Source organism: Halobacillus halophilus (assembly GCF_020171985.1).
Taxonomy (GTDB): domain Bacteria; phylum Bacillota; class Bacilli; order Bacillales; family Halobacillaceae; genus Halobacillus; species Halobacillus halophilus_A.
In genome coordinates this window covers 1-55903 of the sequence record NZ_JAIVAL010000006.1, presented here as the reverse complement: position 1 = coordinate 55903, position 55903 = coordinate 1, and the positions used below count along the sequence as shown (strand labels likewise).

At 42.6% G+C, this 55903-nt stretch carries 63 protein-coding genes and 1 other annotated feature (1 of these 64 cut by a window edge); of the genes, 27 read left to right on the top strand and 36 right to left on the bottom strand.

The annotated features are described in order from the left end of the window. The 4 genes from LCM11_RS11465 to LCM11_RS11450 form a co-directional block, all read left to right on the top strand. On the top strand, positions 1-748 hold the 3' portion of the coding sequence (locus LCM11_RS11465; RefSeq protein WP_318246151.1) for a ClpXP adapter SpxH family protein. Its footprint begins 140 nt before the window's first position; only the last 748 of its 888 coding nucleotides appear in the window; its start codon lies off the left edge, out of view; it ends in the stop codon at positions 746-748. Between the two features lie 190 nt (positions 749-938). After that, on the top strand, positions 939-1751 hold the full coding sequence (locus LCM11_RS11460) for a hypothetical protein (RefSeq protein ID WP_224894389.1): 813 nt from the start codon (positions 939-941) through the stop codon (positions 1749-1751). A gap of 28 nt (positions 1752-1779) precedes the next feature. Then, positions 1780-1992, top strand: coding sequence for a hypothetical protein (locus LCM11_RS11455; protein WP_224894387.1), 213 nt, complete (start codon positions 1780-1782; stop codon positions 1990-1992). Between the two features lie 99 nt (positions 1993-2091). After that, positions 2092-2268 (top strand): hypothetical protein, encoded by a 177-nt coding sequence (locus LCM11_RS11450; protein WP_224894385.1) that lies wholly within the window; start codon positions 2092-2094, stop codon positions 2266-2268. Between the two features lie 43 nt (positions 2269-2311). On the opposite strand, the gene pepF is transcribed toward LCM11_RS11450, so the two are convergent. The 3 genes from pepF to mecA all read right to left on the bottom strand — a co-directional run bounded on the left by pepF (position 2312) and on the right by mecA (position 6125). Beyond that, on the bottom strand, positions 2312-4120 hold the full coding sequence (pepF, locus tag LCM11_RS11445; protein ID WP_224894384.1) for an oligoendopeptidase F: 1809 nt from the start codon (positions 4118-4120) through the stop codon (positions 2312-2314). A gap of 63 nt (positions 4121-4183) precedes the next feature. Further along, complete coding sequence (locus LCM11_RS11440; protein WP_224894382.1) at positions 4184-5329, bottom strand: competence protein CoiA; 1146 nt, start codon at positions 5327-5329, stop codon at positions 4184-4186. Positions 5330-5423: 94 nt separating this feature from the next. Further along, the gene (gene mecA, locus LCM11_RS11435) at positions 5424-6125 is read right to left on the bottom strand and encodes an adaptor protein MecA (RefSeq protein WP_224894380.1); all 702 of its coding nucleotides are present in this window, start codon (positions 6123-6125) and stop codon (positions 5424-5426) included. 297 nt (positions 6126-6422) lie between these two features. Between mecA and LCM11_RS11430 the strand changes: the two genes are divergently transcribed. Next, the gene (locus LCM11_RS11430; RefSeq protein ID WP_224894379.1) at positions 6423-7085 is read left to right on the top strand and encodes a TerC family protein; all 663 of its coding nucleotides are present in this window, start codon (positions 6423-6425) and stop codon (positions 7083-7085) included. A gap of 46 nt (positions 7086-7131) precedes the next feature. On the opposite strand, the gene spxA is transcribed toward LCM11_RS11430, so the two are convergent. The 3 genes from spxA to LCM11_RS11415 all read right to left on the bottom strand — a co-directional run bounded on the left by spxA (position 7132) and on the right by LCM11_RS11415 (position 9765). Continuing rightward, entirely contained in the window at positions 7132-7527 is a 396-nt protein-coding gene (spxA, locus tag LCM11_RS11425; protein ID WP_224894377.1) for a transcriptional regulator SpxA, read from the bottom strand. Between the two features lie 280 nt (positions 7528-7807). Continuing rightward, positions 7808-8401: a GNAT family N-acetyltransferase gene (locus LCM11_RS11420; protein ID WP_224894376.1), complete on the bottom strand. Its 594-nt coding sequence runs from the start codon at positions 8399-8401 to the stop codon at positions 7808-7810. Positions 8402-8547: 146 nt separating this feature from the next. Further along, entirely contained in the window at positions 8548-9765 is a 1218-nt protein-coding gene (locus LCM11_RS11415; protein ID WP_224894375.1) for a putative glycoside hydrolase, read from the bottom strand. Between the two features lie 253 nt (positions 9766-10018). Between LCM11_RS11415 and LCM11_RS11410 the strand changes: the two genes are divergently transcribed. Continuing rightward, on the top strand, positions 10019-10207 hold the full coding sequence (locus LCM11_RS11410; RefSeq protein ID WP_224894584.1) for a hypothetical protein: 189 nt from the start codon (positions 10019-10021) through the stop codon (positions 10205-10207). A 144-nt stretch (positions 10208-10351) separates the two neighbouring features. Here the strand turns inward: LCM11_RS11410 and LCM11_RS11405 are convergent, their stop codons facing one another. The 5 genes from LCM11_RS11405 to LCM11_RS11385 all read right to left on the bottom strand — a co-directional run bounded on the left by LCM11_RS11405 (position 10352) and on the right by LCM11_RS11385 (position 16301). Next, positions 10352-11290, bottom strand: a complete 939-nt coding sequence (locus tag LCM11_RS11405; RefSeq protein ID WP_224894374.1) for an ABC transporter ATP-binding protein — start codon at positions 11288-11290, stop codon at positions 10352-10354. Continuing rightward, on the bottom strand, positions 11287-12348 hold the full coding sequence (locus LCM11_RS11400) for an ABC transporter ATP-binding protein (RefSeq protein ID WP_224894373.1): 1062 nt from the start codon (positions 12346-12348) through the stop codon (positions 11287-11289). Before LCM11_RS11400 ends, LCM11_RS11405 begins: the two co-directional genes overlap by 4 nt. A gap of 15 nt (positions 12349-12363) precedes the next feature. Further along, a complete protein-coding gene (opp3C, locus tag LCM11_RS11395; RefSeq protein WP_224894372.1) occupies positions 12364-13497 on the bottom strand; it encodes an oligopeptide ABC transporter permease in 1134 nt (377 codons plus the stop codon). Positions 13498-13503: 6 nt separating this feature from the next. After that, positions 13504-14430 (bottom strand): oligopeptide ABC transporter permease, encoded by a 927-nt coding sequence (gene opp3b / locus LCM11_RS11390; protein WP_224894371.1) that lies wholly within the window; start codon positions 14428-14430, stop codon positions 13504-13506. A gap of 176 nt (positions 14431-14606) precedes the next feature. Then, positions 14607-16301, bottom strand: coding sequence for a peptide ABC transporter substrate-binding protein (locus tag LCM11_RS11385; RefSeq protein ID WP_224894370.1), 1695 nt, complete (start codon positions 16299-16301; stop codon positions 14607-14609). A gap of 401 nt (positions 16302-16702) precedes the next feature. On the opposite strand from LCM11_RS11385, the gene LCM11_RS11380 reads away from it, so the two are divergent. Both LCM11_RS11380 and trpS read left to right on the top strand, forming a co-directional pair. Further along, complete coding sequence (locus LCM11_RS11380) at positions 16703-17074, top strand: DUF3899 domain-containing protein (protein WP_224894369.1); 372 nt, start codon at positions 16703-16705, stop codon at positions 17072-17074. A gap of 53 nt (positions 17075-17127) precedes the next feature. Then, positions 17128-17326 (top strand) — a binding site (T-box leader). Positions 17327-17385: 59 nt separating this feature from the next. Further along, positions 17386-18387 (top strand): tryptophan--tRNA ligase, encoded by a 1002-nt coding sequence (gene trpS, locus LCM11_RS11375; protein ID WP_224894367.1) that lies wholly within the window; start codon positions 17386-17388, stop codon positions 18385-18387. 40 nt (positions 18388-18427) lie between these two features. On the opposite strand, the gene LCM11_RS11370 is transcribed toward trpS, so the two are convergent. Both LCM11_RS11370 and LCM11_RS11365 read right to left on the bottom strand, forming a co-directional pair. Continuing rightward, positions 18428-19189: a DUF3603 family protein gene (locus LCM11_RS11370; protein WP_224894366.1), complete on the bottom strand. Its 762-nt coding sequence runs from the start codon at positions 19187-19189 to the stop codon at positions 18428-18430. Positions 19190-19279: 90 nt separating this feature from the next. Beyond that, positions 19280-19480, bottom strand: coding sequence for a hypothetical protein (locus LCM11_RS11365; protein ID WP_224894364.1), 201 nt, complete (start codon positions 19478-19480; stop codon positions 19280-19282). Positions 19481-19637: 157 nt separating this feature from the next. Here LCM11_RS11365 and LCM11_RS11360 point away from each other — a divergent pair, with 157 nt between their 5' ends. Beyond that, a complete protein-coding gene (locus tag LCM11_RS11360) occupies positions 19638-20642 on the top strand; it encodes an LCP family protein (RefSeq protein WP_224894363.1) in 1005 nt (334 codons plus the stop codon). A 50-nt stretch (positions 20643-20692) separates the two neighbouring features. On the opposite strand, the gene fabF is transcribed toward LCM11_RS11360, so the two are convergent. Together fabF and LCM11_RS11350 are read right to left on the bottom strand one after the other, a co-directional pair. Further along, positions 20693-21934: a beta-ketoacyl-ACP synthase II gene (gene fabF / locus LCM11_RS11355; protein ID WP_224894362.1), complete on the bottom strand. Its 1242-nt coding sequence runs from the start codon at positions 21932-21934 to the stop codon at positions 20693-20695. 18 nt (positions 21935-21952) lie between these two features. Next, positions 21953-22885 carry a beta-ketoacyl-ACP synthase III gene (locus tag LCM11_RS11350; protein ID WP_224894360.1) on the bottom strand — a complete coding sequence of 311 codons (933 nt, stop codon included), beginning with the start codon at positions 22883-22885 and terminating at the stop codon, positions 21953-21955. Positions 22886-23055: 170 nt separating this feature from the next. On the opposite strand from LCM11_RS11350, the gene LCM11_RS11345 reads away from it, so the two are divergent. Beyond that, the gene (locus LCM11_RS11345; RefSeq protein WP_224894359.1) at positions 23056-23256 is read left to right on the top strand and encodes a hypothetical protein; all 201 of its coding nucleotides are present in this window, start codon (positions 23056-23058) and stop codon (positions 23254-23256) included. 61 nt (positions 23257-23317) lie between these two features. Here the strand turns inward: LCM11_RS11345 and LCM11_RS11340 are convergent, their stop codons facing one another. Both LCM11_RS11340 and LCM11_RS11335 read right to left on the bottom strand, forming a co-directional pair. Then, complete coding sequence (locus LCM11_RS11340) at positions 23318-24277, bottom strand: BMP family ABC transporter substrate-binding protein (RefSeq protein ID WP_224894358.1); 960 nt, start codon at positions 24275-24277, stop codon at positions 23318-23320. Positions 24278-24367: 90 nt separating this feature from the next. Beyond that, positions 24368-24910 carry a hypothetical protein gene (locus tag LCM11_RS11335; RefSeq protein ID WP_224894357.1) on the bottom strand — a complete coding sequence of 181 codons (543 nt, stop codon included), beginning with the start codon at positions 24908-24910 and terminating at the stop codon, positions 24368-24370. Positions 24911-25044: 134 nt separating this feature from the next. On the opposite strand from LCM11_RS11335, the gene LCM11_RS11330 reads away from it, so the two are divergent. Then, positions 25045-25218 (top strand): YjzD family protein, encoded by a 174-nt coding sequence (locus tag LCM11_RS11330; RefSeq protein WP_224894356.1) that lies wholly within the window; start codon positions 25045-25047, stop codon positions 25216-25218. A 301-nt stretch (positions 25219-25519) separates the two neighbouring features. Beyond that, positions 25520-26335, top strand: a complete 816-nt coding sequence (locus LCM11_RS11325) for an undecaprenyl-diphosphate phosphatase (RefSeq protein WP_224894355.1) — start codon at positions 25520-25522, stop codon at positions 26333-26335. A gap of 161 nt (positions 26336-26496) precedes the next feature. On the opposite strand, the gene moaD is transcribed toward LCM11_RS11325, so the two are convergent. The 5 genes from moaD to LCM11_RS11300 form a co-directional block, all read right to left on the bottom strand. Beyond that, entirely contained in the window at positions 26497-26730 is a 234-nt protein-coding gene (moaD, locus tag LCM11_RS11320; RefSeq protein WP_224894354.1) for a molybdopterin converting factor subunit 1, read from the bottom strand. 2 nt (positions 26731-26732) lie between these two features. Continuing rightward, positions 26733-27188 (bottom strand): molybdenum cofactor biosynthesis protein MoaE, encoded by a 456-nt coding sequence (locus tag LCM11_RS11315; protein ID WP_224894353.1) that lies wholly within the window; start codon positions 27186-27188, stop codon positions 26733-26735. Positions 27189-27192: 4 nt separating this feature from the next. Next, entirely contained in the window at positions 27193-27708 is a 516-nt protein-coding gene (gene mobB, locus LCM11_RS11310) for a molybdopterin-guanine dinucleotide biosynthesis protein B (RefSeq protein ID WP_224894352.1), read from the bottom strand. Between the two features lie 69 nt (positions 27709-27777). Beyond that, positions 27778-28089 carry a metal-sulfur cluster assembly factor gene (locus tag LCM11_RS11305; protein WP_014642536.1) on the bottom strand — a complete coding sequence of 104 codons (312 nt, stop codon included), beginning with the start codon at positions 28087-28089 and terminating at the stop codon, positions 27778-27780. Between the two features lie 74 nt (positions 28090-28163). Next, positions 28164-28928 carry an alpha/beta fold hydrolase gene (locus LCM11_RS11300; protein ID WP_224894351.1) on the bottom strand — a complete coding sequence of 255 codons (765 nt, stop codon included), beginning with the start codon at positions 28926-28928 and terminating at the stop codon, positions 28164-28166. A gap of 179 nt (positions 28929-29107) precedes the next feature. Here LCM11_RS11300 and LCM11_RS11295 point away from each other — a divergent pair, with 179 nt between their 5' ends. The 3 genes from LCM11_RS11295 (at position 29108) to LCM11_RS11285 (ending at position 30390) form a co-directional block, all read left to right on the top strand. Then, entirely contained in the window at positions 29108-29932 is an 825-nt protein-coding gene (locus LCM11_RS11295) for a Cof-type HAD-IIB family hydrolase (protein ID WP_224894350.1), read from the top strand. Positions 29933-30027: 95 nt separating this feature from the next. Continuing rightward, entirely contained in the window at positions 30028-30174 is a 147-nt protein-coding gene (locus LCM11_RS11290; protein WP_014642533.1) for a hypothetical protein, read from the top strand. Next, positions 30175-30390: a DUF3813 domain-containing protein gene (locus tag LCM11_RS11285; RefSeq protein ID WP_089752089.1), complete on the top strand. Its 216-nt coding sequence runs from the start codon at positions 30175-30177 to the stop codon at positions 30388-30390. A 195-nt stretch (positions 30391-30585) separates the two neighbouring features. Here the strand turns inward: LCM11_RS11285 and LCM11_RS11280 are convergent, their stop codons facing one another. From LCM11_RS11280 to LCM11_RS11270, 3 genes are all read right to left on the bottom strand, one after another. Further along, positions 30586-31410, bottom strand: coding sequence for an HAD family hydrolase (locus LCM11_RS11280; protein WP_224894349.1), 825 nt, complete (start codon positions 31408-31410; stop codon positions 30586-30588). Between the two features lie 126 nt (positions 31411-31536). Further along, positions 31537-31959, bottom strand: a complete 423-nt coding sequence (locus tag LCM11_RS11275) for a hypothetical protein (protein WP_224894348.1) — start codon at positions 31957-31959, stop codon at positions 31537-31539. 19 nt (positions 31960-31978) lie between these two features. Continuing rightward, the gene (locus LCM11_RS11270) at positions 31979-32806 is read right to left on the bottom strand and encodes a DUF2785 domain-containing protein (RefSeq protein ID WP_224894347.1); all 828 of its coding nucleotides are present in this window, start codon (positions 32804-32806) and stop codon (positions 31979-31981) included. Positions 32807-32935: 129 nt separating this feature from the next. On the opposite strand from LCM11_RS11270, the gene LCM11_RS11265 reads away from it, so the two are divergent. Next, the gene (locus LCM11_RS11265) at positions 32936-33199 is read left to right on the top strand and encodes a NifU N-terminal domain-containing protein (protein WP_014642527.1); all 264 of its coding nucleotides are present in this window, start codon (positions 32936-32938) and stop codon (positions 33197-33199) included. 738 nt (positions 33200-33937) lie between these two features. Here the strand turns inward: LCM11_RS11265 and LCM11_RS11260 are convergent. After that, on the bottom strand, positions 33938-35266 hold the full coding sequence (locus tag LCM11_RS11260) for a BsuPI-related putative proteinase inhibitor (protein ID WP_224894346.1): 1329 nt from the start codon (positions 35264-35266) through the stop codon (positions 33938-33940). Between the two features lie 60 nt (positions 35267-35326). Continuing rightward, positions 35327-36178, bottom strand: coding sequence for a YitT family protein (locus tag LCM11_RS11255; RefSeq protein WP_224894345.1), 852 nt, complete (start codon positions 36176-36178; stop codon positions 35327-35329). A gap of 194 nt (positions 36179-36372) precedes the next feature. Between LCM11_RS11255 and LCM11_RS11250 the strand changes: the two genes are divergently transcribed. Beyond that, the gene (locus tag LCM11_RS11250; protein WP_224894344.1) at positions 36373-37230 is read left to right on the top strand and encodes a DegV family protein; all 858 of its coding nucleotides are present in this window, start codon (positions 36373-36375) and stop codon (positions 37228-37230) included. Positions 37231-37291: 61 nt separating this feature from the next. After that, positions 37292-38182, top strand: a complete 891-nt coding sequence (locus LCM11_RS11245) for a DUF4349 domain-containing protein (RefSeq protein WP_224894343.1) — start codon at positions 37292-37294, stop codon at positions 38180-38182. 47 nt (positions 38183-38229) lie between these two features. Here LCM11_RS11245 and LCM11_RS11240 read toward each other — a convergent pair whose 3' ends face one another. From LCM11_RS11240 to LCM11_RS11230, 3 genes are all read right to left on the bottom strand, one after another. Continuing rightward, a complete protein-coding gene (locus LCM11_RS11240) occupies positions 38230-39693 on the bottom strand; it encodes an alpha-amylase family glycosyl hydrolase (RefSeq protein WP_224894342.1) in 1464 nt (487 codons plus the stop codon). 424 nt (positions 39694-40117) lie between these two features. After that, a complete protein-coding gene (gene asnB, locus LCM11_RS11235; RefSeq protein WP_224894341.1) occupies positions 40118-41959 on the bottom strand; it encodes an asparagine synthase (glutamine-hydrolyzing) in 1842 nt (613 codons plus the stop codon). A gap of 237 nt (positions 41960-42196) precedes the next feature. Beyond that, positions 42197-42559, bottom strand: coding sequence for a YisL family protein (locus tag LCM11_RS11230; protein ID WP_224894340.1), 363 nt, complete (start codon positions 42557-42559; stop codon positions 42197-42199). A 145-nt stretch (positions 42560-42704) separates the two neighbouring features. Here LCM11_RS11230 and LCM11_RS11225 point away from each other — a divergent pair, with 145 nt between their 5' ends. Next, positions 42705-43901: an ornithine--oxo-acid transaminase gene (locus tag LCM11_RS11225; protein WP_224894339.1), complete on the top strand. Its 1197-nt coding sequence runs from the start codon at positions 42705-42707 to the stop codon at positions 43899-43901. Between the two features lie 339 nt (positions 43902-44240). Here the strand turns inward: LCM11_RS11225 and LCM11_RS11220 are convergent, their stop codons facing one another. The 3 genes from LCM11_RS11220 to LCM11_RS11210 are packed head-to-tail and all read right to left on the bottom strand — an operon-like array spanning position 44241 to position 47157. Then, positions 44241-44753, bottom strand: a complete 513-nt coding sequence (locus LCM11_RS11220) for a GDYXXLXY domain-containing protein (RefSeq protein WP_224894338.1) — start codon at positions 44751-44753, stop codon at positions 44241-44243. Continuing rightward, positions 44750-45949: a DUF2157 domain-containing protein gene (locus LCM11_RS11215; RefSeq protein WP_224894337.1), complete on the bottom strand. Its 1200-nt coding sequence runs from the start codon at positions 45947-45949 to the stop codon at positions 44750-44752. Before LCM11_RS11215 ends, LCM11_RS11220 begins: the two co-directional genes overlap by 4 nt. A 17-nt stretch (positions 45950-45966) precedes the next feature. After that, positions 45967-47157: a DUF418 domain-containing protein gene (locus LCM11_RS11210; protein ID WP_224894336.1), complete on the bottom strand. Its 1191-nt coding sequence runs from the start codon at positions 47155-47157 to the stop codon at positions 45967-45969. A gap of 85 nt (positions 47158-47242) precedes the next feature. On the opposite strand from LCM11_RS11210, the gene LCM11_RS11205 reads away from it, so the two are divergent. The 7 genes from LCM11_RS11205 to LCM11_RS11175 all read left to right on the top strand — a co-directional run bounded on the left by LCM11_RS11205 (position 47243) and on the right by LCM11_RS11175 (position 50184). Beyond that, on the top strand, positions 47243-47464 hold the full coding sequence (locus LCM11_RS11205) for a spore germination protein (RefSeq protein ID WP_224894335.1): 222 nt from the start codon (positions 47243-47245) through the stop codon (positions 47462-47464). 11 nt (positions 47465-47475) lie between these two features. Then, positions 47476-47703, top strand: a complete 228-nt coding sequence (locus tag LCM11_RS11200) for a spore germination protein GerPB (protein WP_224894334.1) — start codon at positions 47476-47478, stop codon at positions 47701-47703. A gap of 42 nt (positions 47704-47745) precedes the next feature. Continuing rightward, entirely contained in the window at positions 47746-48297 is a 552-nt protein-coding gene (gene gerPC / locus LCM11_RS11195) for a spore germination protein GerPC (RefSeq protein ID WP_224894333.1), read from the top strand. Beyond that, positions 48294-48506, top strand: a complete 213-nt coding sequence (locus tag LCM11_RS11190) for a spore gernimation protein GerPD (protein WP_224894332.1) — start codon at positions 48294-48296, stop codon at positions 48504-48506. Before gerPC ends, LCM11_RS11190 begins: the two co-directional genes overlap by 4 nt. Then, positions 48499-48867, top strand: coding sequence for a spore germination protein GerPE (locus LCM11_RS11185; protein ID WP_224894331.1), 369 nt, complete (start codon positions 48499-48501; stop codon positions 48865-48867). The genes LCM11_RS11190 and LCM11_RS11185 overlap by 8 nt, the downstream gene beginning before the upstream one ends. A 69-nt stretch (positions 48868-48936) precedes the next feature. Then, positions 48937-49155 (top strand): spore germination protein, encoded by a 219-nt coding sequence (locus LCM11_RS11180; protein ID WP_224894330.1) that lies wholly within the window; start codon positions 48937-48939, stop codon positions 49153-49155. 171 nt (positions 49156-49326) lie between these two features. Then, positions 49327-50184 (top strand): dimethylarginine dimethylaminohydrolase family protein, encoded by an 858-nt coding sequence (locus LCM11_RS11175; protein ID WP_224894329.1) that lies wholly within the window; start codon positions 49327-49329, stop codon positions 50182-50184. A gap of 260 nt (positions 50185-50444) precedes the next feature. Here the strand turns inward: LCM11_RS11175 and LCM11_RS11170 are convergent, their stop codons facing one another. The 3 genes from LCM11_RS11170 to LCM11_RS11160 all read right to left on the bottom strand — a co-directional run bounded on the left by LCM11_RS11170 (position 50445) and on the right by LCM11_RS11160 (position 54657). Beyond that, positions 50445-51899: a glycoside hydrolase family 32 protein gene (locus LCM11_RS11170; protein ID WP_224894328.1), complete on the bottom strand. Its 1455-nt coding sequence runs from the start codon at positions 51897-51899 to the stop codon at positions 50445-50447. Between the two features lie 174 nt (positions 51900-52073). After that, complete coding sequence (locus LCM11_RS11165; protein WP_224894327.1) at positions 52074-53492, bottom strand: PTS transporter subunit EIIC; 1419 nt, start codon at positions 53490-53492, stop codon at positions 52074-52076. 196 nt (positions 53493-53688) lie between these two features. Next, positions 53689-54657, bottom strand: a complete 969-nt coding sequence (locus LCM11_RS11160) for a LacI family DNA-binding transcriptional regulator (RefSeq protein ID WP_224894580.1) — start codon at positions 54655-54657, stop codon at positions 53689-53691. A gap of 176 nt (positions 54658-54833) precedes the next feature. Between LCM11_RS11160 and LCM11_RS11155 the strand changes: the two genes are divergently transcribed. Beyond that, positions 54834-55598: a DUF4397 domain-containing protein gene (locus tag LCM11_RS11155; protein ID WP_224894326.1), complete on the top strand. Its 765-nt coding sequence runs from the start codon at positions 54834-54836 to the stop codon at positions 55596-55598. Positions 55599-55903 lie beyond the last annotated feature (305 nt).

Below are 55903 nucleotides of genomic sequence, written 5' to 3'. Positions count from 1 at the left end.
AAAAAAACTCACTATCGAGTACGGCCGCTTCTTTACTATCCGTCCCATTATAAGCGGGAAGTTGACTTCCTTTCAGCAGAACAAAGTGAAGAAACCTGAAAACCTGAAAAAAGCGTGGGACAGCACCACTTCCCGCACCGGCATGTGCTGTGATGGTGATGTTTGGATTGAGAATCCGGTTTCCTCCCCTTATGCGGCTTCTCTTGCTGTAAAAGCAGCCGAGCTGCAAGGCAAAAAAGCAGGTATGCGGTTTCTCAGAAAAATTCAGGAGTATGTTTTCCTGGAAAAACAAAACATATCGGATGAAGATGTATTAATTGAATGCGCCAGTAAGAGCCGTCTGGACGTAGAAGAGTTCAAAAGAGATCTTCATTCAGATACCGCTCGCAACGCCTTGAACTGCGACTTAAAATTGACACACGAAATGGAAGTAGAATCAACGCCGACCATTGTTCTTTTCAATGAATCGGAAGAAGATGCCGGACTGAAAATAACCGGTATGTATTCCTATGATGTGTATGTAAAAGTTCTGAAGGAGATGCTGCAAAAGGATCCAACCCCTGCCATCAAACCTTCTCTGGAAGACTTTTTGCACTACTACCGATTTGTAGCGAACAAAGAAGTTGCGGTCGTCTACGACTGGACAGAACAACAGGCTAAAAAAGAAATGAAAAAATTAGTGCTGAAACAAAAAGCGCGTGAAGTCCCTGTAAAACACGGGGCCTTCTGGGAATATCTCGGCACATAATAAACATTTTTGAAACGGTACCGAAATGGTTAGATAGCTGTCTAACGATTTCGGTATCGTTTTTTTATGAGCACATGCACCGCCCTCATGCCTGCACCTGTTCTTACCTCCATAATCCTTTGAAACTTTTATGAGAGATAAACGTAATGTAGATGACAGTGGGCGTTTGGGCCAGAAAGAAGGATTAACAATGATTGCTGACATGTACAAAAGAAGAGAAAAACTGGCCTACTCCCTTACCGGAGTGCTTATACTGGTTATGGCAGGGTATTTATTATTAAATCGCCCGGAGACCAGTCAAGAATGGCTGGAAGCAGCCGTCCTCCTTGTCCCTGTTATTTTTATGGTTATGATAGCTGCCTCGAGCCGTCATAAATATAATAAGGTTAAAGACTTATCTATTCCCGAATCGTCTGGTTCACTGCTTGAGGCCGATCACGTCGTATGGAAAGCCGATTCAGGGAAACTCCCACGGCTGTTGGCCTTCGAGAAGAATGGCGCCTATTTTGGAATGTTGAAGACGGAGAAGCTCCCCTGGTGGCTGTATCCGCTTGTCTTCTACCGTAAATCTTTTTTATCACTCGCTCCGAGTACATACAGCTTTTATACAAAGGACGGGGATAAGCTCTTTTCCTTCACACGAAACGGTTTTAAAGAGACAAAGGTTACGATTTTCAATCAAGAAGGACATCATGCAGGTACTTACATACAAGAAGAATTTAAAAGTCTTTTTCAAGTGAAGGGTGAAATAATGGACGAGGACGAGCAGCGTGTTCTTTCCGTAAAAGCCTCAGGTACTACTGGTGATTTTTCCTTATCGGATGAAGAAGGGCACCGTTGGGCGCATTTTTATAATGGACGCTTCCCTCATGAATATACGGAGTTGTTTCGAGACGTGGATAACGATATCGTAGAATTGTCGAACGAGCTCTCATGGAAAAACAAACAGCTGCTGCTTGCTGTCGTCAGCTTTCTATTTATAAACCGTTCTTTAAATGGATAAGGTACAGTGCAAGAGGGAGGAGAGAAATATGAATAAAATAAGAATTGGCGTCGGTTTAATTGGAAACCTTATCGTGTGTTTCTGGGGCGTTAACAGTTTACTTACAGGTGACCCCGTTTTTAATCATTCTATATTTTCTTACTTGTTTGCAATCGGCGGTTTTATCAGCTTTATTGCCTTAATGATGGAGTTAAGAAAAAAGGACCGTGTAGATCCTGAGAATCCATCCAACCATCCTTAGATCTCTGTTGATCTAAGGTTTTTTCTTTCCCGTAAAATATGGCTGATAAGCATAGACAGGCTAAGAGGTGTCATACATATAATCAAAGGAGGAAGAGCTATGAAAGTTTGGAAAATCATCGCCTGCTGCCTGGTTATTTTATTGTTGGGGAGTTTTCACTTGTTCGGCTTAATGCGATTATATCCTTTATACATTACCTCCCCCCTTCTATTTATTTCCATCTATCTGTGCATCTCCTTTATTTATCACAGAAAAACTTTTAAAGGATTTCATTAGAAAACCCGCGTGCCAGTAAGGATCACGCGGGTCTTTTATATGCTTATTTTTTAAGCAGTTCTTCCATTTCATTCAGCTTTTCTTCAAATACATCAAGCGCGGACAAAATCGGATCTTTAGAAGTCATGTCCACCCCTGCCTGTTTTAGCACTTCAATCGGATAGTCGCTGCTTCCTGCTTTAAGGAAACTCTTATAGCGTTCAACTGCTGTGTCGCCTTCAGAAAGGATCTGATCTGCAAGCGCCGTAGCTGCCGCGTAGCCAGTAGCGTATTGATACACATAATACCCCATATAGAAGTGAGGAATACGGGCCCATTCCAGACCGATATGATCATCAATCACAATGTTGTCTCCAAAATATTTCTTATTCAGGTCGTAATAGATCTCTGTCAGCTTATCCGCTGTCAAGGCTTCACCGTTTTGAGCCTGCATATGAATCTCGTGTTCAAATTCAGCAAACATCGTTTGTCTGAATACAGTGCCGCGGAAACCTTCCAGGAAGTTATTTAGTAAATAAAGCTGTTCTTTCTCACTTTTCGTATTTTTCAACATGTAATCATTTAATAATGCCTCATTACATGTGGAAGCCACTTCAGCCACGAAAATGGAGTAATTCCCGTAACGGTACGGCTGGTTCGCATGGGTGTAGTAGCTGTGCAGGGAATGCCCCAATTCATGTGCAAGTGTAAATAAATTGTTCACATTATCCTGCCAGTTCATTAAAATATAAGGATTTGTGCCATAGTGACCTGAGGAATAAGCCCCGCTTCGCTTCCCTTTGTTCTCCTCAACGTCAATCCAGCGGTTCTCAAAGCCTTCCTTTACGGTATTGACATATTCCTCCCCGAGCGGCTCGAGACCTTTCAGAACCAGGTCTTTTGCCTCCTCATAAGATACTTTCATTTCCGCGTCTTTAACGAGCGGCGTGTAGATGTCGTACATATGAACTGCATCTAATCCGAGAACTTCTTTTCTAAGTTCGATATAGCGATGAAGCAGTGGCAGCCGTTCATTAACAGCTTCAATTAAATTATCATAAACCGTTTCCGGAATATTATTATTGTTTAATTTAGCTTCACGTGCGCGCTCATAATTTCTCACTTGAGCATTAAAATTATTTTTCTTCACATGACCGCTTAATGTTGAAGCAAAGGTATTTTTGAAAGAACCAAACGTATCATACATCGCTTCAAAAGCTGATTTTCTTACTTCGCGATCATCGGATTTTAGAAAACCGACATAACGTCCGTGAGTAAGATCTACTTCTTCCCCTTCTTCATTCTTAATCGTTGGAAAAGTAAGATCCGCATTATTTAAAGCTCCAAATGTCTGCGATGGATTGGCTCCTATCTCAGAGAAACCAGCGAGCAGTTTTTCTTCCTTTTCACTAAGAACATGTTCTTTTTGGCGCGTAATTTCATCCAGCGTATGCTCATACAATTTGAGTGGTTCATATTCCTTAATAAATCCTTTAATTTTCCCTTCCGGAAGAGCTAAGATTTCCGGCACAATGAAGCTCATTGCCGAAGCGATCTTCGTATATAGACTTTCCGCTTTGGCATTCATTTCCTGGTAATGGGAATTTGTTGTATCCTGATCTTTGCGCATATGGGCGTAAGTAAATAGCAGGCCTATTTTATTAGAAATTTTATCTTGAAAATCAAGTAGATTATAAAGCTGTTCAGCAGATTCACCAATTTTCCCCCGGTATTGATCCAGTTCAGGCAGAAGTTCTTCTGCTTCTTTCAGCTCTTTATACCATTCTTCGTCTGTAGCAAAAATAGCTTCAAGGTCCCACGTTTTTTCTACAGGTACCTCTTCTCTTTTTGGTAATTGTTTAGTTGCTGCCATCATGATCCTCCTTCAGATAGTTCGTCACCCTAACCAATTCTCGATTCAGGTGTGAATCCCTTCTTAAATATTAATTCTTTCCAGTTTTTTTAATGCGGCGACCGTCTTTCGATCGTCTTCGAGTGCATTCTGCATATGTTGATGAAAGATAACCTGTTTTGTCTTAACCCATCCCTTTTTCGCGGATTTCTTGATGTAACCGAGAGCTTCAAGCAGATAGGCATATTCTTTCATTAAATCCGGCTGATATCCATTAATAGTGGGAGGAACAGCCTGTTCAGGGAAAAACACGGGAGCTCCTATTTCCAGTTCTATGAAATGATCAAACAGGAACTTCGTCTGCCACACATAGGAAGGCCCTGCACCAGCAAGCTCTCCCTTAGAGGGCAGGAAAGCAAGTGTAGGAAGCAATGAAACGTGAACCCCTCTTCTGTACACATCATCCCGAAATGCCTGCACTCCTTTACTGACGTGTGGATTGTAAACGGTCCGTTGCTTATATAATAGTTTTTCCCACATGGGCAGCAAGTCATGCAAAAAGGATGAATCAGGGATTTGAAACAGATGAGAGAATTGGATGGTTGAGAGCGAATAAGAGCGCAGATCTGCTAGAGTTTTCCGCTGGCTGACGCTTCTTAAGTTGGAAGCAATCGTTAAGCACTGGGTTTTGGAGTTAAAAAAGTAGAGGGAATAGTGATGATGAAAGGAATAGAGAAAGTTCCGAAGAAATTCGGTCATGTGGATCGTACCTGGAGACGATTGTTTCAAGAGATGACTTCCGAGAATCCATAGTGGGAAAATACCATGTTCTTTGTACTGCCTCGTCCGCCGCTGAATTTCGTCTTTAGAGAGTCTGGCACATTGATATTCAATGGCTACTCGTTTAGCACCAATGGTTACAAATACATCAGGACGCTGACCAGGTCCACGTAACGGGTATTCTAATTTAACGTCGTAGTTGTGACGGACCAGCCACTCATACAGAGCCCATTTTCCTTGTTCATGCGCTTCGCTCTCTCCTCGGTTGGCAGCACACTCACTCTTCGGATAATGCGCAAAGTGCGGTTTTACTTTTGGTCCTGATCGAATGAACAGAGTATCTTTACAATAAGGACAATAGTAGGAGCTAGTGTGTAGCACATGCAGTTCTTGAGGGGTTAAATGCAATAATGAGTGTAGATTTCCTGAGGAATCCTCGGCGTAAAACAATCCTTCACCTCCTCCTCTTCTATTCGACATCCATCCACATTTTTCCTTTATGTACAAAAAAATAAGCACACTTGTAAGGGTGTGCTTGTAAACGTTAATGAGCTGGAAAATATTCTTTGACCCTGGTCAAAGCTTGTTCATCGAATATGGTCTTACCATATTCCTCTAAACGATAAATCGTTACAGGTGACTCATGTCCGAATTCCATTACTTGGCTCAACATATTTTCCTGTTCTTCATCACTCATATTTTCATCAATGAACTGAATATATAAATAATAGTTGTCTTCGAAATGGAAAAGACGCTGATCCATGGAATTCTCAACAGACATGTAGTGGCTGAGTTGAATGACGTCTTCAAAATCATTAAATTTCAATGTAAATGTCAACGGTTCATCCTTGTGGTCCTCATCCTCAGTGTCCTGCTCTTCATTCTGATCGTTTTGATCAGATTTACTAAATTTATCGTCAAGCAAAGATTCCAGTTTTTCATCAACCGGTACATCAATAGCATTTTCATCGTCACTAGGGAGTTCAAGTTTTTGACCATCCTGGGAGACTTGTGCTTTTGTAACGATCACTTCTAGACCTTTATCCATGGCTTGAACTTGAATCCACAAAGGACCATCAGCCTGGAAGTTCTCCTGATCATTTACTTCATCCATCATTTCCCAGAAAAGCTGTTCGCTTCGTTCCCGGTTATACCAAATTTCTTCTCTGTCGAACCCACGCTGTTCTACATCCTGGTAAGTGACGTAAAACTTAACCGTGTTTTCATTAATACGTTCTATTTCCATGAAATTTCTCTCCCTTCTTAACAAGTATTAAGGGGGAAGGGAATACTCACCCTTTTTTAATGCTTATTAAACCTTACCCGTTAGGTTAAAGCCTCAACCTTCAAAATGTGTAGAATGAAGGATTGATTAATTCTATTGTATGACAGTGTAAGGCAAATGGAAAACAAATTGCTTCAATTCAGCATATAACCATACCCAAAATGAATATCTTTTTTTATAGATCCATTTATTGTTTCTGTTGGGTTATCATTTTAGCTTATTCTGAATGCTTTGTCACTACAAGCGGGAGGATTTATTATGAACTGGGACATGCTTGAACCAATTTTAATCATTATCAGTATTGATATCATCTTAGGCGGTGACAACGCCATTGTCATTGCCCTTGCCAGCCGAAACCTTCCTAAGCACCAGAGGAATAAGGCCATCTTTCTTGGGACAGGTCTTGCTATCGCAGCTCGTATCTTACTTACAGCTGTTGCTCTTTATCTTCTCCAAATTCCCTATCTTCAATTAGTCGGTGGACTGTTTCTTTTTTACATTGCCATGCAATTATTAACAGATAGCGATGACAGCCAGGATATTAAAGCCGGCGATAACTTAATGACCGCCGTAAAAACCATTGTACTGGCAGATATTGTCATGGGCTTTGACAATGTATTAGCTATTGCCGGAGCTTCGCATAACAATATTGTACTTGTGGTCTTCGGATTATTAATTTCCGTGCCTATTATCATCTGGGGAAGTCGATTCATACTCCTGCTTATGGACAAGTTTCCCCTTCTCATTTACTTTGGAGCTGGATTACTCGCTTATACAGCAGCCGAAATGATTATCGAGGATCATTCCGTTTCTTACCTCTTAATGGACTATCCTGATGTAAAAGCCTGGATGCCTGTCCTTGCTGTAATAGCCGTTACTTTTACAGGTTATTCTGTGAATAAACGAAAAGAAAGGACATAATTAAAACAAAAACTGTGACCCTCGGGACCACAGTTTTGACGTTTATTTAATTAACTAACTTCTGTGCTTCTTTTAATTGGAACGTACGTACACTTCGCGGAAGGAAGCGACGAATTTCATCTTCGTTATATCCTACTTGCAGACGCTTGTCATCAATGATGATCGGGCGGCGAAGTAAACCAGGGTTTTCCTGAATAAGATCAAATAAATCCTGCATCGGCAGTTGATCAAAATCAACCTTCAGCTTTTGGAATACTTTAGAACGTGTAGAGATAATCTCTTCAGTTCCATCTTCCGTCATTCTAAGGATCTGCTTAATCTCATCTAGAGTAAGGGGTTCGGAAAAGATGTTCCTCTCCGTATAAGCGATATTGTGCTCTTCAAGCCAAGCCTTTGCTTTACGGCATGATGTACAACTTGGTGAGGTATAAAGTGTGACCATACAGAAACTTCACTCCTCAAATATTATTATGGTAAAAATTTGAACTGCTTATTAAATTACAATCTTTATAATCTGACCTACTTTAACTATAACACATCTGTCAACTGTTTCATATGTCTATATGAATCGAAACAAACCTTGAGACGTCTAATTTCATCCTGAAGTAATATGTACCACTACAAGCGTTACCTTAAACCACAATTCAATAAAAAATAAGAGTTTTTTTCAATTGTGAACATTTATTGAAAAAACCCACCTGTTTATTGGTGGGTAATGAAACCTAAGAATTTTTAGACTTATCCAGCTCGTCTAAAATATCATCAGTTCCACGATTTTCATCTATCTGAAGAACTTCATCTACATGCTGATAGGATTTACCGTAGAAATCTTCATCTCTATAGGTATGAACTTCCGTGTACATACGTTTCATTTGTTCATAAATCTCTTCTTCCGAAGCACCTTCAGGGGACCAATAAAGAATCTCCATCTGATTGACTTCATTCGTAGCGAGGGAGCGCCTCGTGTATCCAATCGACTGAGCGTGCTTGAAGCCTTCTCTCTGATAAAAACGAAGACGTTTTTCGGAATCCGTCTCATCATAATCCACCGGCTCTACTTCCAGAATGATTGGTTTGTTTTTGGATTTCATTTTCTCAATAAGTTTATGCCCAAGTCCCTGGCCGCGAGCAGCTGTGGAAACGTATACATAATCAATAAAAATGAAAGAATCGAATTCTGCATACATTAAGACGTGTTTATCACTTTCATCCTTATAGTAAACGTCGCTTTTTTCTTTGAGCAATGCTTCCATATGTTCTTTTGACTTCATTTCCTCTACTGGAAAATATTTGTTCAGCTTTTCATACCAATTCATTGATCTACTCCCTTTTCATTAATTACCTTCATTATACAGAAGTTTGTGATTATTGTTAAATCCGTAGAAGTCCTCCATTTAGTAACCTTCCCTGCTTCCTTTAAAAATAAACGAAGAGTGCCGGCGTCCAGCACTCTTCCTTATTATTAATTCATAGGAGTATAATCAACATTTGGTGTGTAATTATTGGTGGCGTTCCATAAGAGATATTCATGGATCCCGTTTTCTTCCAGAGCTTTAATTTGGGCTTCTACTTCAGCCTTACCGTACTGCTTAGTAGCTCCTGAATAAAGCCAGGGAGCTTCAAAATCCTGCAGCCATGGGCGGGAAGTTGGTTTATTCTCCAGTTTACTCAGGACCTCGTTCTCTACTTTAGCGTATTCGTCGATCACACGATAAGGTTCGGTATCCGGTTTGGTTATGCCAAAATATGGCCCCCAGTGACTTGGATAAATCATCGATGATATAACATCTACATTTTCAGAGATTTTCGAGAAATTCTGACCAATATTTGGAGCTTCCGGAATCGTAGCAGAATATCCGAAGATGTCTACAGACACATCCACGTCATAACGAGATAATTCTTCGTTAGCAAAAGCCACAAAATCGGTTACAGCTTTCACACGTTTCTGCACTTCTTCCATTTCCAGGTCAGCATATTCACCCTGGTCATATTCCAGCACGCTGTCACGATTTCCGAATCCCTCTGGAAAGCGGACATAATCAAACTGGATTTCCTGAAAGCCCATTTCAGCTGCCTGCTTCGCTATGTCCAGATTGTATTCCCATACTTCTTTTAAAAATGGATTAACAAAAGCTTCTCCCCGTCCATTCACCCATACTTTGCCATTCTTTGTATAAGACAGGTCGGGTCTTTCTTTAGCAAGCATTGAATCCTTAAATACCACCACACGGGCTATAGGGTAAATCCCTTTCTCCTCCAATGTTTTCAGCATTTTTTTGGGATTATCGATAAATGGTTCGGCAATGTCTGCGTACGGCGAGCCTTTTTCCGGTTGAAACGTAATGTTTCCATGGTCTTCTTTAATATCGATTACCATGGCATTTAAGTCCGAATTCTCTACCAGTTTGGTCAATTCACTCATTTTCTGCCCGCCCGCTGAAGGACCAGTTACATAGATCCCTCTTACAGCATCAGGATATTCGAACTTGAACCCTGAATTATAAACAAAGCGTGCAGCTGGCTCTGAGGTATCCAGCTTCTTCAAACCAAGTTCTTTCTTCGTAAGCATAGAGATTTCTTTCTTTTCTTCATCTGCGGCATTAACATTATGTAGTGGTACAGCACAAGAAATCAGTAAAAGACTAGCAACGATGAACAACCATTTCCGATTTTTCCCCATTTCATCCTGCTCCTATTTAAATTTTTTGTCACTATTCATTATATAAGAGGTTAGTTGCTAAGAATAGCCCTAAATTGAAATTTATGTAAGTAAAATTCACCTCTCTTTCTTATATCGTCTTCTTTCTTAACTATTATAGAGTAGAAATTTCTAAAAATAATTAGTTGAGGTTCGCTCTCTTATTTGTAATATTTTATTCACCTAATTAATTTTTAGCTATATGTTAAGCCTATAGCTATGGAGGTGAGTGGTTATGATCAATAACCAAACAGGGGTAACAGGAACTAAGGGTGCACCTTTAAGAAAAGGGAAACCGCATTCAGGAATGGATGCAGCCTCTTCCAGGACTGACCCCGAAAAAGTAAAACAAGAAATTCAAGAGGATTTACGTAATGGCATAGGGGCCATGACAGCCAGAGAAGCAGGTTCCATGAAAGATTAAAGAAACACGTGCCAACCTTTAATCTATTACAAATAACAGAGGGTATGCATCCATTTACGGTGTGTTTCCATTAATTTGATCAGATAGAGTCATTAAAAAAAGAGATCTTGTCCTTTGAAAGGCAAGATCTCTTTTAAACACATACTATTTAGTAGTGGCATGTTCTTTTTTGTAGAAGTCGAACTCCTTCGTCGTACAAAGCACCCAGTGGCCTGGACGTACTTCACGAAATTCCGGCTCTTCACTCGTGTCGTGATTATTCGGATTATACGTAAAACGTTCACGGGAACGTTCATAGTCAGGGTCAGGCAGCGGAATAGCTGACAATAACGATTGAGTATAAGGATGAATCGGGTGATTATACAGATCATCTGAATCGGCAACTTCCACCAATTTCCCGAAATACATTACTCCAATGCGATCACTGATATATTTAACCATGGACAAATCGTGAGCAATGAATAAATACGTCAGTCCTTTTTCATGCTGGAGTTTTTTCAACAGGTTAACAACCTGCGCTTGAATAGATACGTCCAGCGCAGAAATCGGCTCATCCGCAATGATAAAGCTTGGATCTACAGCCAGCGCACGGGCGATTCCTATACGCTGACGCTGCCCGCCACTAAACTCGTGAGGGTAGCGGTTCGCATGTTCTTTGTTCAAACCAACTGTTTCCAAAAGTTCATGAACTTTAGCTTTTCGCTCTTTATCGTCTTTGGCAAGACCGTGGATATCCATACCTTCTGCAATAATATCCTCTACCTTCATACGAGGATTTAAAGAAGCATAAGGATCCTGGAAAATCATTTGCATTTCACGGTTAAACTTTTTCAAATCTTCACGATTTTTCTTACCGTGAACATTTTCACCATTAAAGATAACTTCTCCATCTGTAGCATCATAAAGACGAATGATGGTACGTCCTGTTGTTGATTTTCCACAGCCGGACTCCCCAACAAGACCAAATGTTTCCCCTTTAAAGATATCAAAGTTCAAGCCATCTACAGCTTTAACCACGCTGTGGCGGCCGGTCTTGAAATGTTGTTTTAGGTTTTTAATCTCTACCAGCTTCTCTTGACTCATATGCGATCACCTTTCTCATTGCTTGAGGATGATTTAGCCATCCCCTCCATACGTTTCTTAATCGATGCAGGCGGCTCCATGTTAGGCGCATTCTCATGCAACAACCATGTAGCTGCATAATGAGTCTCAGAAACTTTAAACATCGGAGGCTCTTGCTCCAGATCAATCTGCATCGCGTACTCATTACGAGGGGCAAACGCATCTCCTTTTGGAGGATCCAATAGATCAGGAGGAGAACCAGGAATGGCATATAATTCTTCGTCGGCACTGTCCAGAGACGGCATAGAGCCGAGTAATCCCCACGTATAAGGATGTTTTGGATTGTAGAATATATCATCTACAGTTCCAATTTCAACAATCTTCCCTGCATACATAACTGCTACACGATCCGCCACATTGGCTACTACTCCGAGGTCATGCGTAATAAAGATCGTAGCTGAATCCGTTTTCTTTTGAATATCCTTCATGAGCTCAAGGATTTGAGCCTGAATGGTTACGTCCAGGGCCGTGGTTGGCTCATCGGCGATCAACAATTTAGGATTACAAGCAAGTGCTATAGCGACAACGACACGCTGCCTCATTCCACCAGAAAACTGGTGAGGGTATTGCTTTAATCGGCTTTCAGGATCAGGAATCCCTACAAGGTCCAATAGTTCAACGACGCGCTTGCGTGCCTGTGCGCGGTCCATTTTCTGGTGCTTGATCAACCCTTCCATGATCTGGTTTCCTACTTTCATCGTAGGATTCAAGGAAGTCATCGGATCCTGGAAAATCATAGCCATTTCCTTACCACGGATCTTCTGCATCTGCTTTTCACTCATCTTTGTTAAATCTCTGCCTTCAAAAAGGATCTCGCCTTCTTTAATTCGGCCAGGCGGTTTAGGGATCAGCTGCATCAGAGCTTTCGTTGTGACTGATTTACCAGAACCTGACTCACCTACGATAGCCAGAGTTTCTCCTTTATTAAGATCGAAACTAACCCCACGTACAGCTTTGACTTCACCGCCGTAGGTGTCAAAGGATACATGCATGTTATTTACTTCTAGTAGTTTTTCCATTGTTACACCTACCTCCTATTCACGCATCTTCGGATCAAATGCATCACGAAGACCGTCTGCTAAGACATTAAAGGCAATCATGATTAGAGAGATTACAATTGCCGGGAACAATAAAATATGCGGATAAATTTGCAGAGACTTAAATCCATCATCGATTAATGTACCTAATGAGGCAATTGGAGTAGGCAGTCCTAGTCCGATAAAGCTCAAGAAAGCCTCGAAGAATATGGCACTTGGAATCGTAAACATGGTATTAATAACAATTAAGCCTGTTACGTTAGGCACTAAATGCTTTCTCAATATACGGTTGTCCGGTGCACCAAGGGTTCTTGATGCCAATACGAATTCCTGGTTTTTCAGCTTCAGAATTTGTCCTCGGACAATCCGGGCCATCGATATCCAGCCGGTTATCGTCAAGGCAATGGTGATCGATATTATTCCGGGTTCGAGAATCAGGATCATGAGAATGACCACGACCAGGTTCGGAATACCCATAAGAATTTCGATAATACGCTGCATGTAGTTATCGACACGGCCTCCGTAATAAGCAGAAATTCCTCCATAAGCTACACCAATGACCATATCAATAGCTGCAGCTAATAACGCAATGTACAAGGAAATACGAGTACCTTTCCAGGTACGTGTCCATAAGTCACGTCCAAGTCCATCTGTACCGAACCAGAATGACTGATCATTCATATCTTTTGCTGCATACACATCATATACCGCTTTAACCTGAGCAGGTTCTCCATTTGAACCGTCACTCACAACGGATGTTTTAATAAATTCTTCATCATTATTAAATCGCATATTCGCATTAGTCGTTGCCTGCTCTACTGTTGCACCTGACATCGTTGCGGATAGGGTCCCATCCATCCCGAGCCAGCCAAGACCTTCAACTTTTGGAGGCATTTTAGCCCGGCCAAGGTCCTGCTCGAATTCTCCGTATTGGTTCATATAAGGACCAAAAATAGCCATAAGAATTAAGATAATCAATGTCGCAAGACCAATCATAGCGCCTACGTTTTTCCGCAGTCTCATGAATGAGTCCTGCCAGAAAGAAAGACTCGGTCTGGCTATTTTTTCACCTTCATTTTCCTGTCGTTCTACGGGTACAAATAATTCTTTCGATGGTTTGTGGTTATCCATAAGTTACTACTCTCCTTCAGCCAGTCGGATTCTAGGATCAATAACTCCATAAAGGAGATCAATGACAAGGATGATGAAAATGAAAAGGAACGCGATTAGTAACGTGGTACCCATAATAATCGGAAAGTCATTTGTGTTAATCGCTTTAACGAACTGTTCACCAATCCCAGGTACGGCAAAAATGTTTTCAATTACAAGTGTTCCCGTCACTAAACCGATTGCTAGCGGTCCCAGTACCGTAACCAATGGAATTAAAGCATTTCGCAGACCATGTTTGAAAACAACGCCGAATTTGTTAACCCCTTTTGCACGAGCCGTTGTAATATAATCAGATCCTAATACCTCAAGCATCTCGGTTCTCATAAAACGGGCGGCAATGGCGAGCGGGAATATCGCAAGGGCGATTGTTGGCATGATTGTGTGCTGCCACGTTCCCCACAAGGCAACCGGGAACCAGCCTAATTTAACGCCAACGTAGTATTGCAGAATCCCTGCAAATACGAATGATGGTATGGATTTTCCGAGTACGGCTATGAATGTCGAACCATAATCCAAAAATCCATTATGATAAATCGCTGACACTAATCCGAGGAGCATCCCTAAAATAGTACCTACGATCATAGCTTGAACTCCTATGGTCATCGAAGGTCCGATACGCTCCAAAATAATGGTGGTCACTTCCCTGTTGTCAAACTGGAAAGATATACCTAAGTCACCCTGTGTAAGGTTAACTATATAATTGAAGTACTGTACGGGTACTGGATCATCCAATCCGTACTTTTCTAACACTACCGCTTGTTGCTCTTCTGATAATTTATCTGCAGCACTTAGGGGAGTACCTGGTAAAAATTTCATCAGGAAGAACGTAAAGGTAGCGATCAAGAACATCGTTATAATCATGTATCCAAGTCGTTGAAGTATATAACGTGTCATATGAACACCTCCTGTGAATTTAAAACCTACTATCTTAATTTTATTGAATAGACAGAAAGTTGTCTATAATTAGAATACTTTCTTTACAGGGAAAAAGAGAGCATACGCCAACTGTTTGGACATATACTCTCTCCCTTATTAGCTAGCCTATATATGGTTTAGAATAGTTTTGTCTATTATTTACCTTCAATATAAGCGTACTTGTAGATGTAGTCAGGTCCCATAGGGTTAGTAATGACACCTTTAACATATGGCTTAACTAGTTTAGCAGATGCACGCTGGTAAAGTGGAGCAAGTACAGCGTCTTCTTGAATTAGTTTCTTCTCTGCTTCAAGGAATGTTTCAAAACGTTTAACTGGCTCTTGAGCAAGCTCGTTGTTCGCTTTCTCGATCATTCCATCATACTCGTCACTAGCATAACCAGTGTGGTTGTTTCCACCATCAGTTACCCACATGTTTAAGAAAGTATTCGGGTCAATATAGTCAGGTCCCCATCCAGCATTCTGGATGTCATACTCCATATTCTTGTCGCGGTCAATACGCTCTTTAAATGGAACGGCTTGAACGTTGACAGTCAATCCTTCAAGTTCTTCAAGCTGATCTTTAAGGTAAGCATCAAGGTTCTTAGCAACATCACTGTCGCCGCCAAGGTAGCCGATTTCAGCATTCTCGATACCTAGTTCCTGCTTAGCTTCAGACCAAAGTTTTTGAGCTTCTTCTTTGTTAGTTTCTACAAGATCTCCGTTGATTTCACGGAAGTCTTCTCCGCTTTCAGGGTGCTTAACGAAATCTTCAGGAATATCACCTACAGCAGGGATAGATCCGTTGTTCAGGATAACGTTAACCATGTCTTCACGGTTAATGATCATTTGCATAGCTTTACGAGCTTTCACGTTTCCAAGGATTTCGTTCTCCTGGTTAAACTTCAAGTAGAACAAAGTAGGTTCTTTCTCAACTTGGAAGTCTTCATTAGAACGGTACTGGTCAACGAATTCAGCTGATAGAGCTGTACGATCGATGTCGCCGCTCTGGTAAAGGTTTACACCAGTAGAAGTTTCTTTAACAACACTTACATTAATTTTATCAAGTTTAACTGCTTCAGCATCCCAGTAATCTTCATTCTTTTCAAGAGTCCAGCCTTCGCCGTGGTTCCATTCAGTCATTGTGAAAGGACCGTTGGATACTAGAGTATCAGCTTCAAGAGCGAAATCTTCGCCTTGTTCTTCAACGAATTTCTGGTTCAATGGAAGGAATGTACCAAAAGTAGTTAATGATTCGAAATAAGGAATCGGTTTTTCAAGAGTGATTTCAAGCGTATAGTCATCTACTGCTTTAACACCCAGTTCTTCTGGAGGTGTTTCGCCATCAGCGATAGCAGTTGCATTTTTAATAACTCCGCCCATCATGTAAGGACCGTATTCAGATCCTGTATCAGGGTTTACAGCGCGCTGCCAAGCGTAAACGAAGTCGTTCGCTGTAACAGACTCACCGTTTGACCATGTTGCATCTTCACGCAGGTTAAATGTCCAAGTAAGGGCATCTTCACTTACTTCGTGGTCTTTCGCAATTGCTGGTTCTGGTTTTCCACCTTCACCCAGACGATAAAGCCCGTCCATTGTGGAACCAAGGAATTGGAAAGCTACTGCGTCTGTAGCAAGTGCTGGATCCATCGTTGGGATCTCTGCACTATCCGTAATGTTAAGTACTTGTTCGCTATCTCCTGAAGATTGTTCTTCAGTATTCTCTGAGTCCCCGCCGTTGTCAGAAGAACCTGAATCTCCTTCGGATTCATTTCCTCCTCCTGAACATGCAGCCAGGAACATGCTTAGTACTAATGCTAGTACTAGCAATAACCAATTTGTCTTTTTCATGTAGAAAAGACCTCCCCTAATTTTTCTAAAAGTATCGTGGCGCTTTGTCCACAATACGAATTATACAAGTTTTCTAACTATTTTGCATTACCTTTTTTTCCGAAAAATAGTATGAAGCCCATCATTATTACTTTTCTGTAACATAAAATGTGACTTATTACCTAGTTTATTTTACAACATTTACGTGTCGAATTGCATTAATTATAAGCTAATTTGTATAAAGAAGGGAGGCTTTAAGAGATGAACCCGCATTTAATGCGGTTATACGTTAAAGTAAGTGAATATACCATTCAATATTCCTTCAACCGTGAATTTTCTGTTTATTAATCCCATTTACAATTCCTTCATAGAGGAAGACGTGATATAATATGTACGAGTTTTAAGGAAAGGTGTGACATTCGGTGAATGTGCTAAGAAATAAATGGATGGGTGTTGCAGGAAATCTCCTGCTTGTCAGCCTGCTTTTCGCTATTTTGGCACCTGTCTATGATTTATTCCATTTTATTAATCAGCTTTTCTATATTGCCTATTTTTATTTATTTGTCGGAATACTTCTGTGGGTGATCCGCGGAGGATTCTTCGATGCCATTACGTATAGTATGAGAAGATTTTATAACCGCGTTTCGAAACAGCAGGATTATCTTGACGATTGGAAGCAGAAACCTCTGCCTTCCCAGACTATTGAAAGTACGTGGCTCAAATTCTTTCTTTTTCATGGCGGCATGTTAACAGCAGGTTTACTGGCTTTACTGGCTCTTTACTATAATCTTTAGGGATTTGCGCGTGAAGCATTTATCGGCTATAATATAAATCTTACAATATAAAATTAAAGGCTATGAATAAGGAATAGTACTCGCTGCTGTAATCTTTTCAGAGAGACTGTGGATGCTGCGAACAGTCAGGATCAGTGGGAGGAATTGGGCCTTAGGAGCTTCTATTGACGTACGATCAGCGTTAACGATCATAAAGTTGACTTTTACGTTTAAAAGTAATCAGGGTGGCACCGCGGATCATTCGTCCCTTCCATATGGAAGAGATGAATGATCCTTTTTTATAGCCTAAAACTAATAATGAGGTGAAAGTAATGAAAACCATTTTTTCAGGGATCCAGCCGAGTGGTACGTTAACACTTGGGAACTACCTAGGAGCGATGAAACACTTCGTAGACTTACAGCATGATCAGAAATGCTACTTCTGTATTGTAGATGAGCATGCCATTACAGTACCGCAGGACCGTTTAAAGCTAAGGGATAACATTCGTTCTCTTGCCGCTTTGTATTTAGCATCCGGTATCGATACGGAGAAATCTACATTATTCATTCAGTCTGAGGTGCCTGCGCATACGCAGCTTGGATGGATGCTGCAATGTGTGAGTTATATAGGAGAACTCGAGAGGATGACTCAATTCAAAGACAAATCCGCTTCTGGAGGCAAGGAAGGCGTTACCTCAGGACTGCTGACGTACCCTCCCCTCATGGCTTCGGATATTCTTCTCTATCAGACAGATATCGTACCTGTCGGTGAAGACCAGAAGCAGCACCTGGAACTGACACGAAATCTGGCTCAGCGTTTTAATAATAAATACAACGATATCTTTACCGTGCCTGAAGTCCGCATTCCAAAAACGGGAGCCAGAATTATGTCGCTGCAGGAGCCGACTAAAAAAATGAGCAAGTCGGACGAAAACCAGAAGGGCTATATTTCGATGCTCGATGATGAGAAAAAGATAATGAAAAAGGTAAAGAGTGCCGTTACGGACTCAGAAGGCATTGTGAAGTTCGATAAGGAAAATAAACCGGGAGTATCTAACTTGCTGACGATTTATTCAATCTGCTCCGGTATCAGCATTGAAGAACTAGAAACTAAATATGAAGGAAAAGGATACGGAGTTTTTAAAGAAGACGTGGGAGCTGCTGTCGTCGAGACGCTGAAACCGATCCAGGATCGTTATAATGAACTGATTAATTCTGAAGAACTGGATGATATTCTAGATAAAGGGGCTGAAGATGCTTCTTTTGTAGCCAATAAGATGCTGCGCAAAGCGAAGAAAGCCATGGGACTTGGCCGCGTTAGAAAGAAAAAATAACGGAAAATCCAGAAGAAAAGCCAGAATTGAGTGGTACCACTCAATTCTGGCTGTTTATTTTGTGGGAGACGTGCTGGTTTTCTCCTTGCCAAATCGTTTCAAAGAAGGGCTGCCCTTTAACCAGTTTCTCACACAGCTCTTCATGTAAAGAAGTCCATCCCTTACAGGTTCCCTCATATAAGAGGTCCCATGCCTCCTCATTCGTCAGTTGCTTCAAGTATGGATATTGGTCAGGGTCCCATTCCGTAAGCCAATATCTGATTTCTTCCGGATGATCGGAGTTTTTTAATTGGTCCAGGGCCATCATAAGTAGTTGTTTTAACTGCCTTTCTCTACGGGTCAGGCCTGCCATTTTTGCAGGTTCCAGAGAGAGAATATGGTGTTCTTTTAATACACTTTCTTCTATTGAATAGGAAACAGGCTTCTTACCTTGAACCATCTCAAATACCAGACGCTCCTGTCTTGGAATGAGTCGGCTTTTTTTAACAGGCAGGGTGTACCCAAGGGTATCAAATACAATGACATCTTCTCCGTTTGTTACGACAGCAGCATATTCTACGGTTTGTCTTTCTTGATTCTTTTTCATGTACGTCTTTCTATGGATCTCCTGCAGCAAGGGCAGCGGCAGATCCTGCAAATCATTTTCAATAAAGTTAAAAAGTTCATTTGTAACAAGCAGGAGTGGAATTTGATCTACTAGTTCAATTCCGTCTTCCTTCCTCCACTCATGGAATCGACAGACATTATATCCATTCTCTTCACCTTCAAACCAATTTACCCATAAGTCGTGCATGTATAGCATATCGGCCCCTCACTTTCATTCAGTGATCTCTTTAGGTTACATTATGACCAATAATGGCTATTTTATTCTTTAGATCCATTATTTACTAAACTAATCTCTCATAAATATAATGGCTGTCGTAATGAACAAAATCCCTAAGGGAAACAAGTAACACTCATACCTGGTCTGAATCAAAATAAGAAATTCCCACCAGCTAAGACCTGCTGGAATAAGGTTCAAATACGTAATCGTCACGGTTCCTCCAGCTACAGCAAAACCGAACCCCGTCAAAAATACGATCCACCACCACATGTGACAACCTCCCGGCCTGTCCTCCTGTTCTATAATATGAAGGTTGTCCCGCCGACATGCCCTTGTTTCGTACTTCCTTCTTCCTCTTTACTTCTTTGCCAATTAAAGGTAAATTAAGGGAAGATTGGAACCGTAAGCAGGAAAGGTTGATGATCTCTTGAGTACCAATCGTTCTAACGATTCTATTGATAAAAAAAGACGAAGATTAAAGGCGGTGCTGGCTATTTTATCACTTTGTTTTCTTTTTACTGCCGGCTTTACCTGTTACGAATATTTAGCAGGAAAGCAGCAGGCGTTAAGCCAGCAAAACCATGCCCCCATCAAACCTGATATAAACCTGGAAGATGATGACAAAGAGGCCGCTTATCCTTTTCATGGAGAGCCGGACCCCAGTGGTGCCCTATCGCTTCTCCTTTTAGGGACAGACCAGAGATCTACAGAGACTGCGCGAACGGATACCATAATGATTCTTCGCTATCACCCGGAAAAGCAGAGTTTGAAGCTTGCTTCTATCATGCGGGATACTTATGTAAAGATTCCCGGGCACGGTTCCAATAAGATTAATGCGGCATATGCCCTGGGAGGACCGGAACTTCTTAGAAAAACGATAGCTCAAAATTTCGATATTCCATTGGAGCATTATGCGACGGTGGATTTCAACGGATTCAGTCATATCGCTGATACGATTGCCCCCGATGGACTCGAGGTTACGATAGAGAATGATTTGAATTATCAATCAGAAGGCGGCGACACCGTCATTGACCTTAATAAAGGAATTCAGCGGCTGGATGGGGAGGAACTGCTAGCTTATACACGTTTTAGAAGTGACAGCGAGGGTGATTTCGGGCGTGTAGAACGTCAGCAGGAAGTTCTAACCTTATTGAAAGAACAGCTTCTTTCCATTGAAAGTCTTTGGAAAGTCCCCCGACTGCTTGGCTCTATCCAACCCTACGTGGATACAGATGCAGGAAGCGGTATGTATATGGAAGCAGCTAAGGATTACTTCCTTCATCCTCCCGAGAAGCTGGAAACGATCCGCATTCCAACCAAGGATAATGTATGGAATGAGCGGAAACCATATCCAATCGGTCTTGTTCTAAATCACGAAGAGAATAAAACTCGCGAGGACTTAAAGAAGTTCTTATATGACCAGGAAGAATAGCTACAAAAAAATCCCCGATGCCATTTGTAGCATCGGGGATCTTATTTATATTAGTCGTTGTATTTCTGGAAAATCAATGTTGCATTGTGACCGCCGAAGCCTAGAGAGTTACTCATAACAGCATTAATCTCCTGTTTTCTCGCTTCATTCGGCACATAATCCAGATCACATTCCGGATCCGGAGTTTCATAATTAATCGTCGGAGGCAGAATCCCTTCATTAATCGCTTTTAATGAAATAACCGATTCTACAGCTCCTGCAGCACCAAGCAAGTGTCCGGTCATGGATTTCGTAGACGAGATTGCCAGCTTATTCGCATGATCCTTAAACACGGTTTTGGCTGCGAAGGTTTCAAATTTATCATTCAATTCTGTCGAAGTACCGTGAGCATTCAAATAATCAATCGCTTCCGGCTCAACCCCTGCATCCTGCAGAGCCTGTTTCATCGCACGGGAAGCTCCGTCCCCTTCTGGAGCTGGTGATGTAATATGATAGGCGTCACCTGTTGAGCCATATCCTGTTAGTTCACCGTAAATTTTAGCTCCGCGCTGTTTTGCCGATTCAAGGGATTCAAGAATTAGAATACCGGCACCTTCGCCCATGACAAAGCCATCACGGTCTTTATCAAATGGACGGCTCGCTGTATTCGGATCTTCGTTAAGAGAAAGCGCCCGTGCAGACGCAAAGCCGGCAAAGGACATTTTGTTCATCGGCGCTTCGGTTCCGCCTGCAATCATGACGTCGGCGTCACCTCTTTGAATAACTTTGAAAGCATCGCCAATAGAGTTCGCTCCGGAAGAGCAGGCGGTTACAGTACAGGAATTAATCCCTTTGGCACCAAGCGAAATGGACACCTGTCCGGCTGCCATATCCGGAATCATCATGGGGATGAAGAAAGGACTCACGCGGCGGTAGCCTTTTTTCTGGAAGGTTTCAAATTGGGATTCGTACGTTCCCATTCCCCCGATTCCTGAGCCAATCCATACCCCGGTACGATTCGCAATTTCATCTGTAATCTTCAAATCTGCATCCTCTACGGCCATATGAGAAGCAACCATGGCATATTGAACAAATGGATCCATACGGCGAGCATCTTTACGGTCAATATAGCTGGAAGGATCAAAGTCTTTTAATTCAGCAGCGACGCTGACCGGATAATCATCTTTGTTCACTTTCGTTATTTCGCCGACACCAGATCGGCCGCTTTTAATACTGCTCCACATTTCTTCTACTGAATTACCTACAGGAGTGACTGCTCCCATACCGGTAATGACGACACGTCGTTTATCCATAATTGTATTCCTCCTCGGTTACTTACCCCATCGGAGAGCTACGGCGCCCCAGGTGAGTCCGCCACCAAATCCGACAAGTACTACTAAATCGTTATCTTTTATTTTACCTGCTTTTACTTCTTCTGACAAAGCCATCGGGATTGATGCGGAAGATGTATTCCCGTATCGTTTCACAGACGTAGCCATCTTATCCTCTGAAATACCCAGGCGTTCGCGTGCGGCTTCCATAATTCTTATGTTAGCCTGATGCGGGATTAAATAATCTACATCTTCTTCTTTCAGACCAATTTTCTTGACCACATTCACAGAAGACTCAGGCATTTGCCTTACTGCGAATTTAAACACTTCTCTACCATTCATGAACAAGGTTTCATCCTGGTACAAGTGTGGTCCACCGCTTCCATCAGATCCAAGTTCAAAGGACATAATCCCTTTATCGTCACTGACCGGACCGATTACTGCTGCGCCTGCCCCGTCTCCAAATAGTACGCATGTGTTTCGATCTTCCCAGTTCGTAATTTTGGATAATTTCTCAACACCGACTACCAGGACATTCTTATAACCGCCACTTTCAATGAATTGCTTAGCTGTAATGACACCATACATAAAGCCTGCGCACGCTGCGCTTAAATCCATTGCCGCTACTTTTCTAGCTCCAAGCTGTTCTTGCAGCATCGTTGCAACCGAAGGAAACGGCTGATCAGGAGTAACGGTAGCCACTAAAATCATGTCTAATTCTTCAGCATCCATGTTGGCATCTTCAAGGGCGCTTCTGGCGGCATTTACTGCCATATGAGAAGTATCTTCCCCATCTGCCGCGATACGGCGTTCTTCTATTCCAGTACGGGACCGGATCCACTCATCACTTGTATCCACCATTTTCTCTAAATCTTGGTTGGTAAGGACTTTTTCTGGAGCGTAGTGACCTACACCCAATATACCTGCGTTCATATATTCATCCCCTTAAAGGTAAAGTCTAAATTCTTATATCAATTCTTATGACTTGGTACTAATTTTAATTCATCTCTTTGGTTTCTGCAAGTAGAAGCTTTTCCAATAATAGGGCCGCCCACAAAGAGGAAGCGCCTCTTACATAAAGTAGATATAAGGGGGTGAATGTCATGGCCAAAAGACCTCAATCTCCATTCGACCATTTCTGGCAAGGTCCCAATAATCGTAAACAAGCGGAAGAGCCAAAAGAAGAGGAAAAAGAAAAAGAACAGCCACAGGCTGACTGGGGAACAATGTGGGAAGAAGTTAACAAAACGTGGAAGTCAATCTATCCGATGATTAAACCAATGGTCAACAAATTTAAAAAGTAGCGGAAATGCTCTATTTTTTCTTAAATTCCAGCCGGTTTCTTAATAAAAAAACTCTGAAGCCTTATTTGGCTTCAGAGTTTTGATGATTGGGCAGATATCCTGTTTCAATATACCGCTTTACAGCATGATCAATTTCCTGTTGAAACTCTTTCGGCATATCCGAACTGTAAGGCCCCATTTCAATAGCCCCTTCTTCAAAATCAAACATTAATGGACGTCCAGGCAGGTTATCGTTTAAAAACTTATCCATAGCAATTTTATAAACAGTATCTACTTTCTGTATTGTACTGGTGAGAACAGCCTTCCCGCCAACATCAGACTGATCATTCACATAACCGACCGCATAATGGTCATCCTGCTTCACCTGTTTGATAACAGCCTGGTTAAATACATCCCCAGCGGGATAAATCACATCAGCTCCCTGCTTCTCTAACCGTTCATACTGACGGAGAGCCTTCTCCGTATTTTCCCAGCTGTTTGTAAACGTGATCTCGACTTCAGCCTGCGGGTTCTGAAAATTGACACCTTCATAGAACCCTTCTACTTCAGGCTGCCATTCAAATGCCGCAATAATTCCAACTTTATCGCTTTCTGTCATCCGCCCCGCTGCCATGCCTCCAAAAAAGCCCATGGCCTGAGCACTGAAATTCAGACTGGTAACATTGTCCGCCGTAAAGGCTCCATTAAAATAAATAAATTGGATATCAGGATACTGCTTATGCAATTGTTGAAAATAATTCCCATACACATGACTATGACCAAAAATGACCGTAGCCCCTTGATTAACCAGTTCTTCTACTGCTTGAACCGTTTTTGTATAACTATTAATACCTTCTTTATAGGAAACATCGACACCGTATTCTCTCTCTATCGCTTTCAAACCCTCGTACCCTTGCTCTCCCCAGGCTTGATCATCAATGGTGGTTTCTACCAGCATTCCTGCATGATCGGCTTTTCCAGCAATATGATTACATCCGGTGAGCAGTAATAAAAGCACACATCCTGTATATACCCACTTCACAATAAGCACTCCTAGTAAAAACTACTTATATCTTCTCTTATTCTACATGGGTGTGCTCTATAAAGTAAATGTGTATATTTGAAACTTCTATTACAAATAAAGTTTTCTCAGCGTCTGGTAAGCTTTCCATACACTCTCTACTCGCTTTACCTGATCCTCTGAACTGCACAAATCCTCAATAGGCTTCGGTTGTCTTTCTTCCTTCAGCGTTAGGACATACGGAATAAATTCATTTAAAAAATCACTAATATAGACAGCTTTAGAATCCCTGACCCATTCTAATAGCTCATCTTCCTGTTCGATGCCCTTTTGACTGATATCCATCCACTCTCCATACAGCTCAGGCAGCTCAACTTGTACAAATATCCGATCCTCATGTTTTCTCTCTACAATTAAATACTGGTCTGCATATTCAATAAATAATTCATCATCTGTTGGCTGGGAATGCCTTTCTTTGTCCTCTTTCGAATAAAAATGCTGAAAGTTACTATTTCTCCCTACATACATATATAAATGTTCACTTAGAGACGCTTCCATGCGGTCAATTCCAATCACTTGCCTGCCTTCTTGTAAAAAACCGGTGCTCATATGATAGCCGATCCAATGAAAACATGGGTGTACAGTTATAAGCATTGATCGTCCCCTCCTTCATCATTTCAGTTTATTCACGACTGATTTGAATCATGAACAGCATCGAATACTTATTTCTTTTTTTAGGAAGTTCTGATAGTATTAAAATAGAATGTGTATGATTGAGGTGAGTTTAAATGAAGTTTGTTTGGACGTTGATTTGGGCCCTTCTACTTAGCTTCATGACAGCCTATGTAGTCAGTAATATGGCTGGAGGAAGTTTTCATTTCATACAAGTGTTCATTATGACGCTTCTTTTTACTGGGGCGGCAGTGATACTTGGCGAAGGACTCATTAAAGACGAAGCTTAAAGATAGGTCATCATTGAACGTTGCTGTCTAATGATAGCAGCGTTTTTTCATGTACATAAACCGCATCCAAATGAATAACTTGGCTTATTGCACATAGAAATCAAGTAACCGTATAGTAGAGAAGTGCTTTTGATAGGCTGGGTACTTGTAGATAAGGCACCGATTGTGTAGAATTCCGTTTCATCTCTTCGCTTAAACCGGCTCTTCATCAAGTGACTTTATATTGACAGAACTCTTTTATTACGCACCACTATACATAACACATATGTATTATAGGTAAAGGGATCAAGGAGGAAGAATAATGGAAGAAATTTTGATACTGATTAAATATTTATTTTTGGGGATATTTCAAGGATTTACAGAGCCGATTCCCATCTCGTCCAGTGGACACCTGGTACTTGTCCAAAACATCCTGGATATGGATTTTGAAGGATTAAATTTTGAGGTGCTTGTTAATTTTGGCTCCTTGATCGCCGTCTTTATTATCTATTGGCATGATTTAGTCCGATTAGTTAAAAACGGAATCGGCTACATACTTACCAAAGATGAACGACAGAAAGATGATTTTGATTTTATCATTTATCTCATTATCGGTACGATTCCAGCTGGTGTCTTAGGAATATTACTGGGAGATGCGATTGAAGGATTGTCCACACCACAAACAGTTGGAATTACGTTAATTATCACCGGTGTTGCTTTATGGCTGATCAGGAATATGCGCGGCCGTAAAGGGGACGGACAACTGAACTGGAAAGATGCTGCTATTGTAGGGTTTGCCCAGGCTATTGCTTTAATTCCAGGAATCAGCCGTTCAGGTGCGACCATTGTGGCTGCTATGTACCTCGGGATGAAACAGGAAACCGCGCTGCGATTCTCTTTCCTTCTATACATCCCCGTAAGCTTAGGAACTATGCTATTGTCAGCGGAAGAAGTCATTACAGATGCCTCTCAAAATAATTTATGGATAGGCTACATTGCAGCTTTTCTAGCTTCTATTGTCGCTTCCTATCTTTCTTTAAAATGGTTTATGAATATCATGGCCCGCGGAAACTTGAAATACTTCGCCTTCTATTGCTTTATCGTCGGCGGTATTACCTTACTCATCATCTGGCTCTAAAAATTTAATGAACCACCTTTACCGACCTAACAGAAAAGCTCCCGTTTCTGTTAGACCCAGTTTCAAGATAAATGGGCCCTTTTCGTTAGATGAACAAGGACCGGTGGGATATCACGTTTAGCAAAAAAAGTCAGCCCTGCTTCTGCAGCGGGCTGACTTTTTTAGCCACCACTAACCGGTGGAATAAAGGCAATGGTATCTCCATCTTTTACGATCTCTTCATCCTGTACAAATTCCTCATTCACAGCTGCCATGGATTCTTTTACTTTATCTATAGCATAGCGACTTGATAATGTTTCTTTCAGCTCTCCGATAGAACGGCCGTTCATATCCAGCTCGATGCTTTCTTCCCCGGCCTGCTCTCTGAGACCTGCAAAAAATAAAATTTGATTCATTTTCATGCATCTCCCTTCGCAGGAATTCCGTATGTTGTTTCTTTTTGATCACCAATCCATTGCTCGCCATCTTCCCAATGTTCCTTTTTCCAAATCGGCACAATTTCTTTAATCCGCTCTATCGCATAACGGCTCGCTTCATAAGAATCGGCACGATGAGGTGTGGAGACCGCGATCACAACAGCGATATCGGTAATATCCAGGCGGCCCACCCGATGGACAATAGCTGTTTCTGCATCCGGCCACTTCTCTTTAATTTCCTCACCAATTTCCTCTAATTTTTTCTCTGCCATCGCCTTATAGGCTTCATATTCCAGATAAAGGGTTCTTTTTCCTTTTGTAAATTCTCTCACGGTACCAATGAAGGTATTAATAGCTCCCGCATTTCTCCTTGTGACGAGATCCACTACTTCTTGTATCACTAGAGGCTTATCCGAGATCCAATACTTCTCCCCCAAAATCTTATCCTCCTTTCGCCAGTTTATAGATTTCAGGCAACTGTTCCTTCCATTCTTCCAGCTTGTAAACAGGAAGCTCCACATGGCTTGTGAGGGACTCGTCCCACGTGACTACCAGACGGATGTTTTCAAGCTTGAGCAGTTCTAAGTCTTTTTCTCTCTTTATAATAACCGCTTTCGGGTAGGTTTCCTGCTTAAATCCTTCCACCACGATTAAATCCGGACCGAAAAATTGATATAAGGAGACAAGCTTTTCAAGCGGGTAGCCTTCCGGATGATTAAGCTCCAGTTGAAGGCGGCCCGGGCTGTCCACTCCTGTCATAAAAGCCCCGGATTCATGCAGACGGTAACTGTCTGTTCCATGATGCATGACTTTCAATGGTTCATCATGACCATGATGTTTAATCGCAGCTACGTGCTCCTCGTTTTCCGTACCATAGGCAATCAATTCAGATAAGAGGGAAGTTTTTCCGCTATTTTTGTATCCTACTACTTGAAATACTGGGGTCTGGTGGCTCATTGTGATTCCCTCTCCTCTGCGTATTTATGTAAAAACCCCTGCCTATTTATACGGCAGGGGCCAAGTTCATTAATCTGGGATTCCTAAAGCGATTTTAGCGTAACGGCTCATACGATCTTTCGTCCATGGTGGATTCCAGACAATATTAACGGCTACCTGATTGATTTCCGGCAGGTCAGCAAGGCAGCCTTTAACATCCTGCTCGATATGAGCGGCGAGCGGGCAGCCCATCGCTGTTAATGTCATAGTTACGGTCGCATTGCCGTCTGGATCTATATCGACGCCATAGACAAGTCCTAGATTCACGATATCAATACCGAGTTCAGGGTCAATGACATTCTCAAGGGCACCCAACGCATTTTCTTCAGTTGCTGTACTCATAAATTTTCCCCCTTCACATGTGTTCAAACTTTATTATAAACAAAAATCGACTCAGAATAAACCAATCGATTCCATCATAGAACTAATTCAAGCCAGTTGACCATTTCCAGGATCGCAAAGCGGCTAACCTTATGGTCCCGGCCAACTTCTTTTAAGAAACGGATATTCTCCGGATTTTTATAATATTTTATGGCTTCGTTATAAAAATCGTATGAATGCTCGAATGGAACAACAGGATCCGCATCGCCATGCCAGAAGAAAAGAGGTCTTCCGTATAGTTTATCCATTTGTTTGGATAGATCAATCGCTCCGAGAAAATCAAAGAGCTCCTCCATTTTATCCTCTGACAGTGGAATCTGCAGCCCGAAGTATTCAATTTCATCAACCAGCTGCTTAGCAAAATCAACTGGTTTCGGAGAACCCATCATAACGGCACTGGCCTGAATCCAAGGATACATGGTTAGAGCCGCGCTCGTTGTTATCCCTCCAAGGGATGTCCCTCCGACGCCGATCCGCCGGTCTTTAATAAGGTTCTCTCGATCAAGTTCGTCTTTTATATCTTGAAGTTCTTTTAAGTTTTGATATACAATATCCCAGAACTTAAAATTCAGCTCATCCTTGGACAGATCCTGATCCCGTTCACCGTGATAGGCACTGTCAGGGAGAATGACTCGGTAGCCTTTTTCTGCCAGTAGATACGCCTGAGGAAGGTTGTGTTCCTTCGCCGATGTAAAGCCGTGGAAGTAAATAAATACAGGCATTGGCTCCTCTTGTTTTGCTGAATCAACTACGGTAAGTGTTGGTACGCCTTTTAAAGTCTTCCTTTGAATTCCGATCATCAACGTGTTTCCTTTCTAACTAATCTTTACGTCCTGTTTAAATAGCTATTACAAAAGTGGGTTATAGTATAATCGTAACACTGCCCGTTAGAATTGGGAAGTGTTAGGTGATACAGGCGGGAATTCTTTACAACTCACCTTTCCAACCGCTACACTATACATACAAATGAGGTGAAGATATGGACAAACAACATTTAATAGCACTGGATCTGGACGGTACACTTCTGACGGATGATAAAGTCATCCACGCGGAAACAAAAGAAGTCGTGCTTAATGCCATACGTCAAGGTCACATCGTGGTGATTGCGACAGGGCGTCCACATCGAGCGAGCATTGATTTTTATCATGAATTAGGACTGAAGACGCCAATGGTTAACTTTAATGGCGCTTTAATCCACCACCCTACTGATCATAAGTGGGATGCGCTTCACTCCCCGCTTTCAATACGCACCGCTCATAAAATTATCGATACATGTAAGGAGCTGGGTGTCAAAAATATTCTGGCTGAAGTCATGGATCAAGTGTATTTAGATCAGCATGATGAGGAAATTATGAGCATTTTCCAAACGAAAAACGATAATCCAATCAGTATTGGGCGCTTACAGTCGAACTTAAAAGATGATCCGACCTCCATTTTAATCCATCCGGAGGAAGATAAAATTCTGAAGCTTCGCGAAGAACTCGATGTGCATGCTTCTTTAATTGATCATCGTAAATGGGGCGCACCATGGCACGTGATTGAAATCGTCCGTGCCGGCCTGAATAAAGCGGTAGGTCTTCACAAAATTGCTCACTACTTCCACATTCCAAAGGATCGTATTATTGCTTTTGGCGATGAAGACAACGACTTGGAAATGATTGATTACGCCGGTGTCGGCGTCGCGATGGGGAACGCCATTGATGAACTAAAAGGTGTCGCGAAACACGTTACGCATTCAAACGAAGATAACGGCATTGGAGCGTTCTTGAACGAATATTTAAAACTTAATAAAAAAGCCATGTAAGTCAACATTTTCCTAGGTTAGATTACAGGCAATTCTCCATACTAAGCTTGAACGTGAAAAACGTTCAGGCTTTTTTTATGACAGGAGGGCTTGTCATGGAACAGCAAAAACAGAAAGATCGCAACGAAGAACGCTGGACAGAAGTTCGTCAGTTTGACGAAAGCAAGATGGAGCCTAAAAGGCTTTCAGACGCTAAACGAAAAGAAATCGAATCTGATCAGCATACGGTAGGAGGGTTTTAAATGAAGGGCAGAAACCTTTTTGAAAACGCGCGTGAAGCGGTAAACCGTTTCACACAGAACCGTGATGGCAATGGCAGCCAGCAGATGAGCCAGGAAGACATGCAAGCGGCTAAACAAGCGATTCAATCTGCATATAGCCAATGTTCTCAACAAGAGAAACAAGAGCTACAGCAGTTAGAACAACAGCTTGAAAACCACCATCAAAGTTTGCGATAAACCATGTAAGAGACCAGGCTGGATGACCAGCCTGGTCTTTTTTACCCCTTTTAATTATTAAAAACTGTGTCCTTAGCAGGAGTTATAATTATTGAATTTGGGGTATCTTATATGTACCCCCTAATTTTTTCTGAATTTGATACAGCCATTCTTCCTTTTGAATCGTGCTTCACTGGATGAATGGCTGTATCTTTTTTATGTCTTCGTACACTCTTCAAAACTCTTCACAATTTTTAAATCCTTATGATTCCAATCAGACCCGGGCGGATAGATCCATATAGCTTTCATTCCAAGCGCAAGAGCCGGAGCAATCTCATTCATGAAATTATCCCCAATAGATATGACGGTTCCGGCAGTGTACTTGCCATTCCTTAAAAGTCCTTGAAATAACTCGGTCGTGTGAAGCGGCTTCGCTGCCGAAGTAATTATTTCATGAAACAGATCGGTCAGGTCTATCCGCTTTAAAATATGGTCAACGTCGTGAGCTTCACTATTGGTGATTAAAACTAACTTCTTCTCTTTCTTCCATTTGAGCAAGGCATCTCTAAGCCCCTCCGTTTTCGTAAGCGAAAACAGATCAGAAACCATATATTCTTTCGTTTGGTCATAACATTCACGTGCTTCTTCTGCCGATACGCCATAATGCCTCGCAATTGAATATGGAATCCACCAGCCGTCTCCCAGGGCGATCAGTTTTTCTAAATCATAGGTGAGCGAATCAGGGTATATTACTTCCGTGCGGCTCTTTGGCCACACCTTTCCCCTCCAAGTTTCCACCTTTTGTGCTGTATTAGAAAAGGGATCGACTGTTAGGATGACATCTTTTTCAACATCATAAACCTTACCTATTTGCAATGGATGTTTGCCAGCGAGAACTTTACGATAATCCTTTTTTATGTGAGGGCGGTTTTCCATAGATGCCCGTTGCTGAAGCATCTGAGCGTAATATTCGAAGTGATCCGTATCCTCATACAGCGTGCCATCTAAGTCAAAAATCAGACATTCCGCCTGGTCGATCATTACGTCGGCCTCCTTCAAGTTTAGACCAATGAATACTCTTTCTAGTATGTACCTTCAGCACGGCTTCATCAGTCCTTATGCACACTAAAAAGCCCGGGATCTCCATTTCCCGGGCTTTAACATGAATCAAGAACGATAATAGGATATTTTTAAGACCACTGCATATAGTACATGTCCGATTAACCAATATAAAATAGCTGCGCCATCGGTTAACGCCGGGGTTTCCTTAATAGCGAGAAGCGTAAGCGGCACATAACTGGTGGCGGCAAACGCACTTAAGATTAAAGCAAGAAACCAGCGATTACGTCTAGAATCTTTCAGGATGCGCCTGAACGCATACACATACAGGACGCCAATAATCCAGGAAATAATTAAATGGAATAGCCATTCGATCGCAGCCGGCCATTCAATGCTTCCAATCACGGGAATAAAATCAACATTCATGAGCAATGTATATACTTTCTTACCCGTTACTAGTTCAACCAGCCACATGTAAAAACCGAGTATGAGTCCAGAAGTTGTCCCAATCCAAAATCCCCAGCGGATCATAGCGTTTACCCCACATCTATCAATAGGCTTCTTGTTTTCTAAGCTCACGAAGCAGGTTCTCTAAAACCTGCCGAAGGTCCCGATGATCTCCTTCCAGCATACGGAAATACAAGGCTCTCAGGAAATGCTTACTGTTGTTTATTATAATATCTTCGCGGGGATCCTGCCAGCTTTCCCGCACATAGAGCAGGGTTTCCAGCCATTCCATTCGCGTCTGCGGTTTGATTTTCTTAAACATAATCATAACCGCGGTTACCATTCGTTCTTCTTCATCAAATAAATAAGGATGGTCAATTAGAAACTGATCTTTAATAATCGGCAGCATCTCTCGTATTTCCGCTTCTGTAATTTCATCGCAGGAAGCCACATGATAAAGAGCATCAGCTGCATGAGCCATTGCATGGGCCCAGCCCTTTCCTTCAACATACCCCCGGTGATCCGATTCCTGCTGCATATACCTTTTGAGATGGTCCCATACTCTATGGACCTCTGCTTCTTTTAAAAAGGGTGTCTTTCGGTGTTTTTCCATGATGGGAGGAATTAATAAAACAGAAAAACTTCGTTTAAAAACGGCATCTTCCTGTTTTTTAGACGTACCTATCCGGTAAAAGAGATAGTTTTTATTTAGTACGGATTGTAATATATTTTTTAATTGTTCATGGCTGTAGTGTCCACGTTCAATAAACGTTGTAAAAATAGTATGGATCAGATCGTCCCTAAGAACCGGGTGAACCGTACCAATCTTCTGGAGCATCATCGTTGTAAGCTCCTGCAGGCTTTGGTTTTCAGGCAGTTGGTAATCGTTATCTTTAATGGGCTGCAACACATCAATGAGCCGCGTTTCCATAAAACACCTCCTAAAAAGTGTTTTCATTGTAACACAGATTTTATGAAATTAATGGAATATTAGCTTTCAGTTTAGAGTTGGAAGAATATCTGATAGAATAGGTAAAGATGTTATAGAGGAGGATGCGAAATGGCAGTAAAAGTAGAAGAAACACCAAATCCGAATGCTCGTAAATTTACAACTGATTCCATGATTTTTCAAGGGGATGGCAGTGTATCTGTTATGCCTGGACAGACAAGTGACCATAAAATTCTAAATGATCTCATGAACTTTGATGGAGTGGACAATGTGTTCGGTTTCCAAAATTTCATTACCGTAAATAAATTACCGAATGCTGAATGGGAAACATTAACTCCTAAAGTCGAAGGTTTGTTAGCAGAATACGGGTATTAATCATTAAAAAAGACGGCCACATGTATTGTGGCCGTCTTTTTTAGTGAGGATGCTTAAGAACTCTTTAATATTAAACATAAGCTCCCGTTACTTAAAAACTCAGTTTCGAGATATTTAGGTTGAAAGGACAGTCCTTCGGGGGACGATTTCGCTTTCCGGCCCTGCATGACGCAGGGTCGTTCGACGTTGCCACAGGACGTGGCGATCTTAGTCGAACTTCTTATATGTGGTAAGCTTACTCAGGCTCCGCCTTCCGGGATCTTACCGATCATGTTCATCCCACAGGAGTCTCCATCACCCCCCTCCGGACCTGCCAAATCAGCAACTCCAACAATGCTTTCTATAATTAACCGGAGAACAAAAGAGCATCTAGCTTTTTTAAGTGGATAATCCCTGATATTTAAGGGTTTCAGGCTGATCCAGAACGATTACCTCACTTATAGAAGGGTCCGTTCACTCCTCGATCATAGGATGGCGGAGAAAACAGCGAGACTCCCGCGGGAGAAGGAGCTAGGCGAGACCCCACAGGGAGTGATAACGACTGAGGAGGCTTGCCAGTTCCCCCGCAGGAAAGCGAGTTGTTTCCGTAGCCATCCTTCTCTCTTTCTTAGCAACGGACCAAATATATCTTGAAACTGAGTCTTCAACTAATCGGCCCTTTAGTTGAATAACATTGTTGAAAAATGAACATTTCAGTCTAATCAAAAAAGCCGTCACGATGAGCGTGACGGCTTTCTTTTAATTAAATTTCTCAAGAAGTAAGTTGTTAACGTGCACAGGACTTCCATCTTCCGCACTTTCTTCAAATATAGTCAAAGTCAGTGAGCCGAATCCCGGCAGGTCTTTCTCCGGTATATCAATTTCCACCTCAAATGAAGACCACGCTGGAGCACCTTCAGCTACTTGTACAGATGTTGGTTCCACTAGTACGTAATGTCCATCTTCCACGGTGTATACGAAGCTTCCTTCATGAACGCGTGCTTCTCCCTCAATGGTATAAGTTCCATTCTCACCCGACACGGTTACGTTGCGGAATGCCTCACCTTCCGTTTTAACCTCTCGCGTCGTTGCTTCCGTTTCATTCTCCGGTTCACTCTGCTCTATTTCCTCTAAGGCAATATTCTTTATCAGTTTGTCTTCACTGCCTTCAGACTTCATTTTAAGCGTAAGAGTCACCATACCGTAATCAGGTAGATCTTCATTCGGAATCGAAAGCTCCAGCGTAAAAGGGGTCCATTCGGAATCATTTCCTACCTGCATTGTGTCGGGTTCAATCAGCACGTGATGACCGTCTTCAACCAGGTAGGTAAATTCTCCGTGAGATACGTGGACTTCACCCGTGACTGTATAGGCTCCATCTTTACCGCTTACTTCAATATTACGAAACCCGTCTTCCTCGGCACTTACAGTCTTCTCTTCTGTATTGACTTCTTCATTTGTGGTTTCCTTATCTTTATCAGAGTCTACCGGGGTTACTTTTTCTGGTTCTTCAGATGGTACTTCATTACCTTCCCGGCTGTTCCCTGTTTCTTGATCCGAAGCCTCCATGCTAAATGATTTCGTTAATTGGAAAGGTTCAGCCTCTAATGGCTGTTCATTGATTGAATTTACTAGGAACGTTACGGTGACCTCGTAGTCCCCAGGCTGTTCAATGCCTGTCCAGCTTTCTTCGGCTGTTATCGATTCCCCTGCTGCCAAATCTTTACGGATCATTTCCTGTGTAAACATTTTATCAGCTGAAAACGTGTAAACACTTTCCCCTTCTTCATTCGTTACTTGAATTTCATATTCCTGGCTGGAAGTAAACCCTAAGGTTACAGTCTCGTCCGAGGTGTTTTCAAGCGATATTTTAAAATCAGCCGTATCTTCTGATGTTTCTACGTTCACATCCATATTTAAAGATCGAATGAGTGCTTCCACCTCTTCAGCTTTTTCCTCTGTTTGTTCTTCTGCTTTTGGCTCTTCTTCATTAACTTCCTTAGACTTTGTTTCAGACTCTGCTTCATTTCCGCAGGCCGCCATGGTAATCATCATGCACCCCATTAAGATGGCTAACATATGTTTCATAACGCCACTCCTTTTTTCTATTTACATGATTAGACGACCATATTACAGAAATGTTACAGATTATTTGTCATCTTTTCGGAAGAAACCGAAAATACCTGTCGTTTGGACGATATTGGTAAACGCAGAAGGATCGACATCCTGGATAATGTGCTGCAGGTCATACAGCTCATATCGGGTAATCACCATAACCATCATATTTTTATCCTGCTGAGTAAAAGCACCTCTGGCAGGCAGAGTTGTAATGCCTCGCACCATTTGAGAATGGATCGCTTTTTCGAGATCGGCTGCTTTTGATGTAATAATCATAGCCGTAAGCTTTTCGTGACGTGTATGAACAGCGTCAATCACACGAGTCGTTACGTATAATGTCAATAATGTATACAACGCGTTTTCCGGTTTATATAATAAACCAGCTATCGCAATGATAGCACTGTTCAGTACAAGGAAGTAGATTCCGATGGGACGGTCTTTCATACGCGAAAGCACCATAGCTACGATATCAAGGCCGCCTGTTGATGCACCCCATTTGAGCGTAATTCCGACACCCATACCACCAATTACACCGCCAAATACGGCATTCAGGATAATATCTCCTGAAAGCTGCTGCACGGGTATTAATTCAAGAAAAAGGGTGGTGAAGGCAACTGATATAACACTATAAACCGTAAAACCCTTCCCTACTTTAAACCAGCCTAAAATTACTACTGGAACGTTAAGTATGAATAAGATGAGACCTGTACTAATTCCTGGCACACCCAAAAAATCGTTAAATATACTGGTAAGCAGCTGAGCAACTCCGGTGAACCCGCTTGCGTAAACATTGGCTTCAATGAGAAACAGGTTCAGGGAGATAGCATTAAATACTGCCCCTAACAACACAATCATAATTCTTCTTAGTTCAACTGTGAACAATCCGCAACCTCCTACGAGTAGTCTACTATCTTTTTTATCACCGTAACGAGACAAAATCAAGTTAAAGATGAGTAATGTGGGAAAGTTTCCGTCGAAATGCCTCATGAATTGTCGTACGTTTTCTTGTAATTGCTTTGACTATCCTTCCTATTATGCCTAAACTTAAAGAAAGAATATAAATGGCAGGTGATCTTATGAATGTGCAAATTGTATGTGATTCAGCCAGTGATCTTTCCCCTGAAACTCTGGAACGCTATTCGTTAACCATGGTCCCGTTGAAAGTGACCATTAATGGAGAAGAGTATGAAGATGGGAAAACCATATCCCCCCGTGACGTCTATGAAAAAATGCGGAACGGAGAAACCCCCAAGACTTCTCAGGTTTCCTCCCAGGCTTTTCGAGAAACGTTCACAGAACTTGTAAAGAACGATCAGCCCTTTATTTATTTTGCCTTTTCGTCGGAACTATCCGGTACATATCAAAGTGCCAAAATGGTAGAAGAAGAAATAAAAGAAGAATACCCTCACTCTCAGTTTGAAGTGATCGATACGAAAGCAGCTTCACTGGGTTGCGGACTCGTGGCCATAAGAGCTGCTGAACTTGCAGAAGATGGCTATTCATTTGAAGATATTTTAGAAGCTGGAAAGTATCATGCTGCTCATATGGAACATATTTTCACAGTAGCGGATCTGGAATATTTATATCGCGGCGGCCGCGTAAGCAAAGCCTCTGCATTTGTCGGGAGTCTGCTTAAAATTAAACCGCTGCTTCATATGGAAGATGGCAAGCTTGTTCCTCTTGAAAAAATTCGCGGCTCTAAGAAAGTCTGGAAGCGAATGATTGAACTTATGAAGGAACGTGGCAAAGATTTAAAACATCAGCGCATCGGCATCAGCCACGGTGATGACCTGGAAACCGCGAGGCAGCTGGCCGACATGATCCGATCGGAGTTTGAGACTGAAGATATTCGTTTTGAAATGGTCGGCTCAGCCGTCGGTGCTCATGCTGGTCCCGGTACCATTGCTTTATTTTTCTTAAATGATACCCCATAGAATGAGTTCTGTGTAACCTTTCCCCTTTTTTAACGACTATATTAAAAAAGGGGGATTTTTTATGATGACGAAGATAGGAAGAATTGCCTTAAGCATCCTGCTTCTTCTTGCTGTTTCATCCGCCTGCAGTCAAAATGAAGACAATAGTGCAGAGACATCCGAAGAATCCTCGTCGGATTCTGCCGCGTCCAATGGATTGTCAGAAACTCCTTCTGAAGCTGAAAACAGGGAGGAAAACGACCCGGCCCGAATCGCTCAAAATAGCGAACAACGCATGATGGTCTATGAAGCTAACATCGACGTTGAAACGAATCATTACGATCAATTTCACCAGGACCTTCAGGAAAGAATGAACCAGCAGGAAGCTCATATGGTCGAAAGCAATATTAGCAAAAACGAGCAGGGGAGACGACAGGGATATATCCGCATCCGAGTGCCTCAGTCGAACTTTGAATCTCTGCTTACAGGCATCGAAGAGATCAGCAGTGACGTTCTTTCAAGAAATATATCCGGACGCGATGTTACCGAAGAATACGTGGATTTAGAATCTCGTCTGCAAGCTAAGGAAAAAATTGAATCTCGTCTGCTTACCTTTATGGAACAGGCCGAAGCGACAGAAGATTTAATTAAAATCTCTCAAGATCTCGAACGTGTTCAATCTGAAATTGAAGTATTAAAGGGGAAAATAAACTACTTAGAGAATCAGAGCGATTTCTCTACGATAACCGTCTCCATTCAAGAAACAGCCTCCGGAGCAAATTTGAATAACTCCCCGGGTAACATCTGGGAGGAAACCAAGCAGGCTTTTATCCATTCTCTGCATTACGTTGGGCAATTCTTCTCCTGGCTCATTGTATTCTTCCTGGGCTACTCTCCATTTCTCGCACTTATTGCCGGAGTGGGTCTGCTTTTTTGGCTGGTCAGAAGAAAAAAGAAAAAGTCATCATCCTAATTCAAACACCCCTCTTTTCCATCTGTGGATAAAGAGGGGTGTTTAGATTAAGAGTTCTCTGTTTTGCGGTTTTTAAGGCTAATCACGGTTACAGCAATTACAAATAGACCAAGAACGCCGCCGACAAAACCAATAAACAGCCAGTTATAGCCTTCGTCTGGTTCCACCACAAACACGTCTGCGGTTTCCCTTTCCATTCCAAGCCGGTAGTCTCCATTATCCTGCTGTCGTACCATTCCATCATGTAAGAGCCCTCTAAGCTGCTGCCCTTCCGGTAAATCGGACAGTACAGCGGCTTTCGTTTCTTCTGCATTATTAATCGCAACGATCATCGTCTGATCTTCATAGCTCCGTTTAAAAATAGCCAGACCTTCATCATTGTACATTTCTTCATAATCTCCGCGCGTGAGCGCAGGAAATTGTGTTCTCATGGAGGTTAAATTATCAATACGCTGCTTCAGCTGCTCGTCCCCTGCTTTGAAGTTCATCATTTTAATGGTCGTCGGATCGCCACCATCATCAAGGGGAACCTCTGTACCAAAATACATGACAGGTATTCCGGGAATCGTAAACTGATACGTCAAAGCGAGCTTCCAGCGCGTAATCGGATTCTGCCCTTCTTCTACCGCCAGGTGCGTAAATCGCCCGGTTGAAGGGTCGTCGATGTAACGAAGAGTCTCGTAAGGTTCCGCTTTATGTTCGACGTTATCCTCCCAGACGGTATAAAGATCATCCAGGCTCTTTCCATAGGATTGAAACGTCTCACGGGTCACGGATTGAAAGGAAACGGATGAATCGTCTTCCCCATTCCGATTTTCTGTAAATAATCCAAACCCTTCCTGTACGGACTCAACCCGTTCTTCCAGATCGTTATAAAACGTATCGGGTAAAGGAACAGCACTATGTAAGTGGAACGCATCTACTCCTGTTTCCTTAATCCAGAACTCAGCAGTGTCTAGAAAATAGCTCTGCACCTGAGAATTGTCCAGATTTAATACGGACATCTTCTCTGTCCAGGCTTCAGGATAGGTAGTATCCGTTTCCTCATACCAATCGTTCTTTTGTGGATCTTCTTTCCATGGATGGTCGCTGCCGGTATGGGACACCACAAAATCAAACATCACCTTAAGGTCAAGGTCATGGGCTGCTTCGACCAGCTCCTCAGCTTTCTTCATGGTACCGAAGTGTTCATCAACCGATCGAAAATCGTCGATCCATTGACCATGATATCCTCCATCCTGATTGGCCATTATGGGAGATATCTCAATGGCTGTAAATCCCTTCTCCTTAATATAATCCAGCTGCTTGATAATTCCTTCTAAATCACCGCCGTGATAGGCTTCACTTTCTTCCTTATCGTTAGAATTATCGCCATTCATAAATCGATCAATCGATATATAGTATACGCTTTCATCCTGCCATTGACGTTCTTCTGTTTCTGCTGCTACGGTTTGAGAAGCAAAAAAGAGAAATAACGGAATAAACAGAATCCCAGCTAGTACTTTTCTCATGGCCGCTCTCCTTTCTTTCTAATAAAGGTAACTCTCTTAGATTATCCTTTCCAGACCTTCCCCGTCAATTGTACTCGGCATCTATTTTCAATAATACATACAATGGTCACATTTGCAGAATTTCCACAAAAAAACCGCACGGCTGCTTCAGCCATGCGATCTTTTTGTAAGTCTGTTAATTTCTTAAAAAAGAATTATTCAACAAACCGGGCCGTATTGTGTAAGACTCCGTCTCGAGATAACTTGGGTCCGTTGCCTAAAATCGATGAGGGCGGCTGCGGAAACAACTCGCTTTCCTACGGGGAGATCCAGGAAGGCGAAATCATCCCCCGAAGGACTGTCCTCTCAACCTAAATATCTCGAAATCAAGTCTTCCACAAACGGGAGCTTTACTGTAAGAACAACTCTGAGATTTTGTAGCTATTTACAAACGTACGTGATAGGTTTTGAGCCAATAGTTAATTTGACAGAGATGGGCGATTAGCTGGGGACCTGTCATTAACTGACCAAACCATGGAGCTCCGATTGCCTGACCTTCTGAATCATTCAGCTTCCTTACTTTGTTGCGGTCGAAAAGCTCGAACAGCGGTGCATTCGCATCGGCTACTATTTCATTCATCCATGTACAGACCGCTTTTGTATAAGCGGGATGAAACGTTTTGGGATATGGATTTTTCTTTCGGAACAGCACTTCATCAGGCAGAACGCCACGCAACGCTTCCCTCAGCAAACCTTTTTCCTGATTTCCGTGAAATTTCATGCTCCAGGGAATATTCCACGCATATTCCACCAGACGATGATCGCTGAAAGGCACACGTACCTCAAGACTCGCCCCCATACTCATCCGGTCTTTACGCTCAAGAAGGGTCTGCATGAACCAGTTCATATTCAGATAAGCCATCTGTCTATGTTTCACCGCTTTTTTGTCTTCCCCTGCAAGAACCGGCGTTTCATCGATTGTCTCCTGATAGCGCTTCAACATATATGCTTCCATATCCACGCTCTCACTGACATCCGTTCTCACTAGATTCATCCGTTCATCCAGGGAACGGATCCATGGAAACCCTTTCCGCTCCTGATCCTCTTTTCTATAAAACCAGGGATAGCCTCCAAAAATCTCATCGGCACACTCTCCTGACAAAGCGACGGTGACATGAGATTTTATTTTTTCACAGAACCATAACAGTGATGAATCAACATCGGCCATGCCTGGCAGATCTCTTAACGTCACGGCCTGCTTCAGCCTTGATATTAGATCTTCAGGTGTCGCTTCCATCACGTAATGCCGGGTTTGATGCTGGGTTGAAACTTTCTTAATATAAGCTTCATCACGGTCCGGCTGAAAAGCGCTCTTCTTAAAGAATTTATCCTGATCTTTATAATCAATGGAAAAGGTCTGCAGGGCGCCCTTTTGTTCGTTTTTATATTTTTCAGCGGCTACAGCCGTAATGGCACTTGAGTCCACCCCTCCCGATAAGAAAGTGCCCAGGGTTACATCAGACACGAGCTGCCGTTCGGAAGCATCAATAAATAATTCCCGCACGCGCGCTACGGTCTCATCCCACGTATCGGTGTGCTCGGCGCTCTTCACGTTCCAGTAACGCTCAATCGAAAGATTTCCCTTTTCCCAAAACGCCCGGTGACCTGGGCGCAGCTCCTGCAGCGTTTCAAAAATGCCGTGCCCCGGAGTTCTCGAAGGTCCAAGCGTAAGTATCTCCTGAATTCCTTCCGCTCCAACTCTTGGTTCTACATCCGGATGGGCAAGGATGGCTTTCATTTCGGAAGCAAACATCAGACCGTCCTTCTGATGTCGCATAAACAGCGGCTTAACTCCGAGCCGGTCTCTGGCTAGAAACAGACGTTTTCTCTTTTTTTCCCAAATACTGAAAGCGAAAATGCCATTTAATCGCTCCACGCATTCTTTTCCCCACTCCATAAAACTGACGAGGACGACCTCTGTATCCGAATGAGAGCGGAACGTCCAGCCTTTCGCTTTTAATGTATCTCGTACTTCATCCGTATTATATAACTCACCGTTATAGCAAAGCACATACTGTTCGTCATGTGCCTCCCGAACCATTGGCTGCTTCCCGCCGTTCGGGTCTACAACAATTAGACGCTGGTGTCCAAAAGCTGCCGGCCCATCCAGCCACGTTTGATAATCATCTGGACCACGGTGCCGGATGGTATCGGCCATCCTTTCTAAAAGAGGGGCTTTATTCTGCACTTTATTTTTATCATCAATCCAACCCACAATACCGCACATTGAGCTTCACCATCCTTTAAAGTAAGCTGAATCATAAAAAACACATCATAGCTTACTATATGATAGCGACTCCCCGCTTATTAAAAGTTCTGCTTGACAACTCAATTGATAATGATTATCATTATAAGTGATAAAGGATATCTCCCGTTACCCCCCAAGTAGCGGAGCTCATTCTAGGACAGTAGAAAATCCCCCACAAAAAAACGGCAAAGCCTGTACAAGGCTTGCCGCTTTTTTTTATTTAGCAGGAAGTATGCCTGCTCCAAGAAAACCAAAGCCTAAAATAATAGCAATGGCTCCCGCTACTACCAGCTGTGTCCACCAAATAGCAGCTGGTTTCTTTTTCTTATACTTCACACATGCCATTTCCATAGCTGCAATCGTCCATAAGCCAACAAGCACTTTAAAAATGAGCAGCCCGCTATAGTTCGCGTAGCTCGCAAAAAGTGATCCTCCTGAATAAAGAATCAATAAGTAGTCCGCCCGCAGAATCATATGGGAAATTTTTGCCCCTTTATCATTTCCGCTTCGGGCAAATGTTGTAACAAGTCCCACCAAAGCAAATGCGATTACCCATGAGGTAATATGTAGATGTGCCAATGTTCTTCCTCCTTTTACATGAATCTACGGATATAATAGCACGAGTCCGTCAAAATTTCCTACCAATAAGTACCTTGTTAGGGTGAGAATAATAAAACAAACCTGTTATAATAATAAAAGATTGAAATGTAATTGGAGGGATATCATGTCAGTAAACAGTCAAGAAATCATTGATCAAACACAAGAATATGGCGCCAAAAACTATCACCCACTTCCGATCGTTATATCGAAAGCGGAAGGCGTATGGGTAGAGGATCCAGAAGGCAATCGCTACATGGATATGTTAAGCGCTTATTCTGCAGTGAACCAGGGGCACCGCCATCCTAGGATTATTCAAGCATTAAAAGACCAGGCCGACCGTGTCACTTTAACCTCCCGAGCTTTCCATAACGACCAGCTTGGACCGTGGTATGAGAAGATTTGTAAAATTACCAATAAGGAAATGGCTCTTCCAATGAACACAGGAGCTGAAGCCGTTGAAACAGCTGTTAAAGCAGCTAGACGGTGGGCTTATGATGTGAAGAAAGTAGAAGACAATCAAGCTGAAATTATCGCCTGTACCGGCAACTTCCATGGAAGAACCATGACAGCCGTATCTCTTTCCTCAGAGGAAGAATATAAACGCGGATTCGGCCCTACGCTTCCAGGAATTAAGTTGATTCCTTACGGTGATGTGGAGGCTCTCAAAGAAGCTATCACTGAAAACACCGCCGGATTCCTGTTTGAACCGATCCAGGGTGAAGCGGGTATCGTTATCCCTCCAGAAGGATTCTTGAAAGAGGCCTATGAGGTTTGTCAGGAAAACAACGTGCTGTTCATAGCTGATGAAATCCAGGCAGGTCTTGGCCGAAGCGGTAAGATGTTTGCCTGCGACTGGGAAGACGTAAGTCCTGACATGTTAATTCTCGGTAAAGCACTGGGAGGCGGAGTATTCCCTATTTCGTGTGTAGTCGCAAATAAAGAAGTACTGGGTGTATTTAACCCGGGCTCTCACGGCTCTACATTTGGCGGAAATCCATTAGGATGTGCTGTATCTGTAGCTTCACTGGATGTTATTGAAGAAGAAAAACTGGCCGAACGCTCTCTTGAGCTCGGTGAATACATGAAGAAAGAACTGCAGTCAATTGATAATCCGAAGATTAAAGAAGTTCGTGGTAAAGGGTTGTTCATTGGTGTTGAAATGACAGAACCTGCCCGCGGCTACTGTGAAGAATTGAAAGAAAAAGGACTGCTTTGTAAGGAAACGCACGAAAACGTGATTCGTTTCGGTCCTCCTCTTATTATTGAAAAAGAGGATCTTGATTGGGCCATTACTCAAATTAAAGAAGTTCTTAGTCAATAAAACCCACAAGCCTGGAGAGAAAACTTTCTCTCCAGGCTTTTTTACTTCGCTCCATTAGTTCTCCGTCCTGATTTAACAGTTAAAACACTTCCATATAACCCAGGTTCAGTGAAAATATATAGAGTGAGAAAGTAAGATTCCCCTTTCAAACCTTCGCCGCAACTTGTAATTACTTGGATTGCGCCATGCTCTCACTCGATTGGGCTGTGCTCACTCTTGATTGGGCCGTGCCAGCAGTTGCGAGAGCGTATAATCATAAAAAGAGCTACGTTGGCCTGGTTTAATCCAACTTAACTGATAAAAAAAAGCGCCCTTCCATTTAGGAAAAGCGCTCTTTATTTACTCCGCTTTCGTTACGGAATCAATTTTTTTCTGTCCCCAGGGAGCCAGGATAACTTCCACAATCAGATCCTCCCTGTTTTGTTCATATTGCTGACCTGTGCCTTCCTCAATAAAATAACGATCCAAACCAATATCTACCATATACACTCCTCTTTGAGGATCATGCCAGTCGAGACGGGCAGGAAGGACGACCTCCTCCTCGCTGACCTCAGGTTTTTCAGCGGAAGCCTTAACAAGTGTATAAAGATTTTTTTCATCAGGCTCAAGCAGCAAATATATCTTTTCTCCAGAACCTATATCAGCAGAAACATTCCATTTATCCGCAGGAACCATTTCCACCTCATATGATAATGTTACAAAGTCCCCATAAAAAGGGTCCCGTGGATCTACAGGAGCCGTTTTTAAGCGGATGGATTCTCCCCATGTGTCCATAGTATAGTAAGAAATCGACATCAGAATAAGAAACAGAACCTGCAGGCAGACAATGACATAAAACCAAATGCGCTTCATGGCGTTACCTCCCCTTTGCTCACTTGTCTTCGTTTCCTTTCAAGGAAGAAGCTTAAGGCAAACAGCAGGATTCCACCGATAAAAAAGAAAAGAGAGCGGCTCATGAAGTCCCAGGCGAGCTGGAAATAAGCTATAAAGGTCGTAGCCAGAAGAGCAGCTGTCCCCTTGTTTACCCAGCGTGCCACACTCTGCTGATAGCCGGAAGTGAGCCATAGCAAGGAATAAACAAATAGAAGAGCGAGCGACAGCGCATCAGCAAACTCAAAGCGGAACAGCGGCAAGAATAATAATAGGTCAATCCAGTAGTAATTCGTAGAGCTCATGGCAGACCGGACCACAGCTCCGACAAAAAAGACGGCCCATACAATAAAGAAATAGAAAGAGGATTCCGTCTGGACCTCTACAAAACCTTCTCCAAGAAAGAAGACTTGAAAAACTAAAATCAAAAAGACTGAAACGACACTGAACGTTTTGAGCACACGCAGCTTCCCTTTTCCAGCGGCTGCATCATCGAATAAATAAAGGAAGAGGATCAGATTAATGAGCCAGTAATAAGGATAACCACTGCTGAGAACAAGGACGAGACTTTGAATCAAATAACCAGCCCCGAACCATACCGAATAATCCGTCCGCTGTTCCCGCGCTGTAAACCAGCCTAAACCAAGGATGAAGAGTAACCCAGTCCATATATGATACTCCCCAAACGTAACTCCACTGTACACCTGCCCCACCGTAGTTAGAACAGCTGAAGCTATAAAGAAAAGTGTTTCTTTACATAGGAGAAACAATCCAAATGCGGCGATGGACCAAACAAAGAACGGCAGAGCGCTGAATGAAGTAAAATGATACATTTGGCCCGTCAAAAAGATCCCTGCTCCAAATATCATAAGCGCAATAAGCATTAGACTTTCTCCTAAGCGCTTGGAGTGCTTCCTGTAAGTTTGTTCACCCGCAACGTAGAAGGCAAGTAAACTTCCCACTATAATCGCCATTCGAAACACATCCGAGATCGCGGACCAATTGGAAGCGATAAATGTTAGAAATCCGAGGCCTATGAAAATAGCAGCAAAGGTCAGCAGAAGAGGTTTATGCTGCCGGGCCGGGTAACGCTCGAGCAGTTGATCCCTTTGCTCTTCTGATATAATTCGTTCCTCTACCCATTCCTTGCTTTCTTTGATGAGTTCTTCACGTTTCATGGTGTGTCCCCCTCTTATTAAGAAGCCGCTGTCTGCTTACGTTTTAATGGTTGTAACTTTCCGTAAGTTAATGTTCTCCAAAGCCATTCCAGAGGACCGTAACGGTACCTCTTAAGCCATGCCTTACTTGCAAAAATCTGCAGCGAATAAACCACCACTACAATCGTTACACTCATGATCGGCGGCACATCTCCGTAGAGACCAAATCCTACCGAATAAAAAAGAACAAAGCATACGAGCGATTGTAGAATATAATTGGATAGCGACATTCTTCCAATCCACGTTAAGGGATGTAAAAAACTTGCCCCTGATTTTGTCTGGAACAATAATGTAACCGACAACACATAAAATACGGCCGAAGCTGTCCCTCCTACACTGTCCTGCATAATTCCAAACCACGCAGGATTACCATACAAGTAAGGACCTGCCTTAAAAATGAGAAACAGGACGCCTGTAATGGCCCACACTTTTTTTATACTCCCCAAATGAGCAGCCGGCTCGTGAAGCCAGCGCTTGCGGCACACATATAAACCAAATAAAAACATGGGCAGCAGACTGAGAGCTAGGAATGGCAGATTGGCAAGTTGGTTGGAATAGAGCCAGTCAGAAGCATTCTGCTGCCATATTTCGGTTATACTTCCTGTCCCGTAGTTCGCGATAGCTTCATTAATTGCTCCTTGTTCAACAATCCCCTGCAGCCGCCCGCGAATCGAATAAAGGGCAAATGTCATTGGCAGGACAAGAAACGCAAGCATACTATAAGCCACGGCCAAAAGCCCAGTTTTCGTTAGATGGAAAAACGCAAACAAAGTAAGCCCAAGGACTCCATAAGAAAGCAGAATGTCTCCATGCCAGATTAGAAAGGCGTGGATTAAGCCAAAACCAATCAATACTGCTAATCTTTTAAAGATGATTGGGCGATAATCAAGCTTCTTCTCGTCCAGCCTGTCTTTCATCATCTGCATGCCAAACCCGAACATAAAAGAAAATAACGTATAAAAACTTGCTTGAAAAAAGATATCAATAATCGCCTGCACGGTATGACTCAGAGATGAATCCCAGGCCTCGGCGGCTCCCCCGTACAAAAAATAGGGAGCGTTAAAGGCAGGCACATTTACCATGAAGATGCCTAAAATGGCAAGTCCGCGTGCTGCATCAATCCAGTTTAATCGTTCTGATTCACCTAATGGTGACGCCTTTGAATGCATATTTATTCCCCCTGTTAGCTTTATTTTACTTTTATTCTGTTATTTAGACAATTGCGTTTCATAAAATAAAGAAAGGAGTTTTTAAATGCCGGCAAAAGTAGGAGCCGTAAATGTGACGTCCTTATCCAGTTCCAGTATATTCAACATTGGCGACGTGTATAATATGGCCCCACAAGCCTGGGTAAAAACATTTGCTGGCGGCGGGTCATTTAACACGGGGAATGGAATAAAGATTGATATAAACCGCTCTAATACCTATGTCAATGACCAGGAGATGATTGATCAATCGTTAATTAATGATTCTTAGGAGGATGCTTCATGAACATTACTGTCCACCAGTCCATTTGCATTCATGTACTGCGTATCGGCACCGTGGCTAATTCTTCTATTGTGCAAATTGGCAGCTCAGGAGTTATTCAAGCCAAAGCTGACCTATATAATACGGGAGCTTATCAAAGCGCTGCGCCGGCAGCCATGCCGGCAGAAGGTACCGTAGACATTCCTGAAGCAGAAGGTCCTTCCCTCGTTCCACTTTCCATATCATAGTCTTGTTTATTGTGCATAAAGTTAAACAGGGGGTGATCTCATTTGAACAACAATTACCAATCATGGCAGTCATGGGTTCAGCAGGTTATGAAGCACATGGAAAACCAGCAGCAGCTGATCAATCAATTAACTCAGAAAATCGAACAGCTTCAAATGAATGAGAGCCCTAAGACCGTCATTGAAAAAATCGAGTATCATTTTGACCAGTTGAAGATCGATACCCTGGAAGGAACTTTGCAAATTGGACTAACTCCCAATGGAACGGATGCGGCAGATATCGGTGATTACTATGCAAACCAGGGTCAGATGAGTCCTCAACAGGACCCCGTCCTCCACCAATTGCAAAGTTACATGAACACGGACATTCCCCAGTGGATGAATCAATATACCCGCGATCACGATATCCCTGTGACAGATCACCACAAGGAGCAGATTATTGCCGATGTTAGAAAGCAGCTCTCTCAGAGAATCGAACACTATAAGAACCAAAATCCAGATTTGGATGATGCCGGTCTCGTTAATCAGGTGCAAAATGAAATCAGACATTCCATAGCTCAGTATTTTGATTCTTTCCAAGGAGATGGTACCTCATGAATCACATCGTTCACAACTATGGTCTCCACGTGGGACGAATCCGCGTAACGGCGGTCTCCTCCTCCTCTGTCTTCCTGATCGGGGACAATAAAACGATTCGCTTACAATCTTATTTCGATACCCCCCCAGAATCCTTGATCATTGGTCCATATGTACCTATGGAAACGGACGGAGAAGCTGTGGTTATTGAGGATGGTGATAATGTATAACCGCATGGTTTACGTCGATGAAATTGACATTACCTCTGCCCTGATCGCCTCTCATATTTCGATCGGAGATGTGCACCGTGCCTCTCCCTGGTCGAAAGTGCTGGCTGTACAAAAAGAAGGCTCTGAATTTATTTCCGATACGTTCAACTTTGAAGATTTTCCCGTATTCTCCGTACAGCCCACCACCCCTCTACCTCCGATTACCGTTCCTACCTACAACTATCAGAATCAGGCGATCTATGTAAATGATATCCATGTTACCGGTGTCTCCACTGCCGGAATCGTGCAAGTTGGAGGTATTGACCATATTGATGCCGTGTCGAGAACAAAACATATCCGCCTCTTAAGTGAAGAACAATAGATCCTGGTTTCGCATAGGTTGTAACTATATCGTCGAATCGAACTAATAATAAGAAGGAGGCGATCATAAATGCCGGCCATAGTCGGTCCCATCAGTATAAACAGTGTCGGCGGCGGGGTCGTAAACTTCGGGGATTCCTTCTATCTTTCACCAAAGAGTACTTCAAAGACAAACGCGGGCTCAGGTGCTCTTAACACAGGAAACTGGATTGTCACCAACAACGGTCTCAGTTCTACGAATCCTTTTGATCCTGATGTTAACGACCAGAATGTTACCGCTAATGCTTAAGCCGCTTTATTTTGAGTTAAACTAATAGTGTATAAACGTATCGAAGAAGCTCAAAGTATTTTATAACTTTGAGCTTCTTACATAATAGGTGTCCATTTCCTTATTTTTGAAGGTTTTAGGAAGGATGACCCGGGGAATTAACCATGAAAGCGCAAGATGGAGGTTATGAAGATGAAGGAATGCACACTGAGCAATAGAATTCACTGCAGAACAGAATACGCTGCATTAAAAAGAGTGCTGGTTGCAAAACCATCCTTTATGAAAATATCGACGGTTATTAATGAAACGCAAAAACATTATGAAGACGTCAATATCGATATTCCGCGTGCGCTTGATCAACACGACACATTTGTTCATGTGCTGAAAGAGCATGGTGCTGAAGTGGTGGAACTTTCCGCTCATCCTGAATTACACGAGCAAGTCTTTACGAGAGACATTGCGTTTGTCATTCATGACCAACTCTTCGTGGCTTCCATGAATGAAGAAGTGCGGTTAGAAGAAACTTCACTGTTGAAAGAGTGGCTTTATGAAAATTCAATTCCTTTCCAGGAACCGTTTCCTTCTTCCATCGAGGGAGGGGACGTATTAATTGATGGAAAGACGATCTGGATTGGAATAAGCGGGCGTACGTCCCAGAAATCCATAGAAACGTTACGAGAACAACTCCCTTCCTATACGATTGAACCGCTGGATCTTGAGGATGATATTCTGCATCTGGATTGTGTTTTTAATATTATTAGTGATCATACAGCTCTCGTTTATCCTCCTGCTTTTACTGATAGTGGGCTCGATAAGCTTCAGTCCCGATTCCAGCTGATTCCGGTAACCCGGGAAGAGCAATTCCATATGGGGCCCAATGTTCTTTCTATTGAGGAAGGCAAGCTGATTAGTCTTCCCCAGAATCAACGATTGAACGATGAACTGCATTCAAAGGGTTTTCAAGTCATTCCCATAGATTTCTCTGAAATTATAAAATCAGGCGGATCCTTCCGCTGCTGTACCCTTCCACTACTACGATCATCTGATTAAAAATAAGACAACCCATGACTAAATCTACAGATTATTTCGTTTATATAACCACAGATCTACGTGGTAATTAAAAGACAAGCTCCCGTTTGTTGAACCATCATTAAATGAAAAAATCTATTAGCAAAAGCGGAAGGACTGGTTGGTCCTTCCACTTTTTTCACCTGAAGAAATGATCTCGTTGGTTTTTCAGTTACACCATTCTATTAATAGTAGTTCTCCGCATGGGCATTCTTTTGAGTTGAAAGACCAGATTTTCTTGATCAGCCATGATGCGCTTCAAGGGTCATAGACTTCAGGTTGTACAGGGTCCCCGAGACCCCTTCTGAATTCAAGTATTCCAGCTCTTCTATGAATATTCGACTGGTAAACACGGTTTCCCCATAATCACAAAAGATTTCCAGACTGGAAGAATCGATAAACATACGAATGTGGTGGCTTTCTTTATATTTCCTCAAGGCATACCGCTTCGTTCCATAGGTTTCGGCAAACGTATGAGTCATGTGGGAACGATCCAAGCAATATTCCTCCCCATTCGATGAGAAGGTAACAGATTCACCTTTACGATTGCTGAAAGTTAGACTAAAGTCTGGCTCCACGGATACCTCCAGCTCAAACGCCCGGGAGCTTAAACCATGTTCCTGTTCCAATGTTGCTGCATCCAGACGTAATTTCTTCAGTTCCTCCAGAGGCTGTTGAACGAGGCGGTTATTTTGAAGGGTAATCTCCCGTGGAATCGTCAGCATGTGTGCCCACATATTCTCATCCGTGGGGTAATCACTTTTTGAGTTACCGAGCCATCCTATTAATATCCTTCTTCCCCGTTCATCCTCATACGTTTGAGGAGCATAAAAGTCGAAGCCTTTATCAAGTTCAATATACTGTTTTCCTTCATAATGAAGCTTCTGAACATCAAGCGGATCACTGAGCACATAAGCGACGGAAAACACATTATTGAAGTTATATTTATCGGTTTCTAACTCTCCCTGAGGAGAAAAGATGAACACCCCGCGCCCGTCCTGCTCAAAGTAGTTGGGGCATTCCCACATATATCCGGCATCCGGAAGATCTGTGGTCACTTTTCCTTGGAAAGATAGCTGGTGCATACTTTCTCCTTGATAAAGAGCCAGCGCCCCCTCCCCTTCTTTGGTTTCGCCACCTACCAGCATATAGTAAATATTTTCTCGTTTAAAAACGACAGGATCACGAAAGTTATGGGTGAATCCTGGAGCAGGTTCATCAGTGATAGGACTACCTTTTGTAATATTCAAATGCTTATCCATCGAGGCATACACTTGACTTGGATTCGGTATCCTTTCTTCTGTGACGTGGTTTCCTGTATAGAAAAGGTGCAGCATACCTCCTTCTGCAAAGGCCGCTCCAGAAAAGCATCCATGAGAATCAAACTCACAATCAGGATAAAGAGCGATGCCGTGATCCTCAAAATGAACGAAATCTTCTGTAGATACGTGATACCAGTGCTTAAGGCCATGAACAGGCCCGAGGGGAAACCATTGATAAAAGATGTGATGTTTCCCGTTGAAATATGATAACCCGTTCGGGTCGTTTAGTAATCCATGATGAGGAGCCACATGGTAGGTAGGATAGTAAGGATCCTGTTTGGTTTTGCTTTCAATCATATGCAAATACTGTGTAGATACATCCGTCAGCGATAAGAATCGGTTTTGACGGTTAGAAAAGTCTATAAGCTGCGTCATAAAGGGCTCCTTTCTTTTTCCTATTTAATGGTTTGTAAACAGGATGGCATGCACAATTATCCATACATGATAAAGGGTGAGCAGGGAAATTCATCTTTCCCCGACTCCCCTGTTTTAGAGTGTAGTCAGCGTGACTCACACTTAAATTTAGTAAAATGACTAGTGACTTATAAATTAACCGTGTTTCACATCATAGTTCATCTCTGGCTGTTCCACTTCTTCCTCCTGCTTTTCACGATAAACGAAGAATGTGACGAGGAAGGATACAGCTAATGCAACAAGAATAACTAAAATATATTGAAAGAAACCGCCTCCAATGTACAACAGAAGTCCTGGAAGCATCGTTGAGCCTGTTCCCGCAGCGGCAATTCCCAGAATCGAAGCCAGACCGCCGCCGACAGCTCCTCCTAAACATCCGAAGAAAAACGGTTTTACTTTCGGCAGGTTAATCGCGAACATGACAGGCTCCGTGATCCCTAAGAATGCTGGAATGACAGAACCGAACATATTGGATCGTTTAATCCGGTTTTTCTGCTGAAGGACAACAGCAAGTGCCGCACCAGCCTGCCCGGCAATGGCCGCGGTACCTATCGGGTTGATCAAGTCATAGCCTGTCTCGGCAACCATCTTCACGGTAATGGGTACAATGGTGTGGTGCATACCCGTGATGGCTAAGAACTGGATGGCGCCTCCGTAAATAAACCCGCCTAATCCAAAGGGTAGTTCGAAAAAGTACATAATGCCTGAAGTCATTAGATTTTCAATTCCTAAAATCAGCGGGCCGACCATAACCAGACCTAGAATCAGCGAGAAGAGTAAGGTGACAAACGGTGTTAATATTAAATCCAGTACTTCCGGAATATATTTTCGCGCGCTCTTTTCAATTTTAGCGGCTAACCAGCCCATAAATACAGCTGGGAGAATGGAACTTTGCATTCCTGTGATCGGAATATCGAAACCTAACAATGGCAGCAGGAGCGGTTCGGCCTCTCCAAAAGATACGGCCCATTTATCAGGAAGCTGAGGGGCAACAAGCATTAAACCGAGGGCTACACCGATAACCGGAGATCCTCCGAATTTTTTCATAGCCGACCAGGTCACTAATACAGGAATAAAGGTAAAGGCCGTGTCGGTTAGAACCTGTGATAATTTCAAAATCGTACCGGACATTTCCATTCCAAACCCGTTAATTAATAATCCGCGTAAGCCCATTAAAAGACCCGTAGCGATCAGTACAGGAATAACGGGAATGAAGATATCAGCGAAAGTTTTGGTCAGCTGCTGCATTTTCCCTTTATTCGAAGTGTTTTCTTCTTCTTCCTTTTCTCCTTGAGATTCAGCGATGCCTTTCTTTTCAAATTCAGCAAATACTTTATTTACAAAACCTGTCCCCAAAATAACCTGGTGCTGGCCGCTCTGAAAAAAGTAACCATTCACCCCTTTAACGGAATCAAAAGCCTGTTTATTCATTTTCTTATCATCGTGCAATTCTACGCGTAACCTGGTGGCACAATGGGACACCTTATAAATGTTTTCACGTCCGCCAAAAGCTTCCAGTACGGCATCGGCAACTGCTTTAGGGTTTCTAGCCATTCCATTCCCCTCCTATGAATCATTCTACAAAGTGGAAACGTTTCCACTTTAGGGTAAAAAAATAAATCGCCGTTTATTGGCTATTCAAAAACTGGAGTCATAAGTGGAAACGTTTCCACTTTTCGCTTTAAAGAAAAGCGACTCTAGAAATCGCTTTCTTTGATACATCAAATGTTATCGCTTTCAGCATCATATGTCAATACTTTTTTGTACTATTTCCAGCAAAAAATTCGACCGGCAGAATGATCTTTCCTTCCCCAGGTTCATCCTGAATGATTTGCATCAGGGCTTGTGTTGCTTTCTCCGCCATAAGCGGCACAGGCTGTTTGATCGTGGAGAAGGTTAACTCTTCCTCTTTACTCGGCGTCACGCCGTCATAACCAATCACCTGTACATCTTCAGGAACTTTTTTACCTTGAGCTTTCAATTCTTCAATGATAATTCTCGCCCATTTATCGTTCATTGCAAAAACGCCATCTACTTCAGGATACTCCTCAAAAAACTGGCGGACACTCCATGCAATATCATGGACAGGTTCTTCCAACTCGAGAATACGATGCGGAAAGTGATGCTTTTTCACTTCATTTTCAAATCCCTGACGACGTCTCATGGATTCATTTTTAATACTGGAGAGACTGCCGAGAAAAGCAATTTCTTTACAATCCCGCTTCATCAATTCTTCTGCAGCTATACGGCCGCCGCTTTCATTATCACTCGTTACATACACTACATCCTCCGTAAAGTGACGGTCGATGCTCACAATCGGCAGGTCGCTTGATATATATTGGTCCAGGTCGTAGCTGTACGTAATGGCAACCAGTCCATCTATTTTGTTTTTCTCTAACATGGAAATATAATTAATCTCTTTATCTACATCACTTTGTGAATTACAAAGAATCATTTTATAGCCGTTCTCTGAAAGTTTCTTCTCCAGATGATAAGCAAAATTTGAAAAGAAAGGATGCCAAATCGTAGGCACAATGAGTGCAACTGATTGAGACTGCTGCATTTTAAAGTTCCGCGCAACTTCATTCGGCTTATATTTTAAAGTTTCAATCGCCCTTTCTACTTTCAAGCGGGTAGCTTCTTTAACAGGTCCATTTTTATTCAGAACTCTAGAAACGGTACCTAGCCCTACACCAGCTTCCCTGGCTACGTCTTTCATATTAACCAAGAACTCCACCTACTTTAACACTTAATTATTATGGTTTATTGTATCATATCTCTCTTCTCGCGCGTTGATCTCCCGCTCTTGTAAAGCAGGATTTTAAAAACGGGGTCTCATTTTTGATAATTTGAATAAGCTTATTTGGGGAGTTATTTTATGAAAGGAGCCTGCCCATGTATAATTATGACCCTTATGATCAATTGGCGTGGAACGCTGCCAAGTACGATATGCTGTCGAATTATTATAAGTATTCTGATCCTCAGAAGCACATCTATTATTACCAAAGACATTTGGAATGTATGCAGCGCTGGATCATGATGCAAGAACGCGGCGAAAACTCCGGTATGATGGGGATGAACGGTGAGGCGAAGGTCCGCGTCCTCCACGCATCGCCGGATGCTCCTGCCGTGGATGTGTATGTGAATGGCCAGAAGGTTCTCGAAGGGGTTAAGTATAAGCAGCAAAGTGAATATCTAAGCGTACCAGCAGGCCAGTATCGGATCGACATTTACCCAGCTGGAGAAACTAATCAGCCCGTCTTATCACAAAACGTCTCGGTCGAAGCAGGTAATATGTACACGGTTGCGGCTGCCGGCAGGCTGAACAACCTGCGGCTGATCGCCGTCGCAGATAATGACAGTATCTCATCTGGAAATGCCAAGGTCCGCTTCTGGCACTTATCACCTAATGCTCCGAACGTTGATATTGCGGTCCAGGGCGGAGATGTGCTCTTCCGTAATGTACCGTTCGGAAAAGCTACCCGTTACTTGACCCTGTCGCCGACGACCGCTAATCTCGAAGTCCGCGTGGCAGGAACAAATCAGACAGCCTTAACTGTGCCAAACGTAACCTTAAATCCTAATCAGGCTTATACAGCTGTTGCCGTTGGATTAGCTGGTGACGAGCCTCCGCTTGAAGCTATTTTTCTTCAGCCTTAATAAAAAACATGCAGCGATTCCTCAGGTTTCGCTGCATGTTTTTTATTGTTCTTATAAGCGAGTCCCCCACCCCAGCAGAGCACAATTATTTTAAAAAAAGACTCTATTAAAGCATATTGTTGACTTTCCATAAAAGGCTTATTACACAATAGGGCCGGTTACTGTAAGACTCGATTTCGAGATATAAGGTTAGAGTGAAGGTCCTGCGGGGGACGATTCCGCTTTCCGGCCCTGCACGACGCAGGGTCGTTCGACGTTGCCACAGGACGTGGCGGTCTTAGTCGAACTTCCTATATGTGGTAAGC

Excerpts from the sequence above, each read along its gene's own strand:
- LCM11_RS11460 (WP_224894389.1), top strand. The coding sequence starts at position 939 with ATGATTGCTGACATGTACAAAAGAAGAGAAAAACTGGCCTACTCCCTT.
- LCM11_RS11455 (WP_224894387.1), top strand. The coding sequence starts at position 1,780 with ATGAATAAAATAAGAATTGGCGTCGGTTTAATTGGAAACCTTATCGTG.
- LCM11_RS11450 (WP_224894385.1), top strand. The coding sequence starts at position 2,092 with ATGAAAGTTTGGAAAATCATCGCCTGCTGCCTGGTTATTTTATTGTTG.
- pepF (WP_224894384.1), bottom strand. The coding sequence starts at position 4,120 with ATGGCAGCAACTAAACAATTACCAAAAAGAGAAGAGGTACCTGTAGAA.
- mecA (WP_224894380.1), bottom strand. The coding sequence starts at position 6,125 with ATGGAAATAGAACGTATTAATGAAAACACGGTTAAGTTTTACGTCACT.
- LCM11_RS11430 (WP_224894379.1), top strand. The coding sequence starts at position 6,423 with ATGAACTGGGACATGCTTGAACCAATTTTAATCATTATCAGTATTGAT.
- spxA (WP_224894377.1), bottom strand. The coding sequence starts at position 7,527 with ATGGTCACACTTTATACCTCACCAAGTTGTACATCATGCCGTAAAGCA.
- LCM11_RS11420 (WP_224894376.1), bottom strand. The coding sequence starts at position 8,401 with ATGAATTGGTATGAAAAGCTGAACAAATATTTTCCAGTAGAGGAAATG.
- LCM11_RS11415 (WP_224894375.1), bottom strand. The coding sequence starts at position 9,765 with ATGGGGAAAAATCGGAAATGGTTGTTCATCGTTGCTAGTCTTTTACTG.
- LCM11_RS11410 (WP_224894584.1), top strand. The coding sequence starts at position 10,019 with ATGATCAATAACCAAACAGGGGTAACAGGAACTAAGGGTGCACCTTTA.
- LCM11_RS11405 (WP_224894374.1), bottom strand. The coding sequence starts at position 11,290 with ATGAGTCAAGAGAAGCTGGTAGAGATTAAAAACCTAAAACAACATTTC.
- LCM11_RS11400 (WP_224894373.1), bottom strand. The coding sequence starts at position 12,348 with ATGGAAAAACTACTAGAAGTAAATAACATGCATGTATCCTTTGACACC.
- opp3C (WP_224894372.1), bottom strand. The coding sequence starts at position 13,497 with ATGGATAACCACAAACCATCGAAAGAATTATTTGTACCCGTAGAACGA.
- opp3b (WP_224894371.1), bottom strand. The coding sequence starts at position 14,430 with ATGACACGTTATATACTTCAACGACTTGGATACATGATTATAACGATG.
- LCM11_RS11385 (WP_224894370.1), bottom strand. The coding sequence starts at position 16,301 with ATGAAAAAGACAAATTGGTTATTGCTAGTACTAGCATTAGTACTAAGC.
- trpS (WP_224894367.1), top strand. The coding sequence starts at position 17,386 with ATGAAAACCATTTTTTCAGGGATCCAGCCGAGTGGTACGTTAACACTT.
- LCM11_RS11370 (WP_224894366.1), bottom strand. The coding sequence starts at position 19,189 with ATGCTATACATGCACGACTTATGGGTAAATTGGTTTGAAGGTGAAGAG.
- LCM11_RS11365 (WP_224894364.1), bottom strand. The coding sequence starts at position 19,480 with ATGTGGTGGTGGATCGTATTTTTGACGGGGTTCGGTTTTGCTGTAGCT.
- fabF (WP_224894362.1), bottom strand. The coding sequence starts at position 21,934 with ATGGATAAACGACGTGTCGTCATTACCGGTATGGGAGCAGTCACTCCT.
- LCM11_RS11350 (WP_224894360.1), bottom strand. The coding sequence starts at position 22,885 with ATGAACGCAGGTATATTGGGTGTAGGTCACTACGCTCCAGAAAAAGTC.
- LCM11_RS11345 (WP_224894359.1), top strand. The coding sequence starts at position 23,056 with ATGGCCAAAAGACCTCAATCTCCATTCGACCATTTCTGGCAAGGTCCC.
- LCM11_RS11335 (WP_224894357.1), bottom strand. The coding sequence starts at position 24,910 with ATGCTTATAACTGTACACCCATGTTTTCATTGGATCGGCTATCATATG.
- LCM11_RS11330 (WP_224894356.1), top strand. The coding sequence starts at position 25,045 with ATGAAGTTTGTTTGGACGTTGATTTGGGCCCTTCTACTTAGCTTCATG.
- LCM11_RS11325 (WP_224894355.1), top strand. The coding sequence starts at position 25,520 with ATGGAAGAAATTTTGATACTGATTAAATATTTATTTTTGGGGATATTT.
- moaD (WP_224894354.1), bottom strand. The coding sequence starts at position 26,730 with ATGAATCAAATTTTATTTTTTGCAGGTCTCAGAGAGCAGGCCGGGGAA.
- mobB (WP_224894352.1), bottom strand. The coding sequence starts at position 27,708 with ATGAGCCACCAGACCCCAGTATTTCAAGTAGTAGGATACAAAAATAGC.
- LCM11_RS11305 (WP_014642536.1), bottom strand. The coding sequence starts at position 28,089 with ATGAGTACAGCAACTGAAGAAAATGCGTTGGGTGCCCTTGAGAATGTC.
- LCM11_RS11300 (WP_224894351.1), bottom strand. The coding sequence starts at position 28,928 with ATGATCGGAATTCAAAGGAAGACTTTAAAAGGCGTACCAACACTTACC.
- LCM11_RS11295 (WP_224894350.1), top strand. The coding sequence starts at position 29,108 with ATGGACAAACAACATTTAATAGCACTGGATCTGGACGGTACACTTCTG.
- LCM11_RS11290 (WP_014642533.1), top strand. The coding sequence starts at position 30,028 with ATGGAACAGCAAAAACAGAAAGATCGCAACGAAGAACGCTGGACAGAA.
- LCM11_RS11285 (WP_089752089.1), top strand. The coding sequence starts at position 30,175 with ATGAAGGGCAGAAACCTTTTTGAAAACGCGCGTGAAGCGGTAAACCGT.
- LCM11_RS11280 (WP_224894349.1), bottom strand. The coding sequence starts at position 31,410 with ATGATCGACCAGGCGGAATGTCTGATTTTTGACTTAGATGGCACGCTG.
- LCM11_RS11275 (WP_224894348.1), bottom strand. The coding sequence starts at position 31,959 with ATGATCCGCTGGGGATTTTGGATTGGGACAACTTCTGGACTCATACTC.
- LCM11_RS11270 (WP_224894347.1), bottom strand. The coding sequence starts at position 32,806 with ATGGAAACGCGGCTCATTGATGTGTTGCAGCCCATTAAAGATAACGAT.
- LCM11_RS11265 (WP_014642527.1), top strand. The coding sequence starts at position 32,936 with ATGGCAGTAAAAGTAGAAGAAACACCAAATCCGAATGCTCGTAAATTT.
- LCM11_RS11260 (WP_224894346.1), bottom strand. The coding sequence starts at position 35,266 with ATGAAACATATGTTAGCCATCTTAATGGGGTGCATGATGATTACCATG.
- LCM11_RS11250 (WP_224894344.1), top strand. The coding sequence starts at position 36,373 with ATGAATGTGCAAATTGTATGTGATTCAGCCAGTGATCTTTCCCCTGAA.
- LCM11_RS11245 (WP_224894343.1), top strand. The coding sequence starts at position 37,292 with ATGATGACGAAGATAGGAAGAATTGCCTTAAGCATCCTGCTTCTTCTT.
- LCM11_RS11240 (WP_224894342.1), bottom strand. The coding sequence starts at position 39,693 with ATGAGAAAAGTACTAGCTGGGATTCTGTTTATTCCGTTATTTCTCTTT.
- asnB (WP_224894341.1), bottom strand. The coding sequence starts at position 41,959 with ATGTGCGGTATTGTGGGTTGGATTGATGATAAAAATAAAGTGCAGAAT.
- LCM11_RS11225 (WP_224894339.1), top strand. The coding sequence starts at position 42,705 with ATGTCAGTAAACAGTCAAGAAATCATTGATCAAACACAAGAATATGGC.
- LCM11_RS11220 (WP_224894338.1), bottom strand. The coding sequence starts at position 44,753 with ATGAAGCGCATTTGGTTTTATGTCATTGTCTGCCTGCAGGTTCTGTTT.
- LCM11_RS11215 (WP_224894337.1), bottom strand. The coding sequence starts at position 45,949 with ATGAAACGTGAAGAACTCATCAAAGAAAGCAAGGAATGGGTAGAGGAA.
- LCM11_RS11210 (WP_224894336.1), bottom strand. The coding sequence starts at position 47,157 with ATGCATTCAAAGGCGTCACCATTAGGTGAATCAGAACGATTAAACTGG.
- LCM11_RS11205 (WP_224894335.1), top strand. The coding sequence starts at position 47,243 with ATGCCGGCAAAAGTAGGAGCCGTAAATGTGACGTCCTTATCCAGTTCC.
- LCM11_RS11200 (WP_224894334.1), top strand. The coding sequence starts at position 47,476 with ATGAACATTACTGTCCACCAGTCCATTTGCATTCATGTACTGCGTATC.
- LCM11_RS11190 (WP_224894332.1), top strand. The coding sequence starts at position 48,294 with ATGAATCACATCGTTCACAACTATGGTCTCCACGTGGGACGAATCCGC.
- LCM11_RS11185 (WP_224894331.1), top strand. The coding sequence starts at position 48,499 with ATGTATAACCGCATGGTTTACGTCGATGAAATTGACATTACCTCTGCC.
- LCM11_RS11180 (WP_224894330.1), top strand. The coding sequence starts at position 48,937 with ATGCCGGCCATAGTCGGTCCCATCAGTATAAACAGTGTCGGCGGCGGG.
- LCM11_RS11175 (WP_224894329.1), top strand. The coding sequence starts at position 49,327 with ATGAAGGAATGCACACTGAGCAATAGAATTCACTGCAGAACAGAATAC.
- LCM11_RS11170 (WP_224894328.1), bottom strand. The coding sequence starts at position 51,899 with ATGACGCAGCTTATAGACTTTTCTAACCGTCAAAACCGATTCTTATCG.
- LCM11_RS11165 (WP_224894327.1), bottom strand. The coding sequence starts at position 53,492 with ATGGCTAGAAACCCTAAAGCAGTTGCCGATGCCGTACTGGAAGCTTTT.
- LCM11_RS11160 (WP_224894580.1), bottom strand. The coding sequence starts at position 54,657 with ATGAAAGACGTAGCCAGGGAAGCTGGTGTAGGGCTAGGTACCGTTTCT.
- LCM11_RS11155 (WP_224894326.1), top strand. The coding sequence starts at position 54,834 with ATGTATAATTATGACCCTTATGATCAATTGGCGTGGAACGCTGCCAAG.